This window comes from Mesorhizobium sp. M0659 (assembly GCF_040320605.1).
Classification (GTDB): Bacteria; Pseudomonadota; Alphaproteobacteria; order Rhizobiales; family Rhizobiaceae; genus Mesorhizobium.
Window position 1 is genome coordinate 113,830 of record NZ_JAMYPY010000013.1, and the last position, 55,604, is coordinate 169,433.

The 55,604-nt window shown below is 63.8% G+C and carries 56 protein-coding genes (2 of these 56 only partly in view); 21 read left to right on the plus strand and 35 right to left on the minus strand.

Annotated elements, in window-relative coordinates:
* Both NKI31_RS20810 and NKI31_RS20815 read right to left on the minus strand, forming a co-directional pair.
* Window positions 1-2,232 carry the 5' portion of a molybdopterin-dependent oxidoreductase gene (locus NKI31_RS20810; RefSeq protein WP_352652459.1) on the minus strand. Its footprint begins 732 nt before the window's first position, so 2,232 of the gene's 2,964 nt are visible here — the first part of the coding sequence; the start codon lies at window positions 2,230-2,232; the stop codon falls past the left edge of the window.
* Between the two features lie 11 nt (window positions 2,233-2,243).
* Window positions 2,244-3,107, minus strand: coding sequence for an FAD binding domain-containing protein (locus tag NKI31_RS20815; protein WP_023745842.1), 864 nt, complete (start codon window positions 3,105-3,107; stop codon window positions 2,244-2,246).
* A 282-nt stretch (window positions 3,108-3,389) separates the two neighbouring features.
* On the opposite strand from NKI31_RS20815, the gene pncA reads away from it, so the two are divergent.
* Together pncA and NKI31_RS20825 are read left to right on the plus strand one after the other, a co-directional pair.
* Complete coding sequence (pncA, locus tag NKI31_RS20820) at window positions 3,390-4,004, plus strand: bifunctional nicotinamidase/pyrazinamidase (protein WP_023683560.1); 615 nt, start codon at window positions 3,390-3,392, stop codon at window positions 4,002-4,004.
* 85 nt (window positions 4,005-4,089) lie between these two features.
* Window positions 4,090-5,457, plus strand: a complete 1,368-nt coding sequence (locus NKI31_RS20825; protein ID WP_050587082.1) for a sodium:proton antiporter — start codon at window positions 4,090-4,092, stop codon at window positions 5,455-5,457.
* Between the two features lie 125 nt (window positions 5,458-5,582).
* On the opposite strand, the gene NKI31_RS20830 is transcribed toward NKI31_RS20825, so the two are convergent.
* The 8 genes from NKI31_RS20830 to gcvA all read right to left on the minus strand — a co-directional run bounded on the left by NKI31_RS20830 (window position 5,583) and on the right by gcvA (window position 14,600).
* Window positions 5,583-6,350, minus strand: coding sequence for an ABC transporter ATP-binding protein (locus tag NKI31_RS20830; RefSeq protein ID WP_352652460.1), 768 nt, complete (start codon window positions 6,348-6,350; stop codon window positions 5,583-5,585).
* Complete coding sequence (locus NKI31_RS20835; RefSeq protein ID WP_023693111.1) at window positions 6,347-7,072, minus strand: ABC transporter ATP-binding protein; 726 nt, start codon at window positions 7,070-7,072, stop codon at window positions 6,347-6,349. The genes NKI31_RS20830 and NKI31_RS20835 overlap by 4 nt, the downstream gene beginning before the upstream one ends.
* Entirely contained in the window at window positions 7,069-8,031 is a 963-nt protein-coding gene (locus tag NKI31_RS20840) for a branched-chain amino acid ABC transporter permease (protein ID WP_352652461.1), read from the minus strand. The genes NKI31_RS20835 and NKI31_RS20840 overlap by 4 nt, the downstream gene beginning before the upstream one ends.
* Window positions 8,028-8,909, minus strand: a complete 882-nt coding sequence (locus NKI31_RS20845; protein WP_023745846.1) for a branched-chain amino acid ABC transporter permease — start codon at window positions 8,907-8,909, stop codon at window positions 8,028-8,030. The genes NKI31_RS20840 and NKI31_RS20845 overlap by 4 nt, the downstream gene beginning before the upstream one ends.
* A gap of 159 nt (window positions 8,910-9,068) precedes the next feature.
* Complete coding sequence (locus NKI31_RS20850; protein ID WP_023671283.1) at window positions 9,069-10,373, minus strand: ABC transporter substrate-binding protein; 1,305 nt, start codon at window positions 10,371-10,373, stop codon at window positions 9,069-9,071.
* 152 nt (window positions 10,374-10,525) lie between these two features.
* On the minus strand, window positions 10,526-11,968 hold the full coding sequence (locus NKI31_RS20855) for a hypothetical protein (RefSeq protein ID WP_352652463.1): 1,443 nt from the start codon (window positions 11,966-11,968) through the stop codon (window positions 10,526-10,528).
* A 191-nt stretch (window positions 11,969-12,159) separates the two neighbouring features.
* Window positions 12,160-13,464: a nicotinate phosphoribosyltransferase gene (gene pncB, locus NKI31_RS20860; protein WP_352497003.1), complete on the minus strand. Its 1,305-nt coding sequence runs from the start codon at window positions 13,462-13,464 to the stop codon at window positions 12,160-12,162.
* Window positions 13,465-13,631: 167 nt separating this feature from the next.
* On the minus strand, window positions 13,632-14,600 hold the full coding sequence (gcvA, locus tag NKI31_RS20865; RefSeq protein WP_023746519.1) for a transcriptional regulator GcvA: 969 nt from the start codon (window positions 14,598-14,600) through the stop codon (window positions 13,632-13,634).
* A gap of 212 nt (window positions 14,601-14,812) precedes the next feature.
* On the opposite strand from gcvA, the gene speB reads away from it, so the two are divergent.
* From speB to NKI31_RS20905, 8 genes are all read left to right on the plus strand, one after another.
* Window positions 14,813-15,874, plus strand: coding sequence for an agmatinase (speB, locus tag NKI31_RS20870; protein WP_352652464.1), 1,062 nt, complete (start codon window positions 14,813-14,815; stop codon window positions 15,872-15,874).
* Between the two features lie 83 nt (window positions 15,875-15,957).
* Window positions 15,958-16,752: a transporter substrate-binding domain-containing protein gene (locus NKI31_RS20875; RefSeq protein WP_023739695.1), complete on the plus strand. Its 795-nt coding sequence runs from the start codon at window positions 15,958-15,960 to the stop codon at window positions 16,750-16,752.
* 6 nt (window positions 16,753-16,758) lie between these two features.
* On the plus strand, window positions 16,759-17,415 hold the full coding sequence (locus NKI31_RS20880; RefSeq protein WP_023683571.1) for an amino acid ABC transporter permease: 657 nt from the start codon (window positions 16,759-16,761) through the stop codon (window positions 17,413-17,415).
* Window positions 17,412-18,059 (plus strand): amino acid ABC transporter permease, encoded by a 648-nt coding sequence (locus NKI31_RS20885; RefSeq protein WP_023739697.1) that lies wholly within the window; start codon window positions 17,412-17,414, stop codon window positions 18,057-18,059. The genes NKI31_RS20880 and NKI31_RS20885 overlap by 4 nt, the downstream gene beginning before the upstream one ends.
* 64 nt (window positions 18,060-18,123) lie before the next feature.
* The gene (locus tag NKI31_RS20890) at window positions 18,124-19,212 is read left to right on the plus strand and encodes an ABC transporter substrate-binding protein (RefSeq protein ID WP_023671275.1); all 1,089 of its coding nucleotides are present in this window, start codon (window positions 18,124-18,126) and stop codon (window positions 19,210-19,212) included.
* Window positions 19,213-19,307: 95 nt separating this feature from the next.
* Window positions 19,308-20,345 (plus strand): ABC transporter ATP-binding protein, encoded by a 1,038-nt coding sequence (locus NKI31_RS20895; RefSeq protein ID WP_352652465.1) that lies wholly within the window; start codon window positions 19,308-19,310, stop codon window positions 20,343-20,345.
* Window positions 20,342-21,196, plus strand: a complete 855-nt coding sequence (locus NKI31_RS20900; RefSeq protein WP_352652466.1) for an ABC transporter permease — start codon at window positions 20,342-20,344, stop codon at window positions 21,194-21,196. The genes NKI31_RS20895 and NKI31_RS20900 overlap by 4 nt, the downstream gene beginning before the upstream one ends.
* Window positions 21,193-21,996, plus strand: coding sequence for an ABC transporter permease (locus NKI31_RS20905; RefSeq protein ID WP_023671272.1), 804 nt, complete (start codon window positions 21,193-21,195; stop codon window positions 21,994-21,996). The genes NKI31_RS20900 and NKI31_RS20905 overlap by 4 nt, the downstream gene beginning before the upstream one ends.
* 52 nt (window positions 21,997-22,048) lie before the next feature.
* Here NKI31_RS20905 and NKI31_RS20910 read toward each other — a convergent pair whose 3' ends face one another.
* The 6 genes from NKI31_RS20910 to NKI31_RS20935 form a co-directional block, all read right to left on the minus strand.
* Window positions 22,049-23,452: an MATE family efflux transporter gene (locus NKI31_RS20910; RefSeq protein ID WP_023683574.1), complete on the minus strand. Its 1,404-nt coding sequence runs from the start codon at window positions 23,450-23,452 to the stop codon at window positions 22,049-22,051.
* A 245-nt stretch (window positions 23,453-23,697) separates the two neighbouring features.
* The gene (locus NKI31_RS20915; protein WP_023683575.1) at window positions 23,698-24,459 is read right to left on the minus strand and encodes an SDR family NAD(P)-dependent oxidoreductase; all 762 of its coding nucleotides are present in this window, start codon (window positions 24,457-24,459) and stop codon (window positions 23,698-23,700) included.
* Between the two features lie 28 nt (window positions 24,460-24,487).
* Complete coding sequence (locus NKI31_RS20920; protein WP_352510621.1) at window positions 24,488-25,300, minus strand: ABC transporter permease; 813 nt, start codon at window positions 25,298-25,300, stop codon at window positions 24,488-24,490.
* Entirely contained in the window at window positions 25,300-26,163 is an 864-nt protein-coding gene (locus tag NKI31_RS20925) for an ABC transporter permease (protein WP_352652468.1), read from the minus strand. The genes NKI31_RS20920 and NKI31_RS20925 overlap by 1 nt, the downstream gene beginning before the upstream one ends.
* A gap of 62 nt (window positions 26,164-26,225) precedes the next feature.
* Entirely contained in the window at window positions 26,226-27,389 is a 1,164-nt protein-coding gene (locus NKI31_RS20930) for an ABC transporter substrate-binding protein (RefSeq protein ID WP_023725982.1), read from the minus strand.
* Window positions 27,370-28,506, minus strand: a complete 1,137-nt coding sequence (locus NKI31_RS20935; protein WP_352652469.1) for an ABC transporter ATP-binding protein — start codon at window positions 28,504-28,506, stop codon at window positions 27,370-27,372. Before NKI31_RS20935 ends, NKI31_RS20930 begins: the two co-directional genes overlap by 20 nt.
* Before the next feature lie 113 nt (window positions 28,507-28,619).
* Between NKI31_RS20935 and NKI31_RS20940 the strand changes: the two genes are divergently transcribed.
* From NKI31_RS20940 to NKI31_RS20970, 7 genes are all read left to right on the plus strand, one after another.
* A complete protein-coding gene (locus NKI31_RS20940) occupies window positions 28,620-29,429 on the plus strand; it encodes a helix-turn-helix transcriptional regulator (protein WP_352652470.1) in 810 nt (269 codons plus the stop codon).
* 94 nt (window positions 29,430-29,523) lie between these two features.
* Window positions 29,524-30,441: an AraC family transcriptional regulator gene (locus NKI31_RS20945; RefSeq protein WP_352652471.1), complete on the plus strand. Its 918-nt coding sequence runs from the start codon at window positions 29,524-29,526 to the stop codon at window positions 30,439-30,441.
* A 229-nt stretch (window positions 30,442-30,670) separates the two neighbouring features.
* Window positions 30,671-31,942, plus strand: a complete 1,272-nt coding sequence (locus tag NKI31_RS20950) for an ABC transporter substrate-binding protein (protein ID WP_023693095.1) — start codon at window positions 30,671-30,673, stop codon at window positions 31,940-31,942.
* Between the two features lie 95 nt (window positions 31,943-32,037).
* Window positions 32,038-32,904, plus strand: a complete 867-nt coding sequence (locus NKI31_RS20955) for a carbohydrate ABC transporter permease (RefSeq protein WP_023707770.1) — start codon at window positions 32,038-32,040, stop codon at window positions 32,902-32,904.
* Window positions 32,905-32,915: 11 nt separating this feature from the next.
* A complete protein-coding gene (locus tag NKI31_RS20960) occupies window positions 32,916-33,728 on the plus strand; it encodes a carbohydrate ABC transporter permease (RefSeq protein WP_023671259.1) in 813 nt (270 codons plus the stop codon).
* A gap of 15 nt (window positions 33,729-33,743) precedes the next feature.
* Window positions 33,744-34,790, plus strand: coding sequence for an NAD(P)-dependent alcohol dehydrogenase (locus tag NKI31_RS20965; protein WP_352652472.1), 1,047 nt, complete (start codon window positions 33,744-33,746; stop codon window positions 34,788-34,790).
* Between the two features lie 2 nt (window positions 34,791-34,792).
* Window positions 34,793-35,887, plus strand: coding sequence for an ABC transporter ATP-binding protein (locus tag NKI31_RS20970; protein ID WP_023700457.1), 1,095 nt, complete (start codon window positions 34,793-34,795; stop codon window positions 35,885-35,887).
* Between the two features lie 54 nt (window positions 35,888-35,941).
* Here the strand turns inward: NKI31_RS20970 and NKI31_RS20975 are convergent, their stop codons facing one another.
* The 10 genes from NKI31_RS20975 to NKI31_RS21020 form a co-directional block, all read right to left on the minus strand.
* Window positions 35,942-37,528, minus strand: a complete 1,587-nt coding sequence (locus NKI31_RS20975) for an FGGY-family carbohydrate kinase (RefSeq protein ID WP_023700458.1) — start codon at window positions 37,526-37,528, stop codon at window positions 35,942-35,944.
* A 134-nt stretch (window positions 37,529-37,662) separates the two neighbouring features.
* Window positions 37,663-38,322, minus strand: coding sequence for an HAD family hydrolase (locus NKI31_RS20980; protein WP_023683588.1), 660 nt, complete (start codon window positions 38,320-38,322; stop codon window positions 37,663-37,665).
* 11 nt (window positions 38,323-38,333) lie between these two features.
* Window positions 38,334-39,812 (minus strand): mannitol dehydrogenase family protein, encoded by a 1,479-nt coding sequence (locus tag NKI31_RS20985; protein ID WP_023689169.1) that lies wholly within the window; start codon window positions 39,810-39,812, stop codon window positions 38,334-38,336.
* Between the two features lie 46 nt (window positions 39,813-39,858).
* Window positions 39,859-40,629, minus strand: coding sequence for an L-iditol 2-dehydrogenase (locus tag NKI31_RS20990; RefSeq protein WP_023683590.1), 771 nt, complete (start codon window positions 40,627-40,629; stop codon window positions 39,859-39,861).
* Window positions 40,626-41,630, minus strand: coding sequence for an ABC transporter ATP-binding protein (locus NKI31_RS20995; RefSeq protein WP_023689168.1), 1,005 nt, complete (start codon window positions 41,628-41,630; stop codon window positions 40,626-40,628). The genes NKI31_RS20990 and NKI31_RS20995 overlap by 4 nt, the downstream gene beginning before the upstream one ends.
* Before the next feature lie 50 nt (window positions 41,631-41,680).
* On the minus strand, window positions 41,681-42,505 hold the full coding sequence (locus NKI31_RS21000) for a carbohydrate ABC transporter permease (RefSeq protein ID WP_023671250.1): 825 nt from the start codon (window positions 42,503-42,505) through the stop codon (window positions 41,681-41,683).
* An 11-nt stretch (window positions 42,506-42,516) separates the two neighbouring features.
* The gene (locus tag NKI31_RS21005) at window positions 42,517-43,389 is read right to left on the minus strand and encodes a carbohydrate ABC transporter permease (protein ID WP_023671249.1); all 873 of its coding nucleotides are present in this window, start codon (window positions 43,387-43,389) and stop codon (window positions 42,517-42,519) included.
* A gap of 119 nt (window positions 43,390-43,508) precedes the next feature.
* The gene (locus NKI31_RS21010) at window positions 43,509-44,819 is read right to left on the minus strand and encodes an ABC transporter substrate-binding protein (protein WP_023671248.1); all 1,311 of its coding nucleotides are present in this window, start codon (window positions 44,817-44,819) and stop codon (window positions 43,509-43,511) included.
* 242 nt (window positions 44,820-45,061) lie between these two features.
* Entirely contained in the window at window positions 45,062-45,403 is a 342-nt protein-coding gene (locus tag NKI31_RS21015) for a hypothetical protein (protein WP_155923262.1), read from the minus strand.
* Between the two features lie 112 nt (window positions 45,404-45,515).
* A complete protein-coding gene (locus NKI31_RS21020; RefSeq protein ID WP_023671245.1) occupies window positions 45,516-46,424 on the minus strand; it encodes a LysR substrate-binding domain-containing protein in 909 nt (302 codons plus the stop codon).
* Between the two features lie 110 nt (window positions 46,425-46,534).
* On the opposite strand from NKI31_RS21020, the gene NKI31_RS21025 reads away from it, so the two are divergent.
* On the plus strand, window positions 46,535-46,720 hold the full coding sequence (locus tag NKI31_RS21025; RefSeq protein ID WP_352652473.1) for a hypothetical protein: 186 nt from the start codon (window positions 46,535-46,537) through the stop codon (window positions 46,718-46,720).
* Window positions 46,721-46,755: 35 nt separating this feature from the next.
* Here the strand turns inward: NKI31_RS21025 and NKI31_RS21030 are convergent, their stop codons facing one another.
* Window positions 46,756-47,715, minus strand: a complete 960-nt coding sequence (locus NKI31_RS21030) for a sugar-binding transcriptional regulator (protein WP_023671243.1) — start codon at window positions 47,713-47,715, stop codon at window positions 46,756-46,758.
* A gap of 221 nt (window positions 47,716-47,936) precedes the next feature.
* On the opposite strand from NKI31_RS21030, the gene NKI31_RS21035 reads away from it, so the two are divergent.
* A complete protein-coding gene (locus NKI31_RS21035; protein WP_352652474.1) occupies window positions 47,937-48,569 on the plus strand; it encodes an HAD family hydrolase in 633 nt (210 codons plus the stop codon).
* An 81-nt stretch (window positions 48,570-48,650) separates the two neighbouring features.
* Here the strand turns inward: NKI31_RS21035 and NKI31_RS21040 are convergent, their stop codons facing one another.
* The 8 genes from NKI31_RS21040 to ureC form a co-directional block, all read right to left on the minus strand.
* Window positions 48,651-49,418 (minus strand): class II aldolase and adducin N-terminal domain-containing protein, encoded by a 768-nt coding sequence (locus NKI31_RS21040; RefSeq protein ID WP_352460771.1) that lies wholly within the window; start codon window positions 49,416-49,418, stop codon window positions 48,651-48,653.
* A gap of 66 nt (window positions 49,419-49,484) precedes the next feature.
* Complete coding sequence (gene ureG, locus NKI31_RS21045) at window positions 49,485-50,117, minus strand: urease accessory protein UreG (protein ID WP_023671240.1); 633 nt, start codon at window positions 50,115-50,117, stop codon at window positions 49,485-49,487.
* A 13-nt stretch (window positions 50,118-50,130) separates the two neighbouring features.
* Entirely contained in the window at window positions 50,131-50,571 is a 441-nt protein-coding gene (locus NKI31_RS21050) for a DUF3995 domain-containing protein (protein WP_023725997.1), read from the minus strand.
* On the minus strand, window positions 50,568-51,254 hold the full coding sequence (locus NKI31_RS21055) for an urease accessory protein UreF (RefSeq protein ID WP_352595275.1): 687 nt from the start codon (window positions 51,252-51,254) through the stop codon (window positions 50,568-50,570). The genes NKI31_RS21050 and NKI31_RS21055 overlap by 4 nt, the downstream gene beginning before the upstream one ends.
* Window positions 51,247-51,849, minus strand: a complete 603-nt coding sequence (gene ureE, locus NKI31_RS21060) for an urease accessory protein UreE (protein WP_352595085.1) — start codon at window positions 51,847-51,849, stop codon at window positions 51,247-51,249. The genes NKI31_RS21055 and ureE overlap by 8 nt, the downstream gene beginning before the upstream one ends.
* Entirely contained in the window at window positions 51,846-52,451 is a 606-nt protein-coding gene (locus NKI31_RS21065) for a glutathione S-transferase family protein (protein ID WP_352652475.1), read from the minus strand. The genes ureE and NKI31_RS21065 overlap by 4 nt, the downstream gene beginning before the upstream one ends.
* Before the next feature lie 42 nt (window positions 52,452-52,493).
* A complete protein-coding gene (locus NKI31_RS21070; protein ID WP_023732688.1) occupies window positions 52,494-53,087 on the minus strand; it encodes a hypothetical protein in 594 nt (197 codons plus the stop codon).
* A 92-nt stretch (window positions 53,088-53,179) separates the two neighbouring features.
* Window positions 53,180-54,892: an urease subunit alpha gene (ureC, locus tag NKI31_RS21075; protein ID WP_031195771.1), complete on the minus strand. Its 1,713-nt coding sequence runs from the start codon at window positions 54,890-54,892 to the stop codon at window positions 53,180-53,182.
* Between the two features lie 180 nt (window positions 54,893-55,072).
* Here ureC and NKI31_RS21080 point away from each other — a divergent pair, with 180 nt between their 5' ends.
* Window positions 55,073-55,435, plus strand: coding sequence for a hypothetical protein (locus tag NKI31_RS21080; RefSeq protein WP_023671233.1), 363 nt, complete (start codon window positions 55,073-55,075; stop codon window positions 55,433-55,435).
* 123 nt (window positions 55,436-55,558) lie between these two features.
* On the plus strand, window positions 55,559-55,604 hold the beginning of the coding sequence (locus NKI31_RS21085) for a hypothetical protein (RefSeq protein ID WP_023689155.1). It continues 452 nt past the right edge of the window; only the first 46 of its 498 coding nucleotides appear in the window; its start codon is at window positions 55,559-55,561; its stop codon lies beyond the right edge, outside the window.

Consider the following 55,604-nt stretch of genomic DNA (forward strand, 5'->3'; position numbering starts at 1 on the left):
TGTTTTGCCGGCGTCCGGGCTGATCGCGGTGTCGGCGCTTCTCAGCTTGAATTTTTCCAGCGGCAGGCCAAGTGCGTCGGCGCAGATCTGGGCAATGACGGTGTTGGAGCCCTGGCCGATATCGACGGCGCCCTGATGCAGGATGACCTCCCCCTCTGGCGAGATACCGACCCGGATGGTCGACGGATTGGGCAGCGAGGTGTTGCCGCAGCCATACCAGCAGGACGCGATGCCGACGCCGCGCTTTTTGCTCGTATTGGCATTGTTGAATGTATCTGCGTCGGCCTTTGCGCGAGCCCAATGCGGTCGCAAGGAGTCGAGGCACTCGAAAATGCCGACGCCCGACTCCAGTCGCTGTCCGGTAACCGTTTCGGATCCGTTCCGAAGGCAGTTCTTTAGCCGAAAATCGAGCCGGTCCATGCCAAGCTTGCCGGCGAGCTCATCATAGAGCGTCTCCTGCATGATCGTCGCCTGCGGCACGCCGAAGCCACGGAAGGCGCCGGAAATCGGCCCGTGGGTGTGGATGGCGCGGCCTTCGGCGCGGTAGTTCGGCGTCGCATAGGGACCGGAGGCATGCACCGGCACGCGGTTGGCGACGGTCGGGCCCCAGCTGGCATAGGCGCCGGTGTTGAAATCGCCTGTGAAGACCATGCCGGTGACATGGCCCTCGGCATCTACGCCGATGGTCGCCTTCATCTCGGCGGGGTGGCGCTTGGTGGTCGACATCATCGATTCGGTGCGGGTGTAGGCAAGCGCCGCCGGCCGGCCGGTTTTCAGTGCCACAAGGCCGATGAGCGGCTGCAGCGACACGTCGAGCTTCGAGCCGAAGCCGCCGCCGGTCGCGGTCGGCACGATGCGCACCTTGTCGACGGCAAGACCGAGCACCTTTGCCGTTTCGTCACGGTCCATATAGGGGGCCTGGGTGCAGGCGACGACGACCAGCGTGTCGCCGTCCATGTAGGCATGGCCGGCTTCCGGCTCGATATAGGCGTGCTCGACATAGGAGGTGTCGATGGCACCGGACACCGTGTAAGCAGCCTCGCCAAGCGCCGCCTCGGGGTCGCCGCGCTCGACAAAGCCCTTGGTCAACAAATTGGCCGAGCGGTTCGCGTGGATGAGCGCCGCCCCTTCTGCCTGCGCGTCGCCGGGCTGCAGAAAATGCGGCAGCTCGGTCCAGCGGACCGGGAAATCCTGGAGGTCGAGATCGAGCATGGCCTCGCGCTCGCCGGCGACCAGCGCCACTGCCTCGCCGCGCAGCCGCGCAAAGCCTTCGGCCAGCGCCGGCTGGTCGGCAAACGGACCGATGACGCCGAAACAGTTTTTTCCCGGAATGTCGGCGGCGGTGAAGACGCCGACGGTGCCGGGATGCGACTTCACCCAGCCCTCCAGGTCGCCGAAGGCGAAGCCGGCATGATAATGCGGCGAGCGGACCACCAGCACAGCCAGCGCATCGGCGGGAAAGGAATCGCCGCCGAATTTTTCAGCGCCGGTGACTTTTGGCACGCCGTCGAGCCGGACCGGGGAGGCGCCTACAGCATTCCCTGTGGTTGGCATTCTACGTTCAAAGTTGAATTCCAACGAATGACGTTGGCGCTGCCCCTCACCCTTACCCTCTCCCCGTGAAGAACGGGGAGCGGGGAGCGTCGGCGCTGGAGCACTTCCCTTCTCCCCGTCACTATACGGGGTGAGGGTGCCGGCAGGCGGATGAGGGGCAGCGCCGTCGGTCGACGTCTCGAACCGTCCCGCATCCATCACTGCCGCGATGATCTTTCTGTAGCCGGTGCAACGGCAGAGGATGCCGCCCAGCGCATCCTGCACCTCGGTCTCGGTCGGATTCGGCGTGCCATCCAGCAGCGCCGTTGCCGCGACCAGCAGCGCCGGCGTGCAGATGCCGCATTGCGCGGCGCCATGCGCCAGGAAAGACGCCTGCAGCGCCGACAGCCGGCGATCGGCGAGGCCTTCGACGGTCGTTACGGACGTCCCGGCTGCGGAGGCCGCCGGCATCAGGCAGGCGCAGACGGCGTCGCCGTCGACCAGCACTGTGCAGGCGCCGCAATCGCCGGCATCGCAGCCAACCTTGGTGCCCGTCAGCTGCAATTCGTCGCGCAAAACCTGCGACAGCCGGCGCAGCGGCGGCACATTGACCGAGACGGCGGCGCCATTGACGGCGAAGGCGATCTCGGCGCGCTCGATGCCGAGGCCCGGCACGAGGTCGGGCAGGGCTTCAATCATCTCAGAGTGGCTCATGCCGCCACCATGCTGTTGTCGTTCGTCAGCCCGCAGGCCCCCAGCACGGCGCGAGCGACAAGCTCGCGCGCTGCGTCGAGCCGGTATTCGGCGCTGCCGCGCACGTCGGCAATCGGCGAGAGCTCGGCCATCGGCGCGGACAGGAGAGCATCGGCGAGTGCCGGGCCGACAGGCTTGCCCACCAGCACGGCTTCGACAGCGGCGAGCCGCCTGGCGACGGCCGAGCAGGACCCGACCGCGACAGCGGCTTCCATGACTATGCCACTCTCGGCAACGAGGCGCGCCGCCACCATGGCGATGGAGATGACGAGGTAGCGCCGCGCACCGAGCTTGACGAAGGCCGACGTGCCGGCAGAGGCCCGCTTCGTGATGCGGATGGCGGTGACCAGTTCGCCCGGCAGCAAAGCGGTGCGGCGGTTGCCGAGAATGAACTCCTGCAGCGGCAGATGACGCGTCGCGGCTGCAGAGCGCAGCTCGACCTCGGCGTCCAGCACCAGCAGTCCCGGAACGCCATCGGCGGCAGGCGAAGCATTGCAGAGATTGCCGGCGATCGAGGCGACATTCTGGATCTGCAGGGAGCCCACTTCGCGCGCGGCCTGCTTCAGCGCATCGAAAGCCGCCGGCAATGGATGGCGGACAAGGTCGGTCCAGGTGGTGCGGGCGCCCAAAACCCAATGGGTTTCGGTCTCGGCAATGCCGCGCAGCGAGACCAGGCCGTTAATATCGAGAACATTGTCGCGGAACGGTTTGGCGCCCTGCGCCGGATAGAAATCGGTGCCGCCGGCAAGCACGCGCCAGGCGCCCTCGCCCAGCAGAGCGAGCGCCTCGTCGAGCGTGGCGGGTTTCGCGTAACGGATCACGCTTTGCCTTCCAAAAAAATAGGCCTTCCCATTGGGACCTTCAAAAGGTGGGGTCTTCCCGAACCCCGCCAATGTCTGATCAGGCCAAATTCATTCGTATGCAAATGATATCAAGCTGGCGGAAATTGTCAAAGCCGGAGTTTAAGGGAACCCGGCCGCCAAGCATTTCTTACGCTTGCAGAGGTTGACGCAGGCGGCCATCCGGTCAAGTTTCAGCATCCGGTCGCATCAGCGGCGTATTTCACTCGATCCCCCGTTCGAGACTAGAAGAGGAGAGGCGCCATGGCCGACGAAGCGCTTGTTGTCATCGACCTGCAAAACGACTTCTGCCCCGGCGGCGCACTGGCGGTTGCCGGCGGCGACGAAATCGTGCCGCTGGTCAACGATCTGATTCGGCATGCCGAGCATGTCGTGCTGACGCAGGACTGGCACCCGGCCGGACATTCGAGCTTTGCCTCCAGCCATCCGGGGGCGCAGCCCTTTAGCGCGATCGAGATGCCCTATGGGCCGCAGACGCTGTGGCCGGACCATTGCATCCAGGGCAGCCTCGGCTCGGATTTTCACTCGGGGCTCGCCTGGACCAAGGCCGAGCTGGTAATCCGCAAGGGATTTCGCCCTGATATCGACAGCTACTCCGCCTTCTTCGAGAACGACCACAAGACGCCGACGGGGCTCGCCGGCTACCTCAAGGAGCGCAGCATCGACAGTGTGACCCTGGTTGGCCTGGCGACCGACTTCTGCGTTGCCTTTTCGGCCCTCGACGCGGTCAAGCAAGGCTTCAAGACGACGGTGCGGCTCGACGCGTGCCGCGGCATCGATCTAAACGGTTCGGTCGAGGCGATGCTGAAGAGGATGCGCGATGCCGGGGTGAAGCTCGAAGACCCGATCTCGGAGTGACTGGATCGTGACGCATCTAGGGGGCTGCACACAGTTGGGGAAGGCTTTCGCGGCAGGTGTACTCGCTTCCGCTGTGTCTCCGCAAATGGCCTTCGCGGCCGAGACCCGCGGCCTGCCCGATGCTGCCATGTCGCTGTGGTGGGCGCTGCCTTTCGCCGGCCTGCTGCTCTCGATCGCCACCGGACCGCTGCTGTTCCACCATGTCTGGGAGCATCATTACGGCAAGATCGCCGCCGGCTGGGGAGCGCTGGCGGTCATCCCGCTGATGGTTGCATTCGGCGTTCCGGTAGCCGGTGAAGCCGTGCTGCACACGCTGCTCACCGAATACATGTCCTTCATTATCCTGCTGTTCGCGCTCTACACCATTTCGGGCGGCATCCTTGTCGCCGGCAACATCCATGGCACGCCGCTGGTCAATGCCGGGCTGCTGCTCGTCGGGGCGATGCTGGCCTCGGTGATCGGCACCACCGGCGCCTCGATGATCCTGATCCGGCCGATGCTGCGCGCCAACGACAACCGGCAGTTCAACGCCCATGTCGTCATCTTCTTCATCTTCCTGGTGTCTAACATCGGCGGCTCGTTGACGCCCTTGGGCGACCCGCCATTGTTCGTCGGCTTCCTGCGCGGCGTCGACTTCTTCTGGACGTCGGCGAACCTCTGGCTCGAGACGCTGTTTACCGGCGGCCTGGTGCTGCTTGTCTTCCTGGCCATCGACATCATGCTGCATCGCCGTGAAGGCGGCGCGCCGAAGATCAAGGATCCGACTCCGGATACGAAGGTGCGCCTTCGCGGCCTGGCCAATCTGCCGTTGCTGGCCGGCGTCATTGCCGCGATCCTGCTTTCAGCTGCCTGGAAGCCGGGCGTGACTTTCTCCATCCTCGGCGTCGGCCTCGAACTGCAGAACCTGGTGCGCGATGCCATCATCCTGGCGCTCGCCGGGCTGTCGCTTGTCGTTTCCCTCAAGAGCCATCGCGAGGCCAACGGCTTCACCTGGGGCCCGATCGCGGAGGTGGCAAAACTGTTTGCCGGCATCTTCATCTGCATCGTGCCGGTCATTGCCATCCTTCGCGCCGGCCATGACGGCGCGCTGGCGCCGCTGGTGGCGCTGGTGACGTCACCCACCGGCCAGCCCAATGATCTCGCCTATTTCTGGCTGACCGGCGGGCTGTCGTCCTTCCTCGACAATGCGCCGACCTATCTGGTGTTTTTCGAACTCGCAGGCGGCGACGCGCGGCACCTGATGACGGAGGCGGCCTCGACGCTGGCCGCGATCTCGGCCGGCGCGGTGTTCATGGGCGCCAACACCTATATCGGCAATGCACCCAACTTCATGGTCTACGCCATTGCCCGACACCGCGGTGTGAAGATGCCGGGCTTCTTCGGCTACATGGCGTGGTCGGGCCTGGTGCTGATCCCGGTTTTCCTGATTGCGGGTTTTTTGTTCTTTGCGTGATGCGAAGGGCGCTGGGCCCTTACCTACCCCGTGTGGGGAGGTCGGACCGAAGGTCCGGGTGGGGGTCGGTGCCGCCCCCACCCGGCTGCTTCGCAGCCACCCTCCCCACAAGGGGGAGGGTAATCTTAGCCGACGCCTACATATCGGCGCACCGCCGACGGATCGGCGCGAAGCTGTTCGACATCCACCGTCTCGCGGTTACGGCCGTTTTCGATGAAGCAGACGCGGTCGGCGACGGACAGCACGGCGTCGACGCGCTGTTCGACCAGAATGGTGGAGACACCTAGCTCACGCAGCTTCACCACCGTCTCGCGGATCTTGGCGATCATCGACGGCATCAGCCCCTCCGTCGGCTCGTCTAGCAACAGCACCTGCGGCTCAAGGCAAAGCGCACGGGCCATGGCCAGCATCTGCTGCTCGCCGCCGGACAAAGTGCCGGAGCGCTGGCGCAGCCGCTGGCGCAGCAGCGGGAAGAGATCGAGCACGCTCTCGCGCGTCGCTCTGCCCTTGCCGCGCGCCATCAGACCGATCTCGATGTTTTCCGCCACCGTCATCTCGGCGAACAGCCGCCTGCCTTGCGGTACATAGGCGACGCCGGCCTTGGGCACCTCATGCGCCGGCAGGCCTGTCAATTCCTTGCCGGCGAGCCGGATCGAGCCGGCGCTCGACGGAACCAGCCCCATGATTGCTTTCAGCGCCGTCGTCTTGCCGGCGCCGTTGCGACCGAACAGGCACAGCACCTCGCCCTTGTTGAGCACGAGATCAAGCTCGTAGAGCACCTGAACCTCGCCATAGAAGCAATCGAGCCTGGAGATGGTCAGCGCTTCAGTCTTGTGGGCTTCAGTCTTGGGGGCCTCAGTCTTGGGGGCCTCAGTCTTGGGGGCTTCGCTCATGGCGCCGTCCCCAGATAGGCTTCCTGCACCTGTGTGTTGGCGCGAACCTGTTCGGGCGTGCCTTCGGCCAGGATCCTGCCGGCGTTGAAGACCGTGATGCGGTCGGCCAGCTGCATGACGACCGGCATGTTGTGCTCGATCAGGAGCACGGTGGCGCTCTTGGCAATCTCGCGCACCAGTCCGATGAAATTGTCGATCTCGCTGTCGGCCAGCCCCTGCGTCGGCTCGTCGAGGATCAAAAGCCGCGGCTTAAGCGCCAGGCCCATCGCGACTTCCAGCAGGCGCTGGTGGCCGTAGGAAAGTTGGCCGGCCGGCATATGGGCGCGGCCGGCAAGTCCGGTGCGTTCCAGCGCGGCCATGACGCCGGTGCGCACCGCACCTTTCGAGCGGCCATCGGTCAGCGTGCGCTGCACCGGCAACGCGACATTATCGTAGGCAGAGAGGTTGGCGAAGACGCTGGTGATCTGGAAGGTGTAGGCGATGCCCCGGCGCACCCTGAGATAGGCCGGCTGGCTGGTGATGTCGGCGCCGTCGAAGACGATCATGCCGGACGATGGCTGAATGCGGCCGCTGACCAGGCTGACGAAGGTGGTTTTGCCGGCGCCATTGGGGCCGATGACGGCGCGGATCTCGCCCGGCATCAGCTGAAAATCGACACCGTCGACGGCGCGCAGGCCGCCGAAACTGCGCGCCAGGCCTTTGGTAGTCAGCAACGGCATCATGGGAGCCACCCGAGCCAGCGCTGGCGGATGGTGCCCAGAATGCCTTTGGGGAAAAACAGCACCAGCAGGATGAGCGCAATACCGACGATCAGGAGATAGGCGGAGGTGTAGCCGCTGGCGGTGTCGATGACATAGTACATGAACACCGTGCCGAGCAGCGCGCCCAGCGTCGTGGCGGCGCCGCCGAGCAGCACCCAGAGCAGCGGCAGGATGGAATACTGCACCGAGGCAAAGCTCGAGCCGACATAGCCGAACAGCAGCGCATAGGCCGCACCCGAGGCGGCGCAGATGGTGCCGGAGACGACGACGGCGATCAGCTTGTTGGAGAAGGTGTCGTAGCCCAGCATTTTCGTGCGCTCCTCGTTCTCGCGCACCGCGACCAGCACGCGGCCATAGCGGGAGCGGACGAGGGCGAGGGTGATCAGCAGCACGACCGAGAACAGCGCCAGCGCGCTCATGTAGCGCACGGTCGGGTTGGTTAGGTCGAGCGATGTCGCGCCGAAGGCCAGAACCCGCGCGGGCTGCGGCACGACCAGACCCTGGTCGCCGCCGGTCCAGGCGGCGAAATAGAGGATGACGAGGTAAAACACCTGCGCGAACATCATGGTAACGATCATGAAGGCGACGCCGGTGGTGCGCAGCGCCAGCAGGCCGATCACCAGTGCCAGCAGCGCGCCGCAGGCGATGCCGGCGAGGAAAGCGAAAGGCACGTTCCAGCCGAGATGGATGACGGCGAGACCAGCGCCATAGAGCCCGGCGGCGAAGAACATGGCGTGGCCGAGGCTGAGCAGGCCGACATAGCCGAACAGCATGTTGTAGCCCATGGCGAACACCGCCAGCACCATGATGCGGGCGACGAGGCCGTGATGATAATCCGGCAGGACGAAGCTCAGGGCGAACAGCAGCGCGATGGCGCCGATGTGCAGAGCATAGGCTTTTGCCAGCGAAGCTTCGCTCATCGCGGCGCCTGCCCGAACAGGCCTTGCGGCCTGAACACCAGCACCATGGCCACCAGCAGCGTGGCGATGATCTTGGCCAAAGTCGGCGAGAAGAACACCGAGATGATGCCGTCGGACAGCCCGATCAGCACGGCGGCGACGACCGTGCCGCGCAGCGAGCCGAGGCCGCCGATGATGACGACGATGAAGGACAACAGCAGCGGGTCCTGCCCCATCAGGTAGTGCGCCTGACTGATCGGCACGATCAGCACGGCGGCGATGGCCGCCAGCATGGCGCCGAGCGCGAAGACGCCGGCATAGACGCGGGCGACCGGAATGCCGAAGGCCTGCGCCGTCTCGCTGTCATATTGGGTGGCGCGCATGATGAGGCCGATCTTGGTGCGCGTCAGCACCAGCCAGGTGGCGATGAGCAGAAGGGCCGAAGCGGCAATGATCGACAGCTTGTAGCCGGAATAGCCGAACCAGGGCAAAAGGATGCGGTAGCTGAAGGGCGGCTCCACCGGGCGCGCTTCCGGGCCATAGAAGCTCAACGCCAGCTGCTGGATGATGTAGAGCATGCCGATCGTGGCGACGATGGTGGCTTCCGGATTGTAATTGACCCGGCGCAGCACAAGCCGCTCGGCTACCAGCGCAATGGCGCCGACAATCAGCGGCGCAATCACCAGCGCCGCCAGGAAGCCGAGCGTGGGATGGCCGGGTATCGCCGTCGAGATCGCCCAGGCCAGCACCGCGCCCAGCATGAAGAACTCGCCATGGGCGACGTTGACGACGCGCATGACGCCGAACACCAGCGACAGCCCAAGCGCCGTCAGCGCCAACACGGCGGAGGTGACAAGGCCTTCGAGGGCGGCGAGGAGGAGGTGGGGTCCGAAATGCATTCAGGGCGCCCTTACCCTCCCCTTGTGGGGAGGGTGACCGCGCAGCGGTCGGGTGGGGGTTGGGCACGGGCCGTCGCGACCCCCACCCCGTCTCGCAAGCTTCGCAAAAGTGCGAAGCTTGCGTGCCGACCCTCCCCACAAGGGGGAGGGTAAGGCGCCTCACAGCGCCTGCGTCGTATAATCCCCTTCGGCCTCGTAAAGCCCGTCCTCGATCTTGGTCTTGTGGACGACCTTCATCTTGCCGCCTTCGACCTTGGAGATGTTCTGGATGCCAAAACACTGGTGGATCTTGCCGTTGAAGGTCTTGGGGCCTTGCGGATGCTCCGGGCCTTCGGCGAATTCGGTCAGAGCCTCGGTCGCCTCTACCAGCTTGGCGCGGTCTTCCGGGCCCTTGTAGCCGGCATCTTCCATCGCCTTCTTGACGACATAGAGCGTCTCCCAGCAGCCGAACATGTGGGCGGCGGTGGAGACGTCCTTGGGGTCGCCGACGGCAGCCCCATTGTCGTCGATGCCGACAGCGGCGCGGTAGGCTTTCTGGGCGGCCGAGTCATTGGCCTGCGCATAGCGCGGCGAACCTTCCCAGAAATGGCTGCCGTCCAGGAATTCGAGGCCGGGGCTGTTGATGTCGGTGGCTTCGAGCGAATCGATGAAGCCGAACAGCTGCGGCCGGTTGGAGCCGTAGAACTCGCCGAGTTCCTTGACGAAGGTGAGCACGGCCGGGCCGACCATCACGTGGTAGATGACTTCGGTCTCGGCGGGTATCTGCGGGAAGTATTTCGTGAAAGATGACTCTGTCGGCGGGATGGCGATCTGGGCGATGACCTCGGCGCCTTGCGCCTTCAGCGCCGGCGGCAGGTAGTCGCGATGGTCGTAGCCGAAGGCGAAATCGGGGAAGATCTGCGTCACCTTCTTGCCGGCATTGGCCGCGATCCATGGCGCCATCGACTGGATCTGGCTCTTCACATCGGTGATGCCAGGCTGGAAGACATAGCGGTTGAGCTTGGTCGAAGCGACGTGGTGGCCTTCGCTGACGACGAAATACGGGATCTTGTTTTCGCCGGCGGCCGGCGCCGAGCCGATCACCACATGCGAGAACAGCGTGCCGAAGACGATGTCGGTCTTGTGCTGGGTGGCGAACTTGCCGACCACCTCGGCGCCACGGCCGGGATCGGTGCCGTCATCCTCGATCACCAGTTCGACAGGTCGGCCATTGATGCCGCCGGCGTCGTTGATCGCCTTGACCGCGGCGGCACTGGTCTTTTCATACCAGCGGCCATAGGCGGCGCCGATGCCGGTGCGGTGCGACTGGAAGCCGATCTTGATTGGCGCCGAACTCTGCGCCTGGCTGTAGCGGACGAAGCCGGGCGCGAGCGTCAGCCCGGCGCCGGCGGCGAGACCTTTCAGCGCGGTGCGGCGGCTAAGGGTGGATTTGGAGAGATCGAAAAACCCATTCTTGTCAGTCACGGCAGTTCCCCTGTTTTTGAGTTTTGACTGTCTGTAACGAGGCAAGGCCACTCCCTTGCAGGAGGGGCAGAAATTGCATGTGTACAAACTAAATCACCAAAGCACAGAGCTTGCAAGCGGGCTTTCCGCAAAGGCATGTGGATCAGCTTGTCTCATCCGGCCGTCGGCGTGGCAAGCAACCACAGGCCGAAGATCGTGTAGGCAATCATCAGCATGGTGAGCGGCAACTGGCTGAGGGCGGCGCGCGATGGCGCCTGGTGCAGTCGCCAGGCCAGTCCATGGGCAACGAGCACCGCCAGCATGTGCCCGGCGATGATGATGCCGGCCTGCAGGTTCCACAGCCACCAGGCGGAGTGGGCCCCGGCGACGAGGCCGGCCTCGATCTGCATGTCGGCGGCGCCGAACAGGTTCCATCCCAGCGCGAACGGGTCGGACAAAGCGGCAATCGCATACTGGCCGTCGACCAGCAGCGCCGTCAGATAGTGCGCGACATGATAGGCGAGCGCGATCGGTACGATCGACCAGACCAGCAGCCCGGCGGCCTCGCCGTGGGAATGTCGGCTGCCGGCAAGGCGCTGGCCGAGTATGACGGCCAGCAGGAATGCCGCCGCGAGCAGGACGAAGGTCAGCACGAGGCCAAAGCTGCTTATGCCGATGAGCGCCGTGCGGCCGGGATATTCCAGCGGGTTGATGCCGAACAGGCCGAGCCAGAAGAAGGTTTTCGACAGGCCGTCGAAGGACACCGATGACAGGCTGAGCAGCAGGAAAGCGATGCCGCTTGCCGGCAGGGGTGCCGCGCCGAGCAGTTTTGAGCCCGGCCAGCAGAGAGCGAGCCGCCCGTGTTCATCGCGCTCAACAAGGGCGAAGCGCGCCACCATGGCGAAGAACACCGTCAGGAATTCGCCGCGCCGGCTCCAATCGCGGTAGCCGAAGGCGAGCATGGCGATGAAGGTAAGCAACCAGTAGAGGCCGGCGGCATAGGCCAGCCGCGCCGGGTCGTCGGGCGCCGGGTCGATCAGCTCGAACCAGGCGAAGGCGAAGAACAGGATAACGGCCGGCCAGCAGCCGAGCCATGAAGGCAAACGCGATTCCTGTCCCTCACCGCCACGAAGCTTGAACAGGCGGCTTACGATCCGCCACGGGCCATACCATGGGTTCAGCCACGACCAGAGATCGCCGAACAGGCCTTGCGCGATGGCAAGGCCGACCCAGAGCAGCGTCCAGATGGTTAGCGGCAGCGGATTGGAGAGCGGATCGCGGCTGCCGAACAGGCCGGCGGCGTTGAGCGTTGCGAAGCCGGCAAAGGAGATGAGGCTGATGATTGTGCGAGGGGTGTCGGCGAATGGGAAGAGCGGCAGGCGGCGGCGCCAGAAGCGGTCGAGGGTTGCGGGTGGCAGCAGGGCGAGGACGAGGAAGCTGACGGCGACGGCGAGCGCGCCGCCGGCGATGTAGTAGCCGGTGGGCAGGAGGAGGACGTGGCCGCGGTCGGAGGCGTGGGCGAAGGCAGGGTTGGGGAGGAGTGTGAGGGTGGTGGTGATAAGGGTTGGCCGGTGACAGCCGCGCTCTACGACGCCCCCCTCTGTCCTGCCGGACATCTCCCCCTCAAGGGGGGAGATTGGCAGTTGCCCTGCCGGCGCTTCCTTTGCAACGTCGGAGATTAGCGAAGGCGGAGATGACGGGGTAATCTCCCCCCTTGCGGGGGAGATGTCCGGCAGGACAGAGGGGGGTGGGCGGGAACTCACGCTATCGCGATTTCCATTTCGTCCAGCAAGGCACCCGCCGACCCTCAAACCTTGACCAGCTGCTCCACGCGGTCCTTCGCCCCAAAAATCCGGAGATAGCGCTCGATCTCCTTCTTGTCGCCCGTCGCTTTCGCCGGATTGTCCGACAGCTTCACCGCCGGCCGGCCATTGGCCTCCGTCACCTTGCAGACCAGCGATATCGCATCCAGGCTGTTGGTTTCGGTCGGCGCGCAGCCTTCGAAATCGTTGGTGAGGTTGGTGCCCCAGCCGAAGGACATGCGCACCTTGCCCTTGAAGTGCTTGTAGGTCTCCTCGATGGTCTCGACCTCGAGCCCGTCGGAGAAAATCAGCAGCTTCTGCCTGGGGTCCTTGCCCTTCTCGCGCCACCAGTCGATGATTTTTTCGCCGCCTTCGATCGGCGGCGCACTGTCGGGGCGGAAGCCGGTCCAGTCGGCGACCCAGTCCGGCGCGTCGCGCAGGAAGGATGCGGTGCCGAAAGCGTCGGGCAGCACGATCAGCAGGTTGCCGCCATAATAGCGCTGCCAGTCCTGCAGCACCTTGTAGGGCGATTCCTTCAATTCCTTTTCCGACTTGGCAAGGGCGGCAAACACCATTGGCAATTCATGCGCGTTGGTGCCGAGCGCTTCGAGGTCGTTGTCCATCGCCAGCAGCACGTTGGAGGTGCCGGTGAAGGCTTCGCCAATGCCTTCCTTGAGCGCCTCGACGCACCAGCGCTGCCACAGGAAGGAATGGCGGCGGCGGGTGCCGAAATCTGAGATGCGGATGCCGGGCAGCGCCTTCAAGCGTTCGGTCTTGGCCCACATCTTCCCCTTGGCGCGTGCATAGAGCACGTCAAGCGCGAAGGGACCGAAGGCGCGCATGGCGGCGCGGGAACGAAGCTCATTGATGATCGCCAGCGCCGGGATTTCCCACAGGGTGGTGTACATCCAGGGACCGCTGAAGGAGAGCTCGTACTGACCGTCGCGCTTGGACAGCTCGTAGTCGGGCAGCCGAAAACCTTCCAGCCAGGCGAGGAATTCCGGCTCGAAGATCTGCTTGCGGCCATAGAAATTGTTACCGCCAAGCCAGATCATCTCCTTTTTGGAGAAGCGCAGCGTGCGGGCATGGTCGAGCTGGTCGCGCAATTCGCCTTCGTCGATGTCGTCGGCCAGGCGCACCGAGGTGGTGCGGTTGATCAGCGAAAAGGTGGCGTCGACCTTGGGGTACATGCCCCAGATCATCTGCAGCATCAGAAGCTTGTAGAAATCGGTGTCGAGCAGGCTGCGGACGATCGGGTCCAGCTTCCAGGTGTGGTTGTAGACGCGCCGCGCTATATCGGTTCTTGCCATGTCCTGCCGTCGCCTTCGCTGCTCACGTCTTCTTACGCAATTCCGGACGGGAAACCGCCGCACAGTTTTCCTGGAATTGCCGGCAAGAGCTTATTAGCATTGAATTTTTGAAAGCGCCTCCCGCTTTCCGGGCTGGCCCGACAAAAAGCAGCCGCTCAGGTCCAGCCTCAACTCTTGGCGCCCACCATCCGCAGCGCCGGACGCTTCCTGCGGCTGCCGATGCGGCCGGCCACCGGCGCGTCGGCCCGGCTGTCGGCCTGTTCCTTTTCGGCGAACAGCCAGTCGACGAACAATTGCACGATAGGCGCCGAACGCATCTCGTTGCGGCAGACGACGTAGAAATCATCGACCGCCGGCACCGACAGGCTGAACGGCGCCACCAGCAGGCCCCTGGCGAGCAGCATGCTGGCGGTGACGGAATCGCCGAGCGCCACGCCATGTCCGTGCACCGCGGCTTCGATCGCGGTGCGGGCGTCGCCGAGATGGTGGCGGCGGCCACGTTCGAGGTCGAGCCCATCGGCGGCGGCCAGCCAGGTGTGCCATTCGCGGCCATCATCGCCATGCAGGATGACATGGCCAGCAAGATCCCGGCAGATGCGGAGCGGCCGGTTGTTGATCAGCGTCGGGCTGACCACCGGGAACAGTTCGAGGCCCGACCATTTGCGCATCCAGCAATCGGTCCAGCTGCCGTCGCCATAGAGCACGCAGACATCGACCTGTGGGGCGCGGATGTCCTTGGGGTCGTTGGACGGGATCAGCGTCAACCTGATATCAGGATATTGCGCCATGAAGCTGCCGAGCCGCGGCGTCATCCACAGAAGCAGCAGCGCCGGCACGCAGGAGACCGACAGCGTACCGGCGCTGGCTGGCCTGGTCATGCGCTGGGTGGCTGCGGCGATGCCGTCGAAGGCGGTCGAGACCGCCGGCAGCAATTCGGCGCCGTGCGGGGTGAGCTTTACCCGCTGTCCGGTGCGTTCGAACAGTTTTACGCCGAGTGATTGCTCGAGCGCCTTGATCTGGTGGCTGATTGCGCCGTGGGTGACGTTGAGCTCACTCGCCGCCTTGGTCAGCGAGGCATGCCGCGCCGTCGCCTCGAAGGCGCGCAACGGATTCAAGGGGGGCAGACGCTTGGCCATGAGCAACCGGATACTCTGTGAGATTTTCTCACAATCAGCACCGTAACAATATCAATTGATTTTTCAATGCGGCTGCCGGACACTTTGGCAGGTCAACAGCATCAATGACGTAAAATCTACAGGCAGCCAGCGGGACAGCGACCCGGCCGGATGATGGTCAGTTCGCAGATGTCGCCACGGCCGCATGCATCAGCCCGCAGGAGGAGACCGACATGGGTTATGACAGAGGCAAGCTGGAAGCCTTGCGCCGCAAGTATGGCGAGAGCCATGGCGGCGAGATGTTCGACCCGAAGTTCCGCAAGGTCGCCGACAAGATCTTCTCCAAGAGCGGCACAAGGCTGGCGCCCTATGCCGGCATCCCCACCTTCCTCGCCGCGCCCTACCGTGAAATCGCTGCCGACAATCCGGATTTCGGCGATTTGCAGGTGGCGATCATCGGCGTGCCGATGGATCTCGGCGTCACCAACCGGCCCGGCTCGCGCTTTGGACCCAGGGCGCTGCGCGCCATCGAGCGCATCGGCCCTTACAATCATGTGCTGGAATGCGCGCCGACGCATGAGCTGCGCGTCGCCGACATCGGCGATACGCCGTTCCGCAGCCGCTACCGGCTGGAGGTCAGCCACGAAGACATCGAGCGCCGCACCAACCAGATCGTCGATGCCGGCGTGCTGCCGCTTTCGGTCGGCGGCGACCACTCGATCAGCCATCCGATCCTGAAGGCGGTCGGCAAGAAGGCGCCGGTCGGCATGATCCACATCGATGCCCATTGCGACACAAGCGGGCTGTTCGACATGACCAAGTTCCACCATGGCGGCCCGTTCCGCAACGCGGTGCTGGACGGCGTGCTCGACCCCACCCGCACCATCCAGATCGGCATCCGCGGCTCGGCCGAGTATCTGTGGGAGTTCACCTACGAATCCGGCATGACGGTCGTGCATGCCGAAGAGGTGACGGGTCTCGGCATCCCCGCCATCATCGAGAAGGCGCGCAAAATCGTCGGCGACGGCCCGACCTACATTTCCTTCGACGTCGACAGTGTCGATCCGGCCTTCGCGCCAGGCACCGGCACGCCGGAAATCGGCGGCCTGACGACGCGCGAGGTGCTCGAACTGCTGCGCGGCTTGAAAGGCCTCAACATCATCGGCGGCGACGTCGTCGAGGTGGCGCCGCAATATGACGCGACCACCAACACCGCCCATGTCGGCGCCCAGGTCCTGTTCGAGATCCTGAGCCTGATGGTGTTCAGCTCGGCGATCACCGGCAAGGGGGCCTGACGGATTTCACACGCAAAGGCGGCCGCCGCGCTGGAGCCGGCGGCCGTTTCCAAAACAAACAAGCTTCCAGAAGGGGAATACCAATGACAATCCAAATGAAATCAACCATCGCCGCCGCGCTGATGCTCGCCGGCCTCGGCTTCGCCTCCCAGGCCCATGCCGATGCCGTCGACGACATCACCAAGGCCGGCGCCATCAATGTCGGCATCTTCTCCGACTTTCCGCCCTTCTCCTCGGCCAGCGCCGATATGAGCATCAAGGGTTACGACGTCGACGTCGCGCAGGCGATCGCCGATTCACTCAAGGTGAAGCTCAATCTGGTCAGCGTCACCGGCCAGAACCGCATCCCGTATCTCACCGACAAGCGCGTCGATATCCTGATGAGCGTCGGCTATTCCAAGGAGCGCGAGGAGGTGATCGATTTCGCCGCCGCCTATGCGCCCTACTACATCGCCGTCATCGGTCCGGCAGCGCTTTCGGTCAAAGGCAAGGAAGATCTCGCCGACAAGTCGATCGCCGTCAATCGCGGCACGCTGGAGGATACGTCGCTGACCGAGGCGGCGCCGGCATCGGCCGACATCAAGCGCTTCGACAACTACAACTCCGTCATCCAAGCCTTCATCTCCGGCCAGACGCAGCTGATGGTGGTCGGCAATGATGTCGGCGCGCAGGTGCTGGCCAAGCAGGACGCGCTGAAGCCGGAGCAGAAGTTCCAGCTCTTGACCTCGCCTTCGCATATCGGCCTCAACAAGAAAGAGGACCGGCTGAAGACGGCGGTCAATGATGCGGTTGCCAAGATGCTGGCCGACGGCAAGCTCGATGAGAGCTCGAAGGCCTGGCTGAAGACGCCGCTCAATCCCGACAACCTCAAGGATTGAGTTCTCGTGGCCTTTGCCTGGCTCCCAGGTGCTGTGGGCGACATCGCGCGCGGCGCGGCCACGACGATCCTGTTGATCGTCGTGACCACGCTCGTGGGCACGCTGCTCAGTATCCTGGGCGCTGCCGGCCGGCGCAACGGCCCGGTATTCGTGAAGCGCGCCATCGCGGTCTATGTCGAGGTGATGCGCAACACGCCGTTCCTGGTGCAGCTGTTCTTCATCTTCTTCGGCCTGCCCAGCCTCGGCATAAGGCTCGATCCGATCCTGGCCGCCATGCTGGCAATGACGCTCAACATGGCGGCCTACACGATTGAAATCGTCGGCGCCGGCCTCGATGCCGTGCCCGGCGGACAGACGGAAGCCGCCTTGGCACTCGGGCTTCGGCCACGCCAGGTGTTTGTCAAGATCGTGCTGCCGCAGGCGCTCAAGGTGATCTACCCGGCGCTGACCAGCCAGATCGTCATCATGATGCTGGAATCGGCCGTGGTGTCGCAGATCGCCGTGCGCGAGCTGACCTATGAGGCCGACATGCTGCAAGCCCGCACCTTCCGGTCCTTCGAAACCTATTTCGTCGTGACCCTGGTCTACCTCGTCCTGTCCATGGCCTTGCGCCGGCTGCTGGTCACAGGCGGGCGCCGCGTATTGGGGGCAGGTGTCACATGATCGAATTCACCTTCTGGGACATCGTTCGCAATCTGCTGCTCGCCGCCCGCTGGACGGTGCTGTTGTCGCTGGCCGCCTTTGTCGGCGGGGCGCTGGTCGGGCTGATCGTGCTGTTCTTCAGGATCGCAGAGAATAAATGGAGCCAGCGGGTCGCTTCCGGCTACATCGCCCTGTTCCAGGGAACGCCGCTGTTGATGCAGCTGTTCCTGATGTTCTTCGGCCTGCCGATGCTCGGCCTGCGCATCGAGCCATGGACGGCAGCGGTGCTCGGCCTGACCTTCTTCGCCAGCGCCTATCTGGCCGAGATCTGGCGCAGCGGCGTCGATGCGCTGCCGTTGGGACAGTGGGATGCCGGCGCCAGCCTCGGCCTGCACCGCCTGCAGGAGCTCAGGCTGATCATCCTGCCGCAGGCGTTCTCGATCACAAGGGCGCCGATCGTCGGCTTCCTGGTGCAGTTGATCAAATCGACGGCGCTGACCTCGATCATCGGCTTCGAGGAGCTGGTCAGAACCTCCAACGCCATCAACAACGCCACCTTCGAACCGTTCAAGGTCTACGGGCTGGTGGCGCTGATCTTCTTCGTCATGTGCTTTCCACTGACGCAATACGCCCGTACGCTCGAACAACGAGCGGCGGCCCACTGACGCCAGGGGGCGACAGTGCGTGAAGGGAACCTGCCGGGAACGGCATCAACTGAGGAGAAACCAGATGAACAGACTGATCGGAAAATCCCTGACACGGCGCGGCGTGCTTGGTGCGGGCCTCGCTACAGCCGGCGTGCTCGCCATGCCGTCGATCCTGCGCGCGCAGGACAAGTCGCTGAAGGTCGGCGTCTATGGCGGCTATTTCAAGAAATCCTTTGACGAGCACGTCTTCCCAGATTTTACCAAGGCCACCGGCATTGCAGTGGAATCGGTCGCCGAGCCGACCGGCGAAGCCTGGCTGGTGCAGCTCGAACAGGCGTCCAAGGCCGGCCAGGCGCCGGCCGACCTTTCGATGATGTCGCAGACCTCGACGCTGAAGGGCCAGTCGACCGAATTGTGGACGCCGCTCGATACGTCGAAGTTCAAGCACTACAACGACCTCTTGCCGCGCTTCGTCAACAAATATCCGGATGGCCGGGTCGCCGGCATCGGCGCCGTCGCCTGGTGGATCACGCTGGTCTCCAACACCGACGTCTACAAGGATGCGCCGACCTCATGGGAGACTCTGTGGGACAAGGCCAATGAGGACAAGCTTGGCCTCCTGGCACTTGCCTCGAACTCGTTCCTGCTCGAAGTGACAGCCAAGACCTTCATGGGCGGCACCAATGCGCTCGACACCGAGGACGGACTGAACAAGGCGTTCGAAAAGCTCGCCGAGCTCAAGCCGAATGTCCGGCTGTGGTATCGCGACGAGGCGCAGTTCGAGCAGGCGCTGAAGTCGGGCGAGATCCCGATGGGCCAGTATTATCACGACGTCACCGGCCTCGCGGTCGCCGACGGCTTCCATGTCCGCTCGACCTTCCCGAAGGAAGGCGGCATCCAGGATTCCGGCAATTGGGTGCTGTCGCGCGCCTCGACCAAGGTCGACGAGGCGCATGCATTCATCGACTATATGAGCCAGCCGTCGATGCAGGGTCTGATGTCGCGCAAGGTCGGCACCACGCCTACGCTGAAGAAAGAGGTGCTCGACCTCAAGCCGGAAGAGTTCGCCGCGGTGTCGTCGGATATCGATCCGATCATCCCGCGCTATGACCTCTATACGTCGAAGGCCGACTGGATCAACCAGAAGTGGACCGAGCTGATCGTCGGCTGAGCCGCCCGTTCCGCTTGAAAACTGATCGGCCGCCGGATTTCCTCCGCCGGCCATTTCCTGGAATTGCTCCAGCGCACAGCCTGAGAGGGATGAGCATGTCCGGACTAGATATCAACGCCGTCACCAAAAAATTCGGCAACTTCGCCGCCGTCGACAATGTCCAGCTCAACGTGCCGCATGGCACGTTCGTGTGTCTGCTCGGCCCATCGGGCTGCGGCAAGACCACGCTGCTGCGCATGATTGCCGGACTGGAGGAGCCGACCAGCGGCGCCATCGTGCTCGACGGCGAGGACATCACGCCTTTGCCGACGCACAAGCGCAATCTCGGCATGGTGTTCCAGTCGCTGGCGCTGTTTCCGCATCTCTCTGTTGGCGACAACATCGCCTATGCGCTGCGCATTCGCGGCGCCTCGAAGGAGGAGCAGAAGAAGCGCGTCGACGAGTTGCTAGGCCTCATCCATCTGACCGGCTTTGCCGACCGCCCGGTGTCCAAACTGTCGGGCGGTCAGCGCCAGCGCGTGGCAATTGCACGGGCCTTGGCGCTGTCGCCGAAACTGTTCCTGCTCGACGAGCCGCTGTCGGCGCTCGACGCCAAACTGCGCGAGGCCATGCAGGTGGAACTGCGCCAGTTGCAGCAGCGGTTGGGCATCACCACCATCGTCGTCACCCACGACCAGCGCGAAGCCATGACCATGGCCGACCTCGTCGTCGTCATGGGCCACGGCAGGATCCTGCAGGCGGCGCCGCCGATCGAGATCTACCGCAAGCCGGCCGACGCCTTCGTCGCCGACTTCATCGGCATCACCAATCTGCTGCCGGCCGAGATCGACAGCACCGGGCGCACCACCATTCTGGGCACAGCCATTCCAGGTCTTGCCATGCCGGCGGGTCAGACTAAAGCGTCTGTATCGGTCCGCCCCGAGGATGTGCATCTCGGCAGCCCCGGCGGCTCGGCCATCACCGGCGAGGTGAGTTTCGTGCGCGATCTCGGCGGCACCATCGAGACCTTCGTCGACGTCGGCGGCACCAGCATCATTGCGGTGACGACGCCGCGCGAGCGGCATGACGTGCCGGTCGGCGCCAAGGTCGGCGTCACACTGCCGCCGGCAAGCTGCGTGGTGCTCGGCGCATGAGACGCGAAGCGCCGAAGTCGATAGCCGACTACACGCCGCTGTTCTTTCCGGCGCTGATGCTGATCGTCTTCTTCGTCGTGCCGTTCTCGACGATGATCGCGGTGAGCTTCTTCAAGCGCAACCCGTCCGGTTTCTACACGCCGGATTTCGTGTTCGACAATTACGCCCGCTTCCTGTCGGTGTTCTTCGGCGGCGTGCTCGGCTTTTCGCTGCTGCTGGCGGTGCTGGTCGCCGTCTGCTGCGTGGCCATCGCCTTTCCCTTCACCTACCTTTTGACCCGTCGGCCGCGCCGTGTGCAGACGCTGTGGCTGGTCGGCCTGCTGTCGGTGCTGTCGCTGTCGGAAGTCATCATCGGCTTTGCCTGGTCGACGCTGTTTTCGCGCACCGCCGGCATCACCAATCTGTTCGTGGCGATCGGGCTGATGGACAAGCCGGTGGCGCTGCTGCCGACTTTTGGCGCGGTGCTGACCGGCATGGTCTACCAGGCGCTGCCCTATACGATCCTGGTGCTGTACCCCGCCCTCGTGCGCCTCGACCCGACATTGCTCGAGGCAGCGCGCACGCTCGGCGCCTCGCCGATCCGCGCCTTCTTCACCGTCGTCGCGCCGGCACTGCGCAACACCATTGTGGCGACACTGATCATGGTCTTCGTGTTCGCCCTCGGCTCGTATCTTTTGCCGCAGATTCTGGGACGGCCGCAACACTGGACGCTGTCGGTGCTGATCACCGACCAGGCGATCTACCAGTCCAACATGCCGTTCGCGGCCGCAATGGCGGTGTTCCTGGTGCTGATCTCGCTGGCGCTGGTCGGATTGACACTGCTCGTCGGACGAAGGGAGAACGCCCTATGACCGCGACCTTGCTGCGCCGTGTCTATTTCACCATCGTCGCTTTGTTCCTGGCGGCGCCGCTGATCGTCGTCGCCGGCGTGTCGGTCAATTCGCGCCAGGAGCTCAGCTTCCCGCCGGTCGGTTTCTCGCTCGCCTGGTACGCCCAGATCTTCACCGATCCGGAATGGCGGCTGGCGCTGATCCATTCGGTGACGCTGGCCGTCTGCTCGGCAGCCATTGCCGTGGCGGTCGCGCTGCCCCTGGCTTGGTTCCTGTGGCGGCGCATCGCGCCATGGGCGAACATCTTCCAGGTGCTGGGGCTTGCCCCCTTCATCCTGCCGCCGGTCATCACCGCGCTCGGCTTCCTCTCCTTCTGGGCGACGGTCGGGCTGTTCGGCCAGTTCTTCACCGCCATAATCAGCCACGCCATCTTCTTCGTGACGCTGCCGCTGGTGACGCTGTCGCTCGGCTTTGCCTCGATCGACCGCTCGCTGGTCGAGGCCGCGGCGACCATGGGCGCCGATGACCGCACAGTGCTGAAGACCGTGGTGCTGCCGTTGATCCTGCCCTACCTCGTCTCGGGCTACGCCTTCGCCTTCGTCTTGTCGCTCAACGAATACATCGTCGCCTACATGACGATCGGCTTCACCACCGAGACGCTGCCCATCAAGATCTTCAACGCGCTGCGCTACGGCTACACACCGACCATGGCTTCGGTGTCGGTGTTCTTCGTCGCGGTGGCGGCACTGGTGTTCGGCTCGATCGCCAGGTTCGGCGATATACGCAGACTGCTCGGCGCGATGTCGTCGGACGGGAGCTGAGCGCAGCCACGCCAAACGAGAACGGCCGCCGAACCCGGCGGCCGTTTTGCTTTTAATGGCTGAAGACGAGCGGCGGCGCGATCCGATCCCGCCGCAGCCAGCGCGCGAGCAGCAGCACCGCCACCACGGCCAGACCTGACGCCAGGCCGATCCAAATGCCGACGCCGTGCAGGCCGAAATGGAAGGCGAGCAGCACGCCGAGCGGCAGGCCGATGCCCCAATAGCCGATCGCGGCATAGATCATCGGCACCTTGGTGTCGTGCAGGCCGCGCAGCATGCCGGCGGCAACGGCCTGCGCGCCGTCGAAGATCTGGAACAGCGCCGCAAAGGCAAGGAACGACACGGCCAGCGCGATCACCCTGGCATTGGCCGGATCGGTCATGTCGATGAAGGCGCCGATCAACAGATGCGGCCACAGCACCATCACCAGCGCCATCAGCGCCATGGACGAGACGCCGATGACGAAGGCGGTCCAGCCAGCGCGCGAAACGCCTGCCGGATTGCCGGCGCCATGCGCCAGCCCGACACGCACGGTGACCGCCTGGTTGAGGCCGAGCGGCACCATGAAGGAGATCGAGGCGATCTGGATGGCGATGGCGTGCGCGGCGAGCGAATCCGCATCGATCAGGCCCATCAGCAGGGCTGCGGCGTTGAAGATCGTCACCTCGAAGGCGAGGATGCCGGCGATCGGCATGCCGAGCCGCACCAGACCCTTGAAGCGCGGCCAGTCGGAGCGCCAGAAGCGGCCGAACAGGCGGTAGCGGCGGAACTTCTTCTCCAGCATCACCACGGCTGCCAGGCCGCAGAACATCAGCGTGCTCGACAGCGTGGTCGCCAGCCCCGAACCGGCAATGCCCATCGAGGTGACGCCGAGATTGCCGAACATGAACACCCAGTTGAAAAAGGCGTTGCAGGCGACGGCGACGAAAACGATGACCAACGCCCAGCCTGGCCGCTCCAGCGCCGAGATGAACGAGCGCAGCACGATATAGCCGTAGAACGGCAGCACCGCCCATTCCAGCCAGCGCAGATAGATGCCGGCCTGGTGGGCGAGCGCCGGCTCCTGGCCCATGGCCAGCAGAATGGCCTCGCCATGCCACAGCACGATCCAGATCGGGATCGAGATCAGGATCGCCAGCCACAGCCCTTGCCGCACGGTACGGCGCAAATCGCGCACCGAATAGCGCCGGCGGCCAAGCTCGGTGGCGATCATCGGCGAGGTCGCCAGCATCAGGCCGAGGCCGAAGATCAGCGGCATGAAATAGAGATTGGCGCCAAGCGCGCCGCTGGCCAGCGTGTCCGCGCCCAGACGCCCCATCATCATGACGTCGGTGGCGGTCATCGCGGTCTGGCCGAGATTGGTCAGCACCATCGGCCAGGCCAGCGCCAGCGTCGCCCTGATTTCCTGACGCCAAAGATTTTCCGGCGCACGAGCGCCGGCTTCGATCGCAGACATTGTCCTGCTCTTTCCGATTGCGGCGCGTCGGCAACGAGGCCGGAAGCCGCACTTCCAAACGGCAAAACCTTCGGTTTCGCAGCGTTTGCGTCGTTCTATTGGACGAAATGCGGCATGAAGGCAAGGGAGGACGGGCAGCCGGCGATTGAGCCAGAGGCGGGAACCCTCCTATCCGGCTGCCCTTATTTGTTTTACGCAATTCCGGACGGAAAACCGTTACACACTTTTCCTGGAATTGCTCTAGATCAGCCGATGCTTTCGCCGCCGTCGATCACCAGTGCCTGGCCGGTCATGAAGGATGAGCGGTCGGAGACGAGGAACAGGATCGCTTCGGCGATCTCTTCGGCGCTCGCCCAGCGGCCCATCGGAATCTTGGTGCGGACATAGGTCTCGATCGCCTCGCGTCCGCCCATCTGGGCGATGAACGGCTCGTTGAAGGGCGTGTCGACCCAACCGGGGCAGAGCGCGTTGACGCGCACATTGTGCCGGGCATAGTCGAGCGACATCTGCCTGGTCATCGCCACAACCGCATGTTTGGAGGTGGCATAGGCGATCATTTCGCGATCGTAGAACACGCCGGAATTCGAGGCCGTGTTGAGGATGACGCCGCCGCCTTGCGCGACCATTGCCGGCATGACCAGCCGCGCGGCCAGGAACTGCGCCCGTACATTGATGCGCCAGGACGCATCCATACCATCGACTTCGACCTCGGTCAGCGTGCCGCCGACCTGGATGCCGGCGTGATTGTGCAGAATGTCGATGCGGCCATTTTTGCCGAGAGTGCCTGTGATGAGCTGCCCTACCGCCGCGTCGTCAGAGACGTCGGTGACAATGGCCTCGGCCTGCCCGCCAGCCGCGCGGATACTCGCCGCTGTCGCCTCGCCGCTGGTCTTATCCCGGTCGGCGATGACCACCAGCGCGCCTTCCCTGGCCATGATCATGGCGCCGGCGCGGCCGATGCCGGAACCGGCGCCCGTCACCACGGCGATGCGGTCTTTGAGGAGCATGAATTTGTCTTTCAGCTGGATGGCTTGTTCAGTTTGACGGCTGGCGCTGGCGCAGCTGCCATTGGGCAAGCACCACCAGAAGAACCGAGGCGACGAGCACGATGGTGGCGATGGCGTTGATTTCCGGCGTCACGCCGCGCCGGATCGAGGCGAAGACATAGATCGGCAGCGTCGTCTGCGCGCCGGCGACGAAGAAGGCGACGATGAAATCGTCGAAGGAGAAGGTGAAGGCGAGCAGGAAGCCGGCGATCACCGCCGGCATGATCTGCGGCAGCACGATCGAGCGAAACGTCGTCAGCGGCGTGGCGTAGAGATCGCTCGAGGCCTCGACCAGGTTGCGGTCGAGGCTGGCGAGACGCGTGCCGACGATTATCGTCACCAACGCCATCGAAAACAGGCCGTGGGCGGCGATGATCGATCCATAGCCGAGAGACAGGCGCGGCGGCTGGTCGTTTGGCCAGATCGAGGCGAGGAACGGGTTGAGCACGCCAAACAGCTGGACCAGCGCGACAAGCGTCGAGATGCCGATGACGACGCCGGGAACGACGATCGCGGCACCCATCAGCGCGTCGAAGACGGCGCGGGTTCTGGGCCCGACCCGCGCGAGGCCGAGCGCTGCTGCCGTGCCGCACACCGCCGCCAGAAGCGCGCTGGTGGTGGCGATGAACAGGCTGTTCTTCAGCGCCTCGACCAGGAACGGGTTCGACAGCGCGGTGCCGTACCACTGCACCGAAAAGCCCGTGAACTCGCTGGCATGGCGGCCGGCGTTGAAGGAAAACAGCACGACCAACGCAATCGGCAGATAGAGGAAGGCGAAGACGGCTGTGACGAAGGCGCGCATCAGATCAGATCCACCCTGCGGGCGCCCGACACCCGTGTCGAGATACGGTTTGCCGCGATCAGCACCACCACCGAAACCGCCACCAGCGTGATGGCGATGGCCGATCCGAACGGCCAGTTGCGCGACTGCAGGAACAGGTCGACCAGCGCATTGCCGATGAAGAACACCTTGCCGCCGCCAAGCAGCGTCGGGATCAGGTATTCTCCGAGCAGCAGGATCATGACCAGCGAGAAGCCGGTCATCACGCCCGGCAGCGACAGCTTCAGCGTCACCCCCAGAAAGGTTGAGAGCGGGGTCGCGCCGAGATCGGCGGAGGCTTCCAGCAGCCTTCGGTCGAGCCGCTCGAGACTGACATAGATCGGCAGGATCATGAGGGGCAAATAGCCATAGACGATACCGAGCAGCACGGCGCCCGGCGTGTTGATCAACCTGACATCCTCGATGCCGACAAAGGCCAGCAGTGCGGGAATGCCGCGTCCGCCCAGAATGTACATCCAGGCGTAGGTGCGCATCAAAAGGCTGGTCCAGAACGGAATGACGACGAGCGCAAGCAGGATCAGCCGCCAGCGCTCCGGCGCCTTCAGGGCGAGATAGTAGGCAACCGGGTAGGCGACGAGCAGGCAGGCAAGCGCGCCCACAGGCGCCAGCATCATCGTGTTCCAGAAGGCGGTCGCCCTTGCCGGGAGATTGGCGTATTGCGCCAGCGTGAAGGCGGCCTGATAGCCGCCCTCCGGCGCCCGCTCGCCGACGCTGAACACGGCAATGGCGATGAACGGCAACACCAAAAACACCACCAGCCACGCTGTAGCCGGAGCGAGCAGCAGCGCCGTCAGGATGTTATACCGAAATCTGTTGCCGTGCATGGAAACCGCCCCGATGCCGGCGGACATAGGCCCGCCGGTTTTCCGTTTGCGTCAGGCCAGCCTCAAGCCGACTTGAAGCGCGCCATCAGTTCGGCGCGGCCGGGGTCGGTCAGCGTCGCCGCCGCACCAAACTCCAGCGGTGTCAACAGGTCGGCCGCCGGGTAAAGGATCGGATTGTCGAGCACTTCCTTGGGCAGCAGTTTGTTGACCCGCGCGTCGGTCGAGGGCGCGCCATTGGCGAGATGCTCCTTCACAGCAACCTCCGGGGTCATCAGATAATTGAGCAAGGCATAGCCGGCCGGCTTGTTCGGCGCGTCCTTCGGGATGGCGTAGAAATCGGTCCAGATTTCGCCGCCCTCCTTGCCCAGCACGTAGGCGATCTCCGGGATATCGCGATGCAACTGCGCGCCGTCATTCGTCCAGCACATGGTCATCCAGGCGTCGCCCGCCCGCATTCCCGGCTGGTAGTCGGACGAGACCGCGAACAGATGCGGCTTGACCTTGAGCAGCAGCTCCTCGGCCTTGGCGAGCTCGTCCTGCTTCAGCGAGTTGAAGGAATAACCGTAATATTTCAGCGCGTTGCCGATGGTGGTCAGCTGGTAGTCATGCACCATGGTGCGGCCATCGCCCTCAGCCATGGCGATGTCCCAGAACTCCTTCCAGCTCGTCATCGGCTTGGCCAGCTTCTTGGTGTTGACGGCGAAGCCGGTGGTGCCCCAGTTCTTCGGCACCGCGTAGGTCGTGCCGTCGATCGTGCCTTCCGAGGTGAAGCGCGGGTCCTCCTGGGAGCCGTCGAAATTCGGCAGCTTGGCCATGTCGAGCGGATCGATGATGCCGAGTTTCTTGTAAGTCGAGATCGTGTAGTTGGTCGGCACGAACAGGCTCCAGCCCGAGGCGCCGGCCTGCAGCTTGGCAAGCATCTCCTCATTGGAGCCGAAGACGTTGACCTCGACGGCGACGCCGGTGTCCTTCTTGAAATTCTCGAAGGTCTGCGGGTCGTGATAGTTCGGCCAGGTGGCGATCGACATGCGGTCGCCGAGGTTTTCGGCGGCGAAGGCCGGCGTCGGCATGATGCCGAGCTCGCGCGCCATCACCGCGGTTGCGATGCCCAGGCCGGTGAGGCCGAGGAAATCGCGGCGGCCGATCGAGCCGCGCTTCAGGCGCATCAGCTGGTCGACGAAGTTCTCGGGGCTAATCGGCAGTCCGTCACGATATGATTTCGACATTTTTTGCTACCCTCTGGTTGGTCCCGTTGTTCTTGTTCTCCGGAAACGCCAGCGGCGTCCCAGAGGCAAAGCCGATGGCGACGGGTTCGCCCGGCTTGAAGAGATTGCCATGGCCGATCACATGGTCGGCCTTGGCCAGCAGCGTTCCGATGCCCTGCACCTCGATGGCGTATTCCGCCGTCGAGCCCAAGAAGATCCGGTTGCGCACGATGCCCTTGAAAGGGCTGCCTTTGGTGGAGCCGAGGCTTAGCGATTCAGGACGCAGGCTGACAGAAACGGTCTCGCCCTGCTGCAAGGCGGTTCGTTTGCGCGCGGCAATGACGGTTCCGTCCGTCAGCGCCACATTGACAAGATCGCCTGTATGCCCGGCAACCTTGCCGCTCAACAAATTGGTCTTGCCGACGAAGTCGGCGACGAACAGGTCGGCCGGCTCGTCATAGATCTCGCTCGGCTGGCCGAGCTGTACGATGCGGCCGCCATTCATGACGCAGACGAAGTCGCTCATCGACAGCGCTTCCTCCTGGTCGTGGGTGACCAGCACGAAGGTGATGCCGATCTCGCGCTGCAGGTTCTGCAACTCGATCTGCATATCGGTGCGCAGTTTCTTGTCGAGCGCCGCCAGCGGCTCGTCGAGCAACAGCACGGCCGGCTTGTTGACCAGTGCGCGCGCCAGCGCGACGCGCTGCTGCTGGCCGCCGGAGAGTTCGTGGATCTTGCGGCGGCCATAGCCGGCGAGCCGCACCATTTCGAGCGCCTCGCCGGCGCGCCGGCCGATTTCCTGCGACGACAGGCGCGGCCGTGCCTGGCGCAACCCGTAGGACACATTGGCTTCCACATCGAGGTGCGGAAACAGCGCGTATTGCTGGAACACCATGTTGACCGGCCGGCGATAGGGCGGCGTTCCGGCCATGTCCCGGCCACGGATGAACACCTGGCCTTCGCTCGGCTGCTCGAAGCCGCCGATCATGCGCAGGCATGTGGTCTTGCCGCAGCCGGACGGTCCGAGAAGGGCGACAAAGGCGGAGGGCGGCACAGCCAGATCGATGCCGCTGACGGCGGTCACGGCGCCATAGCGCTTGGTGACGCCGCGAAACTCGATGTCGGGCACTGCGGTCAAAGTGCTGGCTCCAGCAACAGGGCTATTCCAGGACGCTACCAGAGCCAATGGCGTCTAGTATATACCTCGCTGGTGGTATATCTGATCTATTTTCTCGTTTAAGGGGGTATAGATTGAGTGCGTCCCGCACCGACGAATACAGCCGGCTCGCAGCCCTTGTCGCGGCGACGCGAGAGATCAGCGGCGACCTGTTCGGCAAGGCAATGGTCGGCTGGTTGAGCCAGCATGTCGGCTTCGACCACTGCGTGATCTTCGGTTACCGCGGCGCCTCGCGGCCGCCGCTGCTGTTCGAAACCTTCTCGCCTGACGAGAGCCATGTCTTCGTCACGCTCTATCAGGAAGGACCTTATCTGCTCGACCCATTTCATCACGCGGCGGTGGAGCGCAAGGAGGGGTTCTGGCGCATGCGCGAACTGGCGCCCGACCGCTTCTATGCCAGCGAGTATTTTCGCACCTACTATAGCCAGACAAGGCTGGCCGAGGAGGTCGGCTTCTTCGTGCCGCTGCCCGGCAAGGATGCGCTGGTGCTGTCGCTGATGCGATTGCACGCCTCGGGTCCCTTCGGCACCGCCGATGCCAGGCTGCTGCGCGACATGGCGCCGGCGGTCATCAACTTCGCCCGGTTGCGCTGGCCCGCACTTGCGGCCGAGGAGCAGGACGAAGCGGAGCAGGGCGAGACGATCGCCGCCGTCAACGAGTTCGACCGCGCCCACATTTGGGAAAGCCTGTCGCTGACCCCGCGCGAAAAGCATGTCGTCGATCTGGTGCTGCAGGGGCATTCCACCGAGTCGATCGCAAGAGCCATGCGCATCGTGCCGGGAACGGTGAAGGTCCATCGCCGCAACATCCATCGCAAACTCGGCATCAAATCCCAGGCCGGGCTGTTCGCCCGCTTCATCGAGATCATCGAGAGCCGGCGTTGAAATCGCTGAGGCAGACATCGTTCACTTGCGGGCAACAGACTGCTACGGATTACCCGAAACCAGTCGCTTCCTCATACGCCCCGGAGAGCAGACGATGGCATTCAGGCGCAGAAAGAACACGGCCGCGATCCCTCGCACGGTGCCGGCTTTCGAGCACATCGTCACCGAGGCGAGCGACAGTTTCCTGTGGCGGCTCGACGACTATCCCTGGGAACGCAATGTCTGGAATTTTCATCCGGAATACGAGATCCATCTCCTGAGGAAGTCTTCCGGGGTCGCGCTGGTCGGCGATCACATCGGCGAATTCGGGCCGGGCTACCTGAGCATCGTCGGCGGCGGGCTGCCGCATGACTGGGTGACATCGGTGCAACCCGGCGAGCTGATCGAAGGACGCGACATCGTGCTGCAATTCGATCCGCAGCGGCTGCGCGGCTCGGCGGGACTGCTGCCGGAGCTGCGCGAACTAGAACCGTTCCTGGAGCGATCGCTGCGCGGCATCGTCTTCCATGGCCGCGCCGCGCTCGACGGCGCTGCGCTGATGGAACGGATGGGCACCGTGCACGGGCTCGCCCGGTTTTGCCTCTTCCTCGAACTGGTCGATCTGCTGGCCAGGACAGACGAATACGAGCTTTTGTCCTCGCCGGATTTCTCACCCGCGCTCGACGCAACCTCGCTGGACATCATCCAGCGCACGCTGACCTATCTCTTCCAGCACTTCGCCGAGGACCTGAAGCTGCCGGAGGCGGCGAAGCTGGCGGGGATGAGCGAAAGCACGTTTTCGCGCTTCTTCCAGAAAAACACCGGTAACAGTTTCAGCGACCACATCGCCAAGCTCCGGCTCTGGCAAGCCTGCAAGCTGCTGGCGGACACCGATATTCCGATCACCGACATCTGCTTCCAGGTCGGCTACATGAACATCTCCAACTTCAACCGCGCCTTCCTGCGCAAGCACCGGATGACGCCGTCATCCTACCGCAAGCTGTCGAAGCAGCGGATGACGATGCGCGCCTGAAAACCGGCCTTCCTCACTCCATCGGTACTCATGTGACAGAGGCCGTGCAGGCGGGCCTGATTTTGCAGCGCACAATGCATAAAAGTACAGGTCTGCTGCAACGGGGCTTCTAGCGCGGCCTTTAGCAACTCCTCATTTTGGCGATGGGTGGCTTGTCGCTCGGGCGATGGCGAGGATCGCGCAACCGAAGACTTCCGCTTCCTGCGACTGTTCCTGGAGGAGAAAATCAATGAAACCAATTCGGCTCGCTGCGAGCATAAGCGCAGCTTTCATGCTTACCACGACCCTCTCGACCATGGCGCTGGCGGCGCCGGTCTGCTCGGCGCCGGTCAAGGTGCTGGCGCAACCGCGTGACGGGCTGACGCTGCTGGAGGCGTCCAAGGACGAGTTCCAGAAACTGGCCGGCGCCAGCTTCCAGATCGACTATCTCAACGAGAACGACCGCCGGGCAAAGTCGCGCGCCGATGCGTCCACGGTCGGCAACTACAACGTCTACTATGTCGACGAAGCCAATGTCGCGCTGTTCGCCTCGTCGAAATGGATCGTGCCGCTCACCGACTATTACCCGGCTGACTACGACTACGCCGATTTCGACCCGGGCCGGCAGAAGGTCGCCACCTATGACGGCAAGGTGTGGTTCGCGCCGCTGACCGGCGGCGGCGACCTGATGGTCTACCGCAAGGACATTCTGGAAGCCGCCGGCATCCAGCCGCCGAAGACGCTGGACGAGTTGATCGCCGACGTGCCGAAGCTGACCGATCCCGACAAGGGCATGTACGGCATCGCGCTGCGCGGCGCGCGTGGCTCGGGCGCCAATGTCTGGCGCTGGATGCCGTTCTTCAAGGCCTATGGCGGAAAATGGTTCGACGGTGACAAGCCGGCTTTCAACTCCGAAGCCGCGGTCAAAGCGACCGAGACCTATCTTAAACTGTTCAAGGATTCAGCGCCCGGCACGCAGACCGGCAGCTGGGATGAATCGACCGGCGCCTTCCTGTCGGGCCAAGTTGCCATCTTGGTCGAATCGACGCCGCTGTCGGGCATGGCGGTCGACCCGAAGACCTCGCAAGTGGTCGGCAAGATCGGCTTCCTGCCGCCGCCCTCGCCACTGACCGGCGGCGGCTACGGCCACGGCCTCGCCATCGCCGCCAAGGCCAATGCCGATGACGCCGCGAAGCAATGCGCCGGCCTGTTCATCGCCTGGGCGACGTCGAAGGAGAACGAGAAGCGCCGGCTCGACGCGCACCAATTCGGCGAGCTCAACCGCACCAGCGTGCTGTCCAGCAAGGAGTTCGCCGACATTTACGGCGCCGATCTCGGCCAGGCGCTTGCCGATACCGGCAAGGTGACGGCGGTGAACTTCTGGCAGGATCCGCGCTGGCCGGATCTCGGCGACCGCTGGGGCATCATCCTGGAAGAGCTGGTCACCGGCACGCGCACCGACGTCAAGGGCGGCCTCGACGAACTCGAGGCCTACGCCAACGAGCTGGTGAAGAAGAAGTAATCCTCCCGCCCGCGGCGCGCGTACCCGGCCTTGGCCCGGTGGCCGGGCGGGGGCGCCGCGGGTCTCTCCAAAAAGGCACAGCCCGAGGATAGGCAATGCGCCGACGCTCTTCCCTGCCCGTGACGTTTCTGGTTCCGACGCTCGCCATTCTCCTGGTGCTGTCGATGGTGCCGACGCTCTACGCCATCGTCATTGCGCTGCAGAACCGCGAGCTCAGCTCGTCGGACTATTCCTGGGTCTGGCTGTCGAACTTCATCGACCTGTTCGCCGACCGGCGTTTCCTCAACGCGGTCTGGGTTTCGGTGAAGTGGGAAATCGTCACCGTGGTGGCAACGATGATGGTGGCGATCGGGCTCGGCGTGCTGATGTTCGAAGTGGCGTCGCCGCGGCTCCGCAACATCTACTGCCTGCTGTTCATCATCCCGGTGCTGTTGCCGCGCGTGTCGGCGGCTTTCGTGTGGAAGTTCGCTTATCATCCGCTCTACGGCATCGCCACCTACCCCTACCGGCTGATCACCGGCGGGCTGATCTTCGACCCGCTTTCGAAGCCAGCGACGGCCCTGTTTGCCGTCGCCTCGGTCGATGTGTGGCAGTGGGGACTGTTCTTTGCCGTCATCGTGCTGAAGCTTCTGGAGACCTTGCCGCCGCAGCCGATCGAAGCGGCGCGGCTCGACCACGCCAAACGCTGGCAGATCCATGCCTATGTGACCTTGCCTATGCTGAAGGCGCCGCTGATCAGCCTGATGTTCGTCAAGATGATCGAATCGCTGCGCTCCTTCGACCTGATTTATGTGATGACGCGCGGCGGGCCGGGCGTGGCGACCGAGACGCTCGACATGTACGCCTTCTCGCAAGGCTTCATCGAATCCGGCAAGGTGTCCTATGCCTCGGCCATGGCGGTGCTGATGATGATCGCGACTGTCATCACCTTCACCATGCTGTGGAAGCGGGTGCAGGCATGAGGCCGTATCGCATGAGACCGGGCCGCCTCATCGGCAAGATCATCCTGGCCTTCGCCGGCTTCATGGCGGTGTTTCCGCTCGCCTGGACGGCGGTCAATTCGCTGAAGAACAATGTCGACATCATCACCCGCGTGCCGCGCCTGGTGTTTACCCCGACCTTCGACAATATCAGCTACATCATCGGCCGCGACAGCGTCATGACCGGTCTCTATAACTCGGTCATTTCCTGCGGCGTCGCCGTGCTGATCGGCGTCATGCTCGGCCTTCCGGCAGCCTATGCGGTGGCGCGCTATCCCAATCGCTTCGCTGGCGACATCCAGTTCTTCGTGTTGTCGCTGCGCTTCCTGCCCCCGGTGGCAGTCGCCATTCCGCTGATGGTGATCTGGCTGCAGATCGGGCTCTACGACACCTTGCCGGCGCTGATCGTCACCTATTCGCTGCTCACCATCTCGGTGATCATGTGGCTCGCCATTCCCGCCTTCCAGGCCGTGCCGAAGGAAATCGAGGAAGCCGCTTTCGTCGACGGCTACGGCGCTTACTCGGTGTTCTGGCGCATTGCGCTGCCGGTAGCGGCGCGCTCGCTGATCGGCGCCGTCGCCTTCAGCTTCGTGCTGGTGTGGAACGAATTCCTGATCGCGCTGATGCTGTCCAGTTCCAACGCCAAGACATTGCCGATCGTCGCTTCCGAACTTTCACAGCAAGGCATGAACGTGCCGTGGGGAATCCTCAACGCCTCGGTCGTGCTGTTGTCGCTACCGCCGCTGCTGTTCCTGGGCGTGCTCAGCGGCTTCCTGAATTCCGTTTTCCGGCAAAAAAAGACTTGATGCGAGGACTTACCGATGCGGGCACTGGTGCTTGAGAAAAAAGGCGAACTGTCGTTGCGCGAGATCGCGCTGCCGCTCGACGTCGGACCGGGCGATGTCAAGATAGCCATCCACACGGTCGGCGTCTGCGGCAGCGACGTGCACTATTACACGCATGGCGCGATCGGCAGCTATGTGGTGCGGGCTCCGATGGTGCTTGGCCACGAAGCCGCGGGAACGATCGTCGAGGTCGGCGCCAATGTCGGCACGCTGAAGGTCGGCGACCGCGTCTGCATGGAGCCGGGCGTGCCGAACCTGTCGTCGCGCGCGACGAGGCTCGGCATCTATAATGTCGATCCCGATGTCAGCTTCTGGGCGACACCGCCGGTGCATGGCGTGCTGGCGCCCTATGCGGTGCACCCGGCCGCCTTCACCTACAGACTGCCGGACAATGTCACCTTCGCCGAAGGCGCGATGGTCGAACCCTTTGCCATCGGCATGCAGGCGGCGAGCCGCGCCCGCATCGTGCCTGGCGACGTCGCCGTCGTCGTCGGCTGCGGCCCGATCGGCATCATGATCGCGCTGGCGGCGCTGGCCGGCGGCTGCTCGAAGGTGCTGATCTCCGATTTTTCCGCACCCAAGCTCGAGATTGCCGCACAATATCCCGGCATCGTGCCGGTCAATATCAGCGAGCAATCGCTGGTCGACGCAGTCTCCGCCGCGACCGACAATTGGGGCGCGGATATCGTGTTCGAGGCGAGCGGCAGCCCGAAGGCATTCGCCGACCTGTTCGATGTCGTGCGGCCGGGCGGCGCGGTGGTGCTGGTCGGACTGCCGGTCGAACCGGTCAGCCTCAACGTTCCGGCGGCGATCTCCAAGGAAGTGCGCATCGAGACGGTGTTCCGTTACGCCAACATCTTCGACCGCGCGCTGCAGCTGATCGCCTCGGGGAAGGTCGACCTCAAGCCGCTGATCACCGGCACTTATGATTTCTCGGACAGCATCGAGGCCTTCGAGCGGGCGGCGCAAGGCAAGCCGCAAGACGTCAAGCTGCAAATCCTTCTTACCGGCGAGAAGGGCTGACCATGTCCGCGATCGTTTGCTCCCATGTCGACAAGGCTTACGGCGCCACTACCGTCATCCGAGACCTCAATCTCTCGATCGAGGAGCACGAATTCGTCGTATTCCTCGGCCCGTCCGGCTGCGGCAAGTCGACCTTGCTCAGGATGCTGGCCGGACTGGAGGATATCAGCGGCGGGGAAGTGTCGATCGGCGGCAAAGTGGTCAACGATCTCGAGCCCGGCGAGCGCGGCATTGCCATGGTTTTCCAGAACTATGCGCTCTACCCGCATATGACGATCTTCGACAATATCGCCTTTGGGCTCAAGCGACAGAAAGTGCCCCCGGCCGAGATCCGGAAGCGGGTCGAGGCGGTGGCAACGACGCTCGGCCTCGAACCTTACCTCGCCCGCAAGCCGACCGAACTTTCCGGCGGCCAGCAGCAGCGCGTGGCGATTGCGCGCGCCATGATCAAGACGCCGAAAGTGTTCCTGTTCGACGAGCCGCTGTCGAATCTCGACGCCAAACTTCGCAACCATATGCGGGTCGAAATCGCCCGCCTGCACCAGTCGCTGAAGACCACTACCGTCTATGTCACCCACGACCAGCTCGAAGCGATGACGCTGGCCGACCGGATAGTGCTGCTCAGGGATGGCGTCATCGAACAGATCGGCTCGCCGGCCGAGATCTATCGCCAGCCGGGCAATCTGTTCGTCGCCGGCTTCATCGGTACGCCGAACATGAATTTCATCGACGTGGCCGTCGGGCGGAAGGACGAACGCTGGACGCTGACAGGCGGCGGCTCGACCTTCTTCATAGAAGGCCTGGGCTTCGATCTGCGCGGCGTCCATCGCGCCGTGCTTGGAATCCGACCGCCGGACCTGAAGACCGCCGGTGCTCAGAGCATCAATCTTCTGCAAGGCACCGCCGACCTCATCGAGTTCCACGGCAATGACGCGCTGGTGACGTTCGCCTGCGGCGGCAAGGAGGTCGGCGCGTTGGTATCGGCCCGCGAATGCCCGGCGTTGCGCGCGCCTGTGCGCTACACATTCGAGGAGGAGAGCGTGCATCTGTTCGACGCGGCGACCGGCGCATCCTTGCGCCGGCGAGAGGAGGCCTAGATTTGGTACGCAATTCCGGACGGAAAACCGTTTCACGCTTTTCCTGGAATTGCTCTAGTTGATGGCGTCGAGCGCCTGCCGCTGGCGGTGCATTTCGAGGAAGATCCTGTAGTCGCGGTCGAAGCGGCCTGACGCGGTCGGGTTCGAGGTGCGCGCCCTGCCGCCTTGCTGCATGGCGACGCAGGCGGCATTCAGGTCCGGGAACAGGCCAGCGGCAGTGGCGGCGACCATGCCGGTGCCGAGCAGAACGGCTTCGTCGGCCAGCGGCTCGATCACCGCGCAGCCGGTGGCGTCGGCATAGAGCTCCATCAGCAACGGGTTCTTGGTGTGGCCGCCGGTGACATGCAGCGTGTCTATGAGATAGCCGTTCTCGTTCAGCGCCTCCAGCACATGGCGCACGCCGAGCGCGATGCCGACGGCGGTGCGCCAATACAGCTTGCACAGACTGTCGAAGGAGGAATCCAGCGTCAGCCCGCTGACCACACCGACCGCATGCGGATCGGCAAGCGGCGAGCGGTTGCCATGGAAATCCGGCAGCACATGCAGCCTTGCCGCCAGCTTGTCACCTTCGGTGCTGCGCAGTTCGGCGACGCGCCTGGCGATTTTTGCATGCATGGCCGCGTCCGGCTCGCCGCCGGCGCCGTGCCAGCGGATGATATGGTCGAGCAGCGCACCGGTCGCCGACTGGCCGCCTTCCGACAGCCAGAGTTTTGGCAGTGCGGCGCCATAGTATGGACCCCAGACGCCGGCGAAAGGCTGCGGGTCGGGCGACATCGCCATGACGCAGGACGAGGTGCCGGCGATCAATGCCAGATGGCGGCCGATATTCTGCTCGTCGCCAGCAAAGCCGCCGAGCACGCCAAGCGCGCCGGCATAGGCATCGATGACGCCGGCGCCGACCCGACAGTTTTCGCTCAAGCCCAACTCCGCCGCCGCTTCAGGGGTGAGCGTGCCGATGTCTGCGCCGACAGCACTTGCCTTCTCCGGCAGGCTGCCGTGTTCGAACAGATCGCCAAGCCCGACCCTGTCGAAGAAGTCACGGCGCCAGCCGGTTTCCTCATGCGCCAGATAGGTCCATTTGGCGGTCAGCGTGCATTGCGAGCGCGCCAGCGACCCGGTCGCCTTCCAGGTCAGGAAATCGGTGAGGTCGAATAGGTAGCCGGCTTCATGCCAAGTTCCCGGCAGATTGCGCTTCAGCCACATCAGCTTCGGCGTCGCCATTTCCGGCGACATGACGCCACCGATATAGTCGAGTACGGCGTGGCCGCTATCGGTGCATTCATCTGCCTCGGCGATGGCGCGATGGTCGAGCCAGACGATGGTGTCCCAGCGCCGTTCGCCCGTCACCGAGACGCTGAGCTGGCCGGCATTCCTGTCCAGCACCACCAGCGAGCAGGTGGCGTCGAACGACATGCCGACAATATCGTCGGCTGACACACCGGCCTTTTCGCGCGCGGCACGCACCGCGATGCACACAGCCGACCAGATATCCTGCGAATTGTGCTCGGCGTGATCGGCCTGCGGCTGGTTCATGACGATCGGATGCTCGGCGCGGCCGAGCAAGGTGCCTGACGTGTCGAGAATGCCCGCGCGGGCGCTCCCGGTGCCGACATCGACCGCGCAAACGAAGCTTTTCGTCAAGATGCTTTTACTCTCGCTCCCTAGAGCCGGATGATTTCAGGTCTGTTCGACCTGAAATCTGAATCCGTCTCTAAATCAAAGAAGTAGAGCATGATGTCGTCCGAAAACCGCTTCACACTTTTCGGCATCATGCTCTAGCCTGCAATCAGATCGGGCAATTGCAGCATGTCCGCGAATATAAAGTCCGGTTCACTCGACGCAAGCCGCGCTTTCAAGGCCGGGTTGCCGGCGTGCGAACCGCCGGTGAAAGCAAAGACGCGCATACCGGCCGCACGCGCCGCCGCGATGCCGGCAGGGCTGTCCTCGATTACGATGCAATTACCGGGATGCGCGCGCATAGCAGCGGCGGCATGGAGAAAAAGATCCGGCGCCGGCTTGCCGCGCGCGACCATGGCAGCGCTGAACAGATGGGGCTCGAGCAGGCCGAGCAGGCCGGTAACGTCGAGCGCATAGCGAATGCGGTCGAGCGTGCCGGAGGAAGCGACGCAGCAGGGCACGCCCAGCCTCGGCAGGATGTCGCTGATGCCGGGAATCGGCTTCAGCTCCTCGCGGAATTTGCGCATCAGCTCGACGCGCATATCGGTCAGGTGCACGTCGGTGATGTCGATGGTGAAATCGCGAAGAAGTATCTCGCGCACGCTCTTCATGCTCTTGCCGAGGAAATGCTCGTAGGCCGCATCCTCGCTGACCGAGCCCCCGGCGGCAGAGATCATGCCGAGCAGAGCCGAAACCGACAGCGCCTCGCTGTCGACCAGCACGCCGTCACAGTCGAAGATGACCAGTTCGGGCGTCATTGCGGCTGGCGTCAGAGCTTGCCGGAGATGTAGCGCGTCAGCGTCGCGCGCGTGCCATTCGCCCACAAGACGTTGAGCGCATGGGCAAAGGCCTCGGCGAACGCCGCCGAGCGGCCGACATCGCCATAGATGTCCTCCATCGCAAGCCAGGCGCCGGGCGCATCCTTCGCCGCCTTGGCGGTTGCCTGCAGCCGGTCCCAGCTGGGATCGTTGGCTTCGATGTCGGCGCCGCTGTCGGTGGTGCCGAAGCAATAGCGGCACCACAGCGCCGATTCCAGCGCGAGACCCGCAACGCTCTTCCCGGCTTTCAGCCGGTCGGCGATGGTCGGGATGATGAATTTCGGCTGCCGGTTGGAACCGTCGAGGCAAAGCCGGCGGATGGTGTCGCCGATCTTCGGGTTGGAAAAGCGGTGCTCGATGAGCTGGTAATAATCCTCCAGCACGGTGTCCGGCACCGGCGGCACGGTCGGGATGATCTCGTCATGCTCGAGCTTGGCGAGGAAGCCGCGCACCAGCGGCTCCTGCATCGCCTCATGGACGAAATGGATGTCCATCAACCCTGCGGGATAAGCGATCGTGGCATGACCGCCATTGAGGATGCGGATCTTCATCAGCTCATAGGGCGCGACATCCCTCACGAATTGCACACCGACCTTTTCCAGCGGCGGGCGGCCGTCGGTGAAACGGTCTTCCAGCACCCATTGCTTGAACGGCTCGCAGAACACCGGCCAGTTGTCCTCGAGGCCGAACTCGGTGGCGAGAATGCCGCGCTCGCGGTCGGAGGTGGCGGGGGTGATGCGGTCGACCATGCCGTTGGGAAAGGCGACATTGTCGCTGACCCAGTTTGCCAGATCCTCGTCGATCAGCCGGGCGAGGCCGATGACGCCATCCGAGGTGACATGGCCATTGTGAGGGATGTTGTCGCAGGACATGACGGTGAACGGCACGATGCCGTCGGCCCGGCGGCGCATCAGCCCGGCCAGGATGAGGCCGAACACCGTCTTCGGCGTCGTACCTGCCTGCGCGTCGGCAACGATATCAGGATGGGTCGGGTTGAACTTTCCCGAGGCCGGATCGATGAAATACCCGCCTTCGGTGATGGTCAGCGAGACGATCTTGATCGCCGGATCGGCGAGCTGGTCGATGATCGCATCCGCATCGCCGGGCGTCAGGAAATCGATCATGACGCCGGTGACGCGGGCGCTCATATGGTCGGAATCCTGCTCGACCACGGTGGTCAGCCAGTCCTGCTCCTGCAGCTTGGAACGACCGATTTTTTCGCCCTCGAAGACCCCGGCGCCGACCAGCGCCCAGTCATGGCCGATGCCTGCATTGAAGAGATCGTCGAGGTAGACCGCCTGATGCGACCGATGGAAATTGCCGACGCCGAAATGGACGATACCGGGTTTGAGCCTGGAGCGATCATATCTGGGACCGGCGACCTTGGCGGGGAGTTCCGAGAGGATCGAGGAGGAGAGTTTCACGGTCATTTTTCTACCCTTTTGGCCGGGCTGCGGCCTTCGTGATCCCGGCCCATCAACTCATCCATTGGCCGCCATCGACATTGTAGGTCTGGGCGACGATGTATTCGGCGTCGTCGCTGGCCAGGAAGACCGCCATGCCGGTCAGGTCCTCCGGCTTGCCCATGCGGCCATAGGGCACGCCCTCGCCGACCAGCCGCTTCTTCTCGCCCTTCGGCCGGTTCTCATATTTGGCAAACAGCGCATCGACCTCATCCCACATATCGCTGTCGACGACGCCGGGCGCGATGCCATTGACGTTGATGCGGTGCTTGATCAGGTCGAGCCCGGCGGACTGGGTCAGCGAAATCACCGCGGCCTTGGTGGCGCAATAGACGGCGACCAGCGGCTCGCCGCGCCGTCCTGCCTGGCTGGCGATGTTGATGATCTTGCCGCCCTTGCCCCTTGCGATCATCGAACGCGCCGCTGCCTGCAGCATGAACAAAGTGCCGGCGACGTTGACGGAGAACAATTTGTCATAGCTCGCTTCGGTGATCTCGACGATCGGCGCCAGGTCGAACAAGGCAGCATTGTTGATCAGTATGTCGAGGCCGCCGGTCTTTGTTTCGACCGCCTTGACCGACGCCTGGATCGAAGCAAGGTCGCTGACGTCGAGCCTGACCGGATAGGCGTTGGCGCCAATCTCGGCGGCCGTGTTTTCGGCAGCCGCCAGATTGATGTCGGCAATGGCCACCGTGGCACCCTCGCGCGTATAGGCTTCGGCAAAAGCCCTGCCGATGCCGCGCGCGGATCCGGTGATCAGCGCCGATTTGCCTTTCAGTCTCACTGCGTCAGCGCCTTTCCGTCGGGGCCGAAGCGATGCATGCGGACCTTGTCCGGCGTCAAATAGATGGTGTCGCCGTGGCGTACGGCCAGTTCGCCATCGGCGCGTACCGTCAGCGGACCGACGCCGTCGGCCTGGACATGCAGGAAGGTGTCGGAGCCCAGATGCTCGGCGACGCCGACAAGGGCTTTCCAGTCACCCGCGGTGGTCGATATCCCCATATGCTCAGGACGAATGCCGATGGTCTTGGCGTTGTATTTGGCCGCCGGCGCACCTTCGATCAGGTTCATTTTCGGCGAACCGATGAAGCCCGCCACGAACAGGTTCTTCGGCGACTTGTAGAGTTCCATCGGCGAGCCGACCTGTTCGATGTTGCCGGCGTTGAGCACGACGATTTTGTCGGCCATGGTCATGGCTTCGATCTGGTCGTGGGTGACGTAGACCATCGTCGTCTTGAGCTGATGGTGCAGCTCGCTGATTTCGAGCCGCATGGTGCCGCGCAGTGCGGCATCGAGGTTGGACAGCGGCTCGTCGAATAGGAATGCCGAGGGCTGGCGCACGATGGCGCGGCCGATGGCGACGCGTTGCCGCTGGCCGCCGGAGAGCTGGCCGGGCCGGCGTTCGAGATAGTTGGTGAGGTTGAGGACCCGGGCTGCGTCCTTCACCTTCTTGTCGATCGTCGCCACATCCTCGCCCGCCATCTTCAGCGGGAAGCCGATGTTCTTGGCCACCGTCATATGCGGATAGAGCGCATAGGACTGGAATACCATGGCCAGCTTGCGCTTGGCCGGCGCCTCGCCGGTGACGTCACGGCCATCGATGTTGATGGTGCCCCCGCTGGTGTCCTCGAGCCCGGCGATGAGGCGCAGCAACGTGGACTTGCCGCAACCCGACGGCCCGACGAAGACGACGAACTCGCCATTCTCGATGACCAGGTCGAGGCCTGGAATGATGACCGTCGATCCGAAATGCTTGGAGACGTTCTTGAGCGTGATGTTTCCCATGGTTTCCTCCCCGAGGGGTTATTTGGCCGGATTGCTTCAGGCAACGTCCGTTATTTTACCGCACCGAAGGTCAGCCCGCGCACCAGCTGCTTCTGGCTGAACCAGCCCATGATCAGGATGGGCGCGATGGCCAGCGTCGATGCCGCCGAAAGCTTGGCCCAGAACAGGCCTTGCGGGCTTGAGAACGAACTGATGAAGGCCGTCAGCGGCGCCGCCTCGGTGGTGGTCAGGCGGATGGTCCAGAACGCTTCGTTCCACGCCAGGATGATGTTGAGCAGCATGGTCGAGGCGATGCCCGGCACGGCCATGGGGGTCAGCACATAGACGATCTCGCCCCACAGGGTGGCGCCGTCCATGCGTGCCGCTTCCAGGATCTCGCCGGGGATTTCGCGGAAGTAGGTGTAGAGCATCCAGATCACGATCGGCAGGTTGATCAGCATCAGCATGATCATCAGGCCGATGCGGCTGTCGAGCAGTCCGGCATCGCGGAAGATGAGGTAGATCGGGAACAGCACGGCAACGGCCGGCATCATCTTGGTCGAGAGCATCCACATCAGGATGTCCTTGGTCCACTTGCCCGGCGAGAAGGCCATCGACCAGGCGGCCGGAACCGCGACGATCAGGGCCAGGATGGTCGAGCCGACCGAGAGCAGCACCGAGTTGAAGAAGAACTTGAAGTAGCCGCTCTGCGCCTGGACCTCGGTATAGCTCTCGAACGTCCCCGACGGGATCAGCGCGAAGCCCTGGATGGCCTCCTGCTCCGACTTGAACGAGGTGATGATCGTGTAGAGGATCGGGAAGAAGATCAGCAGCGCGACGATCCAGGCGGCGCCTGTCGCAATGACCTTGTGTTGGGTGGTGACTGCACGTGCCATCGTATCCTCCCTTACTTGTCCAGGTTCTTGCCGACCGCGCGCATGGCGAAGAAGGCGACGATGTTGGCGAGAATGACGGCGATGACACCGCCGGCCGATGCCTGGCCGATTTTGAACTCCAGCAATGCCTTCTGGTAGACGAGGAAGGGCAGGTTGGTGGAGGCATAGCCGGGTCCGCCATTGGTGGTGACCAGGATTTCGGCATAGACCGACAGCAGGAAGATGGTCTGGATCAGGATGACGACGGTGATGGCGCGCGACATGTGCGGCAGCGTCAGATAGATGAAGCGGCTGACGAAGCCGGCGCCGTCCATCTCGGCGGCTTCCTTCTGCTCGCCGTCGAGCGACTGCAAGGCGGTCAGCAGGATCAGCGTTGCGAAGGGCAGCCATTGCCAGGCGACGATGATGATGATGGCAAGCATCGGATGCTGCCCGAACCAGTCGATCGGTTGAGCCCCGAAGAAGCGCGCAATGTCGGCAAAGACGCCGTATTGCGGGTGCATGATCATGTTCTTCCAGACAAGTGCAGCCACCGGCGGCATGACGAAGAACGGAGAGATGACGAGGATGCGGACGATCCCCTGTCCCCACATCGGCTGATCGATCAACAGCGCCAGCATGATGCCGCCGATGACGGTGATCAGCAGCACGCTGCCCACCAGGACCAGCGTGTTGAGGATCGACTGCAGGAATGCCGGGTTTGAATAGAACAGCGAGTAATTCGAGAACCAGACAAACCCGTCGCGGATCGGATTGAGCGGATTGTACTGCTGGAAGGAGAACCAGATCGTGAGTGCCAGCGGCACGATCATCCAGACGAACAGCAGCACCACGGATGGCGCCAACATAAAGCGGGCAAGCGAACGGGTCTGCTGAGTAGCCATGACGGTCACCCTTCAAGGTCAGCCAAATTTTCAGGTGTGTGAAAGGGGCCGCCCGAACTGGGATTCGGGCGGCCGTTGCCGGCCAAGGAGGCGACCGGCATTCGGCACCGGGAGGAGCCTTACTTGATATAACCGCCTTCGGTCATGGTCGCGGTGGCGGCGTCCTGCGCCTGCTTGAGCGCGTCGTCTACGCTGGTCTGGCCGGCGAGCGCCGCCGAGAAGAGCTGGCCGACCGTGGTGCCAAGACCCTGGAACTCAGGAATGGCGACGAACTGCACACCGACATAGGGCACCGGCTTGACGGTCGGATGCGTCGGGTCGGCGGCATTGATCGAGTCCAGCGTCATCTTGGCGAACGGAGCCGCCTTCTGATACTCGGCATTGGCGTAGAGCGAGGAGCGCGTGCCCGGAGGAACGTTGGCCCAGCCTTCCTTCGAAGCAACCAGTTCTGCGTAGTGCTTGCTGGTCGCCCAGGAGACGAACTTCTGTGCGGCGTCTCCCTTCTGCGTGCCGGCCGGGATGGCCAGCGACCAGGCCCACAGCCAGTTGCCGCGCTTGCCCAGACCATTGTCGGGGGCCAGTGCGTAGCCGACCTTGTCCGCGACGGTCGAGTTCTTCGGGTCGGAGACGAAGGATGCGGCGACGGTGGCGTCGATCCACATGCCGCACTTGCCCTGCTGGAACAGCGCCAGGTTTTCGTTGAAGCCGTTGGACGAGGCGCCCTCGGGACCGTCGGCCTTCATCAGGTCGACATAGAACTGCAGCGTGTTCTTCCATTCCGGCTGGTCGAATTGCGGCTTCCAGTTCTCGTCGAACCAGCGGGCGCCGAAGGAGTTCGACATGGCGGTGAGGAAGGCCATGTTCTCGCCCCAGCCGGCCTTGCCGCGCAGGCAGACGCCGTTCACGCCATTGGCGCGGTCGGTCATCTTGTCGGCGGCCTGCTTGATGAAGTCCCAGGTCGGGGCGTCGGGCATCTTCAGCCCGGCCTTCTCGATCAGGTCCTTGCGGTACATGACGAACGAGCTTTCGCCGTAGAAGGGCGCGGCATAGAGCTTGCCGTCTACCGACAGGCCGCCGGCGATGGCCGGGATGATGTCCTTGGCGTCATAGTCGTCGCCGAGCTTGTCGAGCGGCAACAGCCAGTTCTGCTTGGCCCAGATCGGAACCTCGTAAGTGCCGATGGTCATAACGTCATACTGGCCACCCTTGGTGGCGATGTCGGTGGTGACGCGCTCGCGCAGCACGTTCTCTTCGAGCGTGACCCAGTTGAGCGTGACGTCGGGGTTCGCCTTGGTGAAGTCGTCCGTCAGCTTCTGCATGCGGACCATGTCGCCATTGTTGACCGTGGCGATGGTGATGGATTCGGCGTGTGCGGCAAAAGCGAAAGCGCTGGCCGACAACAAGCCCAAAGTGAGCGTGCGCAGTTTCATCAAATTCCTCCCATGAACCAAGATGAGCATTTGCCTTGGTAATGGGCAATTACTCACTTGGCATAAATTATGTCAAGCCAGATTCGATGCTGCAGCGCAGCACGCAAGGCGGAGCGCGGCGTTGCGCGCGTAGAGGATATTGAATGGATTTGGGAAGCTGTTTGCACGGGATGTGAGAGCGGGTTGATGCCGACCCATCGCAACCCAATCATGGCGCCAAGGGAGCGATAGGGCCCAGCCCGTCAGCCGTGGGACGGGTAGCTTCCGACGGAATATTCGAAAACCCTGCCGTCGCGTGTTTGCTTGGCTCTGGTCAGCACTTCCGTCACCTGGATCCAGCTGGGCTCGTCCTTGCGCAGCCTAACTTCCCGGCCGATTGCCTTCACGGCAGCTTGAAACGGCGTAAATGCTTCGATCACCTGCGTCGTGCGCACGGTGTTGTTTTCGATTTCTTCGACGCGATAGACTTTCATCAGCCGGCTGATCGACCCTGTTTCAATCTGCAGACGATTGATCCTGCTCAATTGGGTCGTCACAAGCACAAGCCTATGCCGGGCGAGTGATATCGACAGCGTTTTTGTCAAGCTTGGTTAACCGGGTGGCCCGATCGCAGCTGTTTGTCCGCGAAAGCGAGGATTCGTCGCGGATCCAGGGCTCGCTTTGCATCTCGGAAATCAATCCGCGAGTCGCTCGCCCTCAGGCGCAGGCGATCTCGGCCAGGATCCAGTCCCGGAAGGCTTTTATCTTCGGCACGTTGCGACGCGCCGTCGGGTAGACCAGCCAATAGGCGTGGCCGTCGTCGCCGACCAGGTCGAAGGGCTGGATCAGGCGGCCGGCGGCGAGCTCGGTCTTGAACAATGCGGTGGTCAGGATCGCCACACCATGGCCGGCGATGGCCGCGTTCGCCTCATAGGCCTGCGCGCCCATGCTGGTGCCGGTGCGTCTGGCAAGTTCGTCCGCCGGGACGCCGGCAAGGGCGAACCATTCCCGCCACCAGATGTCGCCGGGATCGAGAATGGGCAGCTTGAACAGGTCGGCGGGTTCGTGGACGCCACCTATGGTGGCAGCGAGTGCCGGGCTCAGCACCGGGGTGAAATCGGCCTTGAACAAAAGATGGGTCTCCACTCCAGGCCACTTGCCGCTGCCGGAGCGGATAGCGATGTCCATGTCCTCGCGGGCAAAATCGATCACCCTGTTCGAGGTATCGACGCGCACCGCCAGCGACGGATGCGCGACCTGGAAGGAGCCGAGATGCTGCGCCAGCCAGTTCGAGGCGAAGGTCAGCAGCGTCGAGACACACAGCACACCATCGGCGCCCCCACGCGCGGCGGAATAGGCGCTTGAGAGCAGGCTGAACGCCTCGCTGACGGCGGGCGCCAGGCGCTGGCCGGGTTCCGTCAGCACAATCTGTCGCGGCTGGCGCAGGAACAGCGGCGAACCGATGCGCTCTTCCAGAAGCTTGATCTGATAGCTGGCGGCGGCCTGCGTCATGCCGAGTTCCTGCGCGGCCTTGGTGAAGGAGAGATGCCGCGCGACGGCTTCGAACACTCTGATGGCCTGCAGCGGCGGCAGCTGGGCGAGCTGCGGTGCCTTGAGATCGGGCATAAGCCCTCCTTATGGGTCTTGATCGACGTTTGATTGGAAGCCGGAGCCGATCAGACTGATATTTGGTGTCGAGGAACAATCCAGTTCAAGCATAGCGGAGGCTGAAGATCATGACCACGGTACAGGAAAAGCTGCATTCGGCCCCGGCGCAGAGCTGGTTTTCCCTGCTGGTGCATGAATTTTCCCTGCTTGTGCACCGCCGGCGCGGCTACGTCGACGTCCGGGAGTTGTCGCCGCATCTGCAGCGCGACATGGGTTTTCTCGACGGCAACGACCCGTCCGGGCGCTGCAAATAAACGTGTTGGATTTTATCGATGGGCCGCTTAATCTATCAGGAACCGTCGAGCAAGGCCGTGGCGGTCCGCTCGTCGGTGATGAGGCCATTGACCAGCCGGCGGTTCACAGCGGCCAGGATGCCCGGCAATTTGCGCTCGCCCATGGCGAGCGCAATGACCAGCGACTTTTCGCGTGACGGCAAGGCTGCCGACGATACCCGGTCGTTGGTGATGCCCTCGATCATGCGGCCTTCCCGATCGAACACCCAGCCGACGATCTCGGCGACGCCGCCAGCCTTTTGCAACGCCTTCAGCTCGCTTTCCGAGATAAAACCGTCCTCGTAGAGCGGCGCCTTCGGGCCGAGATCGCCGATGCCGACAAAGGTGACGTCGGCTTCCGCGGCCAGCGCCAGCGTCGGTTGGATCATCGGCTGGGCAAGCAGCATCTCGCGCTCTTCCGGCGACGAGGCGATGACCGGCAGCGGCATCGGGAACGAGCGCGCCTTGACCCGGTCGGCCATGGTGAAGATGACGTTGTAGAAGGCGGCCGAACCGTCGGGCGAGATGTTGCCGGTCAAGGACACAACCTTGTGCTGCGAGCATTCCATCGGCGGCAATTGCTCGATCGCCGCCTTCAGCGTGCGGCCGGTGCCGATGGCCAAGACGATGGGCGTCGGTGACCGCAGCCGCCGCTCGATCTCGGCCGCGGCCGCCTCGGCAATGCCGATCGTGGTCGAGGATGAGGTTGGATCGCTCGGCACCACTTCGACGAGGTCGAGCGCGAAGCGTGACTTCAGTCTAGCTGCGAGATCAAGGCAATTGGCGATCGGGTGATCGACGCGAACCTTGATCAGCCCCTCCGACACCGCCAGCGACACCAGCCGCTGCGCCGTCTGCCGGGAAATGCCGAGCGTGGCGGCGATCTGGTCCTGGGTGTTGCCGGCAACATAATAAAGCCAGCCGGCGCGCGCTGCCTCGTCCAGCCTGCTGCTGCCGCCGTCCTGCCGCGAATTCAAAATGTGCCTCCAGCCCTGCCCCTTTGCCTGCCCTCGGGCGAAGCGTCATAGTCTTGCAGGGAATGTGTCGGCGCGCAATTGTCTATTGGCAGGGCAATTGCTTGCTGCTTCCGATCCGACTGCCGCGTGGCAATCAACCCAGCGAAAATCGCCGGCGAACGGGCTCGGCGGTTTATCTCCTGATACAAACGCTTTAAGGGGATCGGCAAAAGGAGCCTCGCATGACGCCGAAAGCGGTTTTCTGGGATATGGACGGCACGCTGGTCGACAGCGAGCCGCTGCATGAGGCGGCCTTGGTGGCGGCGCTGCGCAGCGTCGGTATCACGCCGCCGGCCGACCTGCATGAGCGGGTGCTGGGCGTCGCCGCCGCACCGGTCTACGAGATGCTGCGCAGCGAGTTCGGCCTCGACCTGCCCTTCGACGACTGGATCGTGCGCAAATACGATCACTACATGCCGATGGCAGAGACGCTGAAGCCGCGCCCCGGCGCGATCGAAGTGTTCAACGAGTTGCGTGCGCTCGGGGTGCAGCAGGCGGTGGTGTCCAATTCCGACCGGGTGATCGTCGATGCAAATCTGAGCGCCGTCGGCCTGATCTATCCCGGCATGCACACGATCAGCCGCAACGACGTGCGCGAGGGCAAGCCGCATCCCGAGCCGTTCCTGCGCGCCGCGTGGCTGGCCGGCGTCGATCCTTCAGACGCGGTGGCCGTCGACGACAGCGTTACCGGCGCCACATCAGGCCTGGCCGCGGGGGTGCGGACGATCTTCTGGCCGGAAGCGCCGATGGCAGGACCGGAGGGCGCTGTCGTGATCAACAGTGCGGAAGAGTTGCGGGCTCAGTTGGGACTCTGAGTGAGCCTATGAACGTCGGCGCTGCCCCTCATCCCCCTGCCGGGGCCTTCTCCCCGTGAACGGTGAGAAGGGTGAACTCATTCAGCTCCGGTACACCGGCTCCTCCTCGTCGAGGATCGCCTTCAGCTCGGCAAGGTGACGCTCCGCCTGGCCGGGATAGTCGTCCATTTCGCTGGCGGCCTTTTCGGCAATGGCGTCGGGCAGCGTGCGCAGCGGACGGCCGGTCCACAGCGCCTTGATGTAGTTCTCGGCGGCACGCTCGAAATAGAACATGCGGTTGAAGGCGTCGGCAACGGTGTCGCCGATGACCATGACGCCGTGATTGCCCATCACCATCACTTTGACCTTCGGGTCGGTGAGCAGTTGCGAGCAGCGCTCGCCCTCTTCCTCGAAGGCCAGCCCGCCATAATGGGCGTCGACGACGTGGCGGTTGAAGAACATGGCCGAGTTCTGGTCGATCGGCGGCAGAGTCGAGTCGGCCAGCGATGCAAGCACGGTGGCATGAATGGAATGCACATGCATGGCGCAGCGCGCATGCGGCACGTTGCGGTGAATGGCGCCGTGCAGACCCCAGGCGGTCGGGTCGGGCGCATTCGGGCCGGACAATGTCTCGGGATCGTTGGCGTCGATCAGCAAAAGGTCGCTCGCCTTGATGCGCGAGAAATGCACCTGGTTGGGGTTCATCAGGAATTTGCTGCCGTCCTCGTTGACCGACAGCGAGAAGTGGTTGGCCACGGCTTCATGCATGTTGAGCCGCGCCGTCCAGCGGAAGGCGGCAGCCAGATCGACGCGCTCCTCATAGTAGGGCAGGTTGGTCAGCGGCTCTTTCTGCAAACGGGCGATGCTCATCAAAAAATCCTCCATTTCCCCGAGAATGCCGCGCCCAATGCCGACCAGCAACCGGTAAGTACTGGGTCAGGCCGCCGAGCGAGCCGACTGCAGCCCGCCATGTTCGACGATGAAGTCGATGACTTCCTGCAGTCCCTTGCCGCGCGACAGGTCGGTGAAGCCGAACGGGCGCTTGCCCCGCATTCGGGCGGCGTCGCTCTCCATGACATCGAGGTTGACGTTCACATAGGGCGCCAGATCGCTCTTGTTGATGACCAGGAAATCGGAACGGGTGATCGCCGGCCCGCCCTTCCTGGGGATTTCCTCGCCCTGGCAAACCGAGATGACATAGAGGGTCAGGTCGGCAAGGTCCGGCGAGAAGGTGGCGGCAAGATTGTCGCCGCCGGATTCGATGAAGACGATGTCGAGATCGGGGAATTTCCTGTTCAGTCCGGCGATCGCCTGCAAATTGATCGAGGCGTCCTCACGGATGGCGGTGTGCGGGCAGCCGCCGGTCTCCACGCCGACGATGCGGTCCTCGGGCAGCGCCTGCAGGCGGGCCAGCATCATGGCGTCTTCCTTGGTGTAGATGTCGTTGGTGACGACGGCGATGGAGAAATCGTCGCGCAGCGCCTTGCAGAGCTTTTCGGTGAGCGTCGTCTTGCCGGAGCCGACGGGACCGCCGATGCCGATACGCAGGGGACCGTTTGCCTGAGTCATAGCGAAAACTCCGTCATGCCGAAAACTCCGTGATGGCGAGGATGGCGAAGCTGAGCCCGATCAACAGGCAGAGCGGCGAATAGAAGCTGATATCGAGCCGCGCAAAAGGCTGTTCCGGCGCCACACGGCGCCACCACGGCGTGAAGCCGGCAATGCCGCGGCCGAGGAAGACCAGCCCTATGAGCAGCGCTGTGGCGGAAAGGCCTTCCCTTGGAAAGGGGGTGGCGAAGACCCCTGTCAGCGCCAGCGGCCACAGTGTCGCCAGGCACAGGCACGCGGCAACGGCGAAACAGGCAAACGGCGTCGGCATCTCGTCGACGCCGCGAAAGCCGACGACGGCGTGGGCGCAGGAGACGCCGTCCCTGCCCGGCCAGATGCCGCCAAGGCCCCAATAGACATGCAGCGCGGTGATCAGCAGCAGGACGGCCGAGAGGGCGAAGGCGAGGACGATCATGAGCGGAACAGCCTGGAATACTGCGTCTCGTGCTTCATCGCCATGATGTCGGAGATGAAGGCGCAGCCGCCGAGATCGTCCAATGTCGAGCCGGCGGCGCGCGCGGCCGTCGACAGCGCCAACGGCTCGAAGCCGGCGAGCAAGGCCATGGCGTCCGTCTGGCCGACGATTCCGAGTCGGATCGCCGCCTGAACGAGGTTGGAGAAGAAGGCCTGCAGGAAGGCCGACATCGCGTCCTGAAGCGCGATGCCGTTGCCGCCGGCAACGGCGCCGACGGCGACACAGTAGGCGCATTCGGCCGGCAGGCGGCCCAATACCGGATTCGCCCACGCCGCTGCCGCTTTCAGGAAGGCGGCGCCTTGCAGCATGGTTTCGGTGTGGCGCTCACGCGAGCCGGCCAGCGCTTCGGCGAGATCGGCAATTTCATGGAGGTCGCCTTCATGGAGGTCGCCGCCGTCGCGGGCGCGGCGCCAGCTTTCCGCGAAGAGCACGGCGTCGTTCCAGCCCGAGCCCATCTCGACCAGCGTCTCCAGCCAGAAGGCGAGGCTGGCGGTATCGGCAACCAGCCCGTCTTGCACGGCAGGCTCGAGTCCATGGCTGTAGGCAAAGCCGCCAACGGGAAAGGCCGGCGACAGCCACGCCATGAGCCGCAGCAAAGCGATGCCGGATGGCTGGTCAGTCATGATCGTGATGATGCCCGTCATGGGAATGGCTGTGCGAATGCGACTCGCTGTGTGCGTGGGAACGTCCATCATGGGAATGCGCTTCGGCGTGCGCATGCGCATGGCCGTGCTCGTGACCATGCGCACCTTGGGCGGAATAGGCGCCGCGCACCGGCTTGAACGGTTCGGAGACTTCGCGCACCGTGGCGCCCAGCCCTTCCAGCATAGCCTTGATGACATGGTCGCGCAAAATCAGGATGCGGCTGGGCTCGATCGCAGCCGCCAGATGCCGGTTGCCGATATGCCAGGCGAGTTCGGTCAGATGCACGGCGTGGCGGGCGCGGATGTCGTAGACCTCTTCGGGTGCGGCAGTGATCTCGATATGTGCGCCATCCTCCAACACCAGCCGGTCGCCATCGTTCAAGGTCACGGGTTTCGGCAGGTCGACCAGCACCTTGCTGCCGTCGGCAAGCTCGATGGCGCGGCGGCGCAAATGACGCTCGTCATGGGGCAGGACGGCACGGCCGGATGGGGCCGTGGTTCCGGCAGTGCCGGCAGGCACCACCGAGACGGCGCGCGGGAACTTGGTGAAGTCGGTGTTCAGGTTGAGTTTCATCGCATGGCTCCACCGTTAGCCTGGGCTCTCGCACGGGCAGGCCCCGCCAGGACGCGGTCGAAATACGCGTTGACGCGCTCGGATTCGATCGGAAATTTTCCGGCGCGGGCCCAGCCGCCCATGTCGCCCAACAGCACGTCGACGGCGGAAAACCGGTCGCCCAGCGCAAACTCCCGATCCCCCAGCCGGCCGTCGAGCGCCTTGGCCTCCGAGGCGAAATCGTAGGCGGCGGCGGGGCCGACATCGACCCGCACGTCCTTCGGCAACAGGAAGCGGTGGCGCAGCTTGTTCCACAGCGGCGCTTCGAACTCGGACTGGGCAAAATGCATCCAGGAATCCATCTCGGCGCGGCCAGCGAGGCCGTGATTGGCGCCCAAACCCTTGTCGGCGTGTTTGTCAGCGAGATAGACGCAGATCGCCGCCGAATCCGTCACCGTCAGTTCGCCATCGATCAGGATCGGCACCTTGCCCGACGGGTTGAGCGCATAGGCTTCCGGCGAGCGCAATTTGACCTCGACGAATTCATAGGGCTGCCCGAGTTCCTCAAGCATCCACAGAACGCGGCTGACGCGGGAGCCACGCGATCCGATAACCTTGTACATGGTCGAACCCTCTTTCCTGCGACCCTAAACCATAGCCACTGTTCAGACGATGGTGTCGAAGAGCCGCAGGATGAACGATATCTGATAGATCAGCGTGCCGACGACGAAGGCAATGTGAAAACGGCGGTCGCGCACCAGTATGGCGGCTATGCACAACACCACGAAAACCGGCGTTCGGAACAGATATTCATTGCCGTAGCGGGCGAAATGCTCGGGACCTTTCAGCAGCGTGTCGACGACATCGAGCAGATAGGTGGTCGCCAGCAGGCCGAAGAACCAGCCGCGGCGCGAATAGAAGAAATCCTCGTAGCTGGTGTAGTCGAGCATCGAATCCGGAAACAGCAGCGCGCACAGCAGGAACAGCGTGATGGCGTAGAAGATCAGGAACAGGTACTTGCCGAAAGTCCAGACCTCTATGGTGTAGAGGCCGAACTCCCACCACCAGAAATGCACCAGCAGCAACAGCATGGAGGCGACCCAGCCGAGGTGCACGGGATAGAGCCTGTACTGGCCGGGATGCTGGACGATGCGCGCCACCCCCGACAGCAGGCGAGCGACGCCAAGTCCGATCACCATGCCCATGACGATGCGGATATGCGGGAAGATGTCGTGGGCGGAGGCTATTTCGGTGGCCATGACCTGCTACGCGGTTTCTTTGAGCCGCATATTGCGGCGGCACCGACCGGCTCGCAATGGAATTTGCCGGGTCGATCAAATCGCCACTCGCCTCAAAACAGGAAATACCGCTGCGCCATCGGCAGCACGGTTGCCGGCTCGCAAGTCAAGAGTTCGCCATCGGCGCGAACCTCATAGGTTTCGGGATCGACCTCGATATGCGGCGTGGCGTCGTTGAGGATCATCGAGTGCTTGCCGATGCCGCCACGGGTATTTTCGACCGCGACGAACTGCTTGTCGACGCCGAGCCTGCCATGCAGGCCGGACTCCAGCGCCGCCTTCGAAACGAAGGTCACCGACGAGTTGGTCCTGGCCTTGCCATAGGCGCCGAACATCGGGCGGTAGTGCATGGGCTGGGGGGTCGGGATAGAGGCGTTGGGGTCGCCCATCGGGGCTGCGGCTATCATGCCGCCGATCAGCACCATGTCCGGTTTGACGCCGAAGAAGGCTGGGTTCCACAGCACCAGATCGGCGCGCTTGCCGACCGCGATCGACCCGATGTCCCTGGACAGCCCATGCGCGATGGCCGGGTTGATGGTGTATTTGGCGATGTAGCGGCGGACGCGGAAATTGTCGTTGTTGCCGGTCTCCTGCGGCAATGACCCGCGCTGGCGCTTCATCTTGTCGGCGGTCTGCCAGGTGCGGATCGCCACCTCGCCGACACGGCCCATGGCCTGCGAGTCCGACGAGATGATCGAGAAGGCGCCGATATCGTGCAGAATGTCTTCCGCCGCGATGGTCTCCTTGCGGATACGGCTTTCGGCAAAGGCGATGTCTTCAGGGATCGACGGCGACAGATGGTGGCAGACCATCAGCATGTCGAGATGCTCGGCCAGCGTGTTGACGGTGTAGGGCCGCGTCGGGTTGGTCGAAGACGGAATGACGTTGGGCAGGCCGCAGACCTTGATGATATCGGGCGCATGGCCGCCGCCGGCGCCTTCGGTGTGGAAGGCGTGGATGGTGCGGCCCTTGATGGCGGCGACGGTGTTCTCCACAAAGCCGGATTCGTTCAGCGTGTCGGTGTGGATCATCACCTGCACGTCGTAATCGTCGGCAACCGACAGGCAGCAATCGATGGCCGCCGGCGTCGTCCCCCAGTCCTCGTGCAGCTTCAGCGAGCAGGCCCCGCCCAGCACCATTTCCTCCAGCGCTGCCGGCAGCGAGGCGTTGCCCTTTCCGGACAGGCCGATGTTCATCGGGAAAGCGTCGAAGGACTGGATCATGCGCGCCATGTGCCAGGGTCCGGGCGTGCAGGTGGTGGCCAGCGTGCCATGCGCCGGGCCGGTGCCGCCGCCGAGCATGGTGGTGATGCCCGACATCAGCGCTTCGTCGATCTGCTGCGGACAGATGAAGTGGATGTGCGCGTCGAAGCCGCCGGCGGTGAGGATCTTGCCCTCGCCGGCGATGATCTCTGTACCGGGGCCGATGATGATGGTGACGCCGTCCTGCGTGTCGGGATTGCCGGCCTTGCCGATCGCCGCGATGCGGCCGTCCCTGAGACCTATATCGGCCTTGAAGATGCCGGCCGTGGCATCGACCACCAGCGCGTTGGTGATGACCGTGTCGACCGCGCCGCCGGCGCGCGACACCTGGCTCTGGCCCATGCCGTCGCGGATGACCTTGCCGCCGCCGAATTTCACCTCCTCGCCATGGACGGTGAGGTCCTTTTCGACCTCGATAAACAGCTCGGTATCGGCCAGGCGCACTCTGTCGCCGACCGTCGGGCCATACATCTGCGCGTAGGCGGCGCGGGTAATTCTAGCCATCAGTCAATGCTCCCCAAACGAGAGTCCGGCCGCAGCCGAACTCCACATCGTCGCCATCCAATGGTCATGCAATGACCCGCTCGGCGACACCTTCTGATCCCATTTGGCCGTTGAGGTGGCCGTGCCACCCCAAACCGCCCGTTTGCCAAACCCTTGGCCAAATCGATGAAAGGAAAATACATGCGCAAAATCATCGTTCTTGCAGCCGCCGCCACGCTGGCCTCCGCAACCGTAGCCGGCGCCCAGCAGCAGCCCACGCCGCAACCGAAGCCGGCGGCGCCCAGCGCTCAGCCGGCGGCGCCGGCGATCCAGAAGGTCAACATCGTCGATATCAGCGAATTGCCCAAGGCCACCCAGACGCAGGTCAATCAGGTGATCGCCCAGCGTGGCGATGCCGGGCTGCAGAAACTGCGCTCTTCGATCGACGCGACGCCGCAGATCAAGTCGGCGCTCGAAGCCAAGGGGCTCACCTCGGCACAGGTGGTCGCCGCCAGCATGACCACCGATGGCGCGCTGACCCTTGTCACCAAGAAGGCAAGCTGAAAGAAGCGCTTGGCGGGCCGGCACCCGGCCCGCCAGCCCACAGGGAACCTTCGACCGACAGGAGGCGTTTCGTTCCTTTGGCGCCGAACGGCGTTGCACAGAAAAGTCCACCAGGAGCGAGCAATGCCTGTCTTTGCCGACACCAGATGGCTCCAGAGCCTTGCTGCCT

Bases quoted from the DNA above. Each gene is read 5' to 3' on its own strand.
- NKI31_RS20845 (WP_023745846.1), bottom strand. From the start codon at position 8,909: ATGCATTTCGGACCCCACCTCCTCCTCGCCGCCCTCGAAGGCCTTGTC.
- NKI31_RS20925 (WP_352652468.1), bottom strand. From the start codon at position 26,163: ATGCACGGCAACAGATTTCGGTATAACATCCTGACGGCGCTGCTGCTC.
- speB (WP_352652464.1), top strand. From the start codon at position 14,813: ATGGGTTATGACAGAGGCAAGCTGGAAGCCTTGCGCCGCAAGTATGGC.
- NKI31_RS21070 (WP_023732688.1), bottom strand. From the start codon at position 53,087: ATGGCCACCGAAATAGCCTCCGCCCACGACATCTTCCCGCATATCCGC.
- NKI31_RS21005 (WP_023671249.1), bottom strand. From the start codon at position 43,389: ATGGCTACTCAGCAGACCCGTTCGCTTGCCCGCTTTATGTTGGCGCCA.
- NKI31_RS21055 (WP_352595275.1), bottom strand. From the start codon at position 51,254: ATGACTGACCAGCCATCCGGCATCGCTTTGCTGCGGCTCATGGCGTGG.
- NKI31_RS20945 (WP_352652471.1), top strand. From the start codon at position 29,524: ATGGCATTCAGGCGCAGAAAGAACACGGCCGCGATCCCTCGCACGGTG.
- NKI31_RS21080 (WP_023671233.1), top strand. From the start codon at position 55,073: ATGCGCAAAATCATCGTTCTTGCAGCCGCCGCCACGCTGGCCTCCGCA.
- ureC (WP_031195771.1), bottom strand. From the start codon at position 54,892: ATGGCTAGAATTACCCGCGCCGCCTACGCGCAGATGTATGGCCCGACG.
- NKI31_RS21050 (WP_023725997.1), bottom strand. From the start codon at position 50,571: ATGATCGTCCTCGCCTTCGCCCTCTCGGCCGTCCTGCTGCTGATCACC.
- NKI31_RS20930 (WP_023725982.1), bottom strand. From the start codon at position 27,389: ATGTCGAAATCATATCGTGACGGACTGCCGATTAGCCCCGAGAACTTC.
- NKI31_RS20995 (WP_023689168.1), bottom strand. From the start codon at position 41,630: ATGGGAAACATCACGCTCAAGAACGTCTCCAAGCATTTCGGATCGACG.
- NKI31_RS21010 (WP_023671248.1), bottom strand. From the start codon at position 44,819: ATGAAACTGCGCACGCTCACTTTGGGCTTGTTGTCGGCCAGCGCTTTC.
- NKI31_RS20835 (WP_023693111.1), bottom strand. From the start codon at position 7,072: ATGATGCCGTTGCTGACTACCAAAGGCCTGGCGCGCAGTTTCGGCGGC.
- NKI31_RS20955 (WP_023707770.1), top strand. From the start codon at position 32,038: ATGCGCCGACGCTCTTCCCTGCCCGTGACGTTTCTGGTTCCGACGCTC.
- NKI31_RS20875 (WP_023739695.1), top strand. From the start codon at position 15,958: ATGACAATCCAAATGAAATCAACCATCGCCGCCGCGCTGATGCTCGCC.
- NKI31_RS20950 (WP_023693095.1), top strand. From the start codon at position 30,671: ATGAAACCAATTCGGCTCGCTGCGAGCATAAGCGCAGCTTTCATGCTT.
- NKI31_RS20840 (WP_352652461.1), bottom strand. From the start codon at position 8,031: ATGAGCGAAGCTTCGCTGGCAAAAGCCTATGCTCTGCACATCGGCGCC.
- NKI31_RS21040 (WP_352460771.1), bottom strand. From the start codon at position 49,418: ATGAGCATCGCCCGTTTGCAGAAAGAGCCGCTGACCAACCTGCCCTAC.
- NKI31_RS20885 (WP_023739697.1), top strand. From the start codon at position 17,412: ATGATCGAATTCACCTTCTGGGACATCGTTCGCAATCTGCTGCTCGCC.
- NKI31_RS20915 (WP_023683575.1), bottom strand. From the start codon at position 24,459: ATGCTCCTCAAAGACCGCATCGCCGTGGTGACGGGCGCCGGTTCCGGC.
- NKI31_RS21000 (WP_023671250.1), bottom strand. From the start codon at position 42,505: ATGGCACGTGCAGTCACCACCCAACACAAGGTCATTGCGACAGGCGCC.
- NKI31_RS21020 (WP_023671245.1), bottom strand. From the start codon at position 46,424: ATGCCCGATCTCAAGGCACCGCAGCTCGCCCAGCTGCCGCCGCTGCAG.
- NKI31_RS20890 (WP_023671275.1), top strand. From the start codon at position 18,124: ATGAACAGACTGATCGGAAAATCCCTGACACGGCGCGGCGTGCTTGGT.
- NKI31_RS20830 (WP_352652460.1), bottom strand. From the start codon at position 6,350: ATGAGCGAAGCCCCCAAGACTGAGGCCCCCAAGACTGAGGCCCCCAAG.
- NKI31_RS21035 (WP_352652474.1), top strand. From the start codon at position 47,937: ATGACGCCGAAAGCGGTTTTCTGGGATATGGACGGCACGCTGGTCGAC.
- pncA (WP_023683560.1), top strand. From the start codon at position 3,390: ATGGCCGACGAAGCGCTTGTTGTCATCGACCTGCAAAACGACTTCTGC.
- NKI31_RS20970 (WP_023700457.1), top strand. From the start codon at position 34,793: ATGTCCGCGATCGTTTGCTCCCATGTCGACAAGGCTTACGGCGCCACT.
- NKI31_RS20985 (WP_023689169.1), bottom strand. From the start codon at position 39,812: ATGACCGTGAAACTCTCCTCCTCGATCCTCTCGGAACTCCCCGCCAAG.
- NKI31_RS20920 (WP_352510621.1), bottom strand. From the start codon at position 25,300: ATGCGCGCCTTCGTCACAGCCGTCTTCGCCTTCCTCTATCTGCCGATT.
- NKI31_RS20980 (WP_023683588.1), bottom strand. From the start codon at position 38,322: ATGACGCCCGAACTGGTCATCTTCGACTGTGACGGCGTGCTGGTCGAC.
- NKI31_RS20855 (WP_352652463.1), bottom strand. From the start codon at position 11,968: ATGTCCGGCAGGACAGAGGGGGGCGTCGTAGAGCGCGGCTGTCACCGG.
- NKI31_RS20905 (WP_023671272.1), top strand. From the start codon at position 21,193: ATGACCGCGACCTTGCTGCGCCGTGTCTATTTCACCATCGTCGCTTTG.
- gcvA (WP_023746519.1), bottom strand. From the start codon at position 14,600: ATGGCCAAGCGTCTGCCCCCCTTGAATCCGTTGCGCGCCTTCGAGGCG.
- ureG (WP_023671240.1), bottom strand. From the start codon at position 50,117: ATGACTCAGGCAAACGGTCCCCTGCGTATCGGCATCGGCGGTCCCGTC.
- NKI31_RS21025 (WP_352652473.1), top strand. From the start codon at position 46,535: ATGACCACGGTACAGGAAAAGCTGCATTCGGCCCCGGCGCAGAGCTGG.
- NKI31_RS20895 (WP_352652465.1), top strand. From the start codon at position 19,308: ATGTCCGGACTAGATATCAACGCCGTCACCAAAAAATTCGGCAACTTC.
- pncB (WP_352497003.1), bottom strand. From the start codon at position 13,464: ATGGCAAGAACCGATATAGCGCGGCGCGTCTACAACCACACCTGGAAG.
- NKI31_RS20900 (WP_352652466.1), top strand. From the start codon at position 20,342: ATGAGACGCGAAGCGCCGAAGTCGATAGCCGACTACACGCCGCTGTTC.
- NKI31_RS20965 (WP_352652472.1), top strand. From the start codon at position 33,744: ATGCGGGCACTGGTGCTTGAGAAAAAAGGCGAACTGTCGTTGCGCGAG.
- NKI31_RS20825 (WP_050587082.1), top strand. From the start codon at position 4,090: ATGGCCTTCGCGGCCGAGACCCGCGGCCTGCCCGATGCTGCCATGTCG.
- ureE (WP_352595085.1), bottom strand. From the start codon at position 51,849: ATGAAACTCAACCTGAACACCGACTTCACCAAGTTCCCGCGCGCCGTC.
- NKI31_RS21065 (WP_352652475.1), bottom strand. From the start codon at position 52,451: ATGTACAAGGTTATCGGATCGCGTGGCTCCCGCGTCAGCCGCGTTCTG.
- NKI31_RS20910 (WP_023683574.1), bottom strand. From the start codon at position 23,452: ATGTCTGCGATCGAAGCCGGCGCTCGTGCGCCGGAAAATCTTTGGCGT.
- NKI31_RS20960 (WP_023671259.1), top strand. From the start codon at position 32,916: ATGAGACCGGGCCGCCTCATCGGCAAGATCATCCTGGCCTTCGCCGGC.